Origin of the sequence: Corynebacterium rouxii (genome assembly GCF_902702935.1) — a bacterium.
In the GTDB taxonomy this organism is placed as follows: domain Bacteria; phylum Actinomycetota; class Actinomycetes; order Mycobacteriales; family Mycobacteriaceae; genus Corynebacterium; species Corynebacterium rouxii.
The window spans coordinates 1,491,700-1,549,370 of sequence record NZ_LR738855.1 but is presented as its reverse complement, the minus strand read 5'-3'; the positions used below and the strand labels follow the sequence as shown (position 1 = coordinate 1,549,370).

Sequence of the window (57,671 nt, the reverse complement as noted above, 5' to 3'; positions counted from 1 at the left end):
TACTTTGGATAAACATGGTCTTGGGCCGGTAGCAGGTGTCGACGAAGCTGGACGCGGTTCATGTTGCGGACCCATCACGATTGCGGCTTGTATTATGCCGCAGCGTCCCATCGCACAGCTTCAGGCACTTACAGACTCGAAAAAATTGAGTGCAGCAAAACGTGCGGAACTATATCCGCTGATAAAGAATGATGCACTGGCGTGGTCCATCGTCCACATCAGTGCTGCTGAAATTGATCGATATGGCATACAGCATGCCAACATTTCCGGCATGCGACGTGCCGTCGAAAAGCTTGATGTAGCACCTGGGTACGTGCTTACTGATGCCATGCGAGTACCTGGGCTGAGGTGTCCTTCGCTTCCCATTATTGGAGGTGACGCAGCAGCGCGGTGTATTGCTGCGGCAAGTGTTCTGGCAAAGCATTCGCGAGATCTCATTATGAATGATCTTGGCGCCCAATATCCCGAATATGGTTTGGAAGATCATAAAGGTTATGGGACGAAGAGTCACATGGATGCGGTGCGCCATCACGGCGCAACTCCTGAGCATCGATATAGTTATTCCAATGTGAAGGCAGCACACAACCAATGGCTGCAAAAAAAGACACAATAAGGGAGGTAAGCGATGAGCGCTGAAGAGCTCGATAATTATGAGGCAGAAGTTGAACTGTCCTTGTACCGCGAATACCGAGATGTGGTTAGCCAATTTTCGTACGTGGTAGAAACCGAGCGGCGCTTTTACCTTGCCAATGCAGTAGAACTGATCCCGCATACCCAAGGTGGGGATGTGTACTACGAAGTTCGGATGTCAGATGCGTGGGTTTGGGACATGTACCGGTCAGCGCGATTTGTTCGCTATGTCCGAGTGATCACCTATAAAGACGTCAACATCGAAGAACTCGATAAGCCTGATCTCGTTATCCCAGAATAAGACAAAACTTTCGTATTAACTTAGAAGCGCGCTTCACGGTAGCCCCTTACCATGAAGCGCGCTTTTGTGTATCGATCCAACATACGCAGCTGTGGATAACTCATACGATTGCTGCTTTGACAGACAGTTATCCACAGAAAACCAAGCGTTCGTTTCACCGCAATTGCCAAAGCATCATGCTTGGCGCAAACCTGAAGAAGAAAAACTCGCATTACACAAAGGGGGCAACGATGGCAGCTAGGCATAATCACTACTTAGCAGTTCTCGGTGAAGATTTCGTGGCACAGCAATATGCAAACGAAGGTTATGACATAACAGCACGCAATGTGGCATTTTCGGTGGGGGAGATCGACATTATCGCCACGAGTCCTCAAGGAGAAGTAGTGTTCATCGAGGTAAAAACTCGTTCATCTTCACTCATGGATGCTGCTGAGGCCGTCACACCAACCAAAATGCGGAAGATTCACAGGGCTGCTTCGATATGGCTTCAAGGGAAACCATTTGCAGATATTCGCTTCGACGTCGTTGCTGTTCACGTCGATGAATATGGTGAGTTAGATATGACGCGTTACCAAGGGGTGGAATATGGGGCTTGCTAAAACTCGATCAGCGGCAATCTCGGGGGTTACAGGCGTTATCGTTGACGTTGAGACCAATATCGGAGCTGGTTTACCTGGCACCTATATCGTTGGGCTTGCCGACGCTGCGGTTGCAGAAGCGCGTCAACGAATCAAAACTGCTGTGAATAACTCGGGGCTACCGTGGCCGAAAACCAAAGTGATAGTCAACCTTTCCCCAGCATCGTTACGAAAAAATGGTGCGCAATTCGACCTAGGAATATGTATGGCCATCATGGCCGCTTCGGGGATACATAACTCTGATTGCCGCGATATCGAAAACACACTGTTTCTAGGGGAAATCGGCCTAGATGGTGCGATTAAACCGATTTCTGGATTAGTGCCAGCATTGTTGGCTGCACGTAGCGCCGAAATAAAGAATGTGGTCATTCCGTGGGGAAACGCTGCTGAAGCTATGGCGGTAATTGATGGTTCGGCAATGAACGTTCTTGTTGCGCGCTCGATTAGCGAGACAACCGAATGGCTCAAGGGCAAAGATGACTTGATTGCGGCTCATGATGTGGTACTTGATGGGTGCGTAACTAAAACGCAGCCGCACAAAGTGGGCGATATGCAAGATGTTGTGGGACAAAGTGATGCAAAGAAGGCCGCCGAAATTGCCGCTGCCGGTGGCCACAACCTTGTTATGATTGGGCCACCAGGTTCCGGAAAATCCATGATTGCTCAACGCATGGCTGGCCTTCTACCTGCTCTTACACATGCAGAAATGATAGAAGCGACAGCGATTCACTCGGTTATGGGGCAAGCCTTCAACGGGCCCATGACACACCCACCGTTTGTAGCGCCACATCATTCCATTACTAAGGCAGCACTATTAGGCGGAGGATCAGGAAACCTTCAACCCGGAGCTGCCAGCTTGGCACATACTGGTGTTTTGTTTCTTGATGAAGTTAGCGAGATACCAGCAAACATTCTTGATTGCTTACGAATGCCATTGGAATGCGGTGAAATCAAAATCATGCGGCATCGTCGCGAAGTTACCTTTCCTGCACGTTTTCAACTGGTAATGGCCACAAACCCGTGCCGTTGCGCAGCGGAGCTTCCAACCGAGTGCCGATGTAACGCAACAACACGAGCACGGTATTTGAACAATATTTCGGGGCCACTGCGCGATCGCCTTGATCTTTTTGTACGTACTCATGCTCAAGGTGCAGTGATTTCAGATGCAAACCAAGAGTCCAGTAAGTCGATTGCAGAACGAGTTCAAAGTGCTCGTGAGCGTAGCGAACATCGCTGGCGCAGTGCAGGTTTTACTGTAACAACCAATGCTGCGATGGATCCGTACCACCTTCGGCGACATTTCCCCGCAGATGAGGCATCGATGGCACTTCTTAGCTCCTATCTTGGCGACGGTGAACTGAGCCAACGCGGAGTTGATCGTGCACTGAAAGTTGCTTGGACACTGTGTGATTTGGAAGGAAAAACACGTCCTGACTTAGGACACACAGCGTATGCACTGGAGCTACGCGATGATTGTATTAGGGAGAATGCCGCATGAACAGGTTAGAAGCGTGGGCATATTTGTCTCGAGTTTTTGAAGGACCTAGCAGATCACTCCAGCAGCTTTTAGAGACAGAATCCGATGTAGAAAAAATCGCATGGGGGATCAAAAAGAGAGAAGCGTGGCTTGGGCCCATCTTGCCTGAGACAGCTTCGCGCTATTCAGTCTCATCAGAAAAACAGGATCTAACTACAATCAAGAATCTCGGTGGCAGGCTTGTCACTCCTGATGATGATGAATGGCCACGGGAAAAAATCGAGACTGCATTTGGTTTTGCTGCCTCTGGCACCAGCTCCCTAGTGCGCTCATATCAATCCGATGCAGTTGCCCCCCATGCCCTCTGGGTTCGGGGTGCACCGTTATCGACGATAGTTGACCGTAGCGTGGCCGTCGTTGGTACCCGTGCTATGAGTCACTATGGCAAGAATGCAACCTCAATGTTGGCAGCGGGGATTGCCGATCATCATTGGACGATAATTTCAGGAGGAGCTCTAGGTGTAGACACCGTAGCCCACACCGAAGCTCTGCAACGGCAAAAGCCCACAGTAGCAGTATGTGCACGTGGACTTGATGCACCTTATCCGCGTAAAAACGCAGAACTATTACGTTCAATTGCTGAAAACGGATGCGTAGTCAGTGAATACGCGCCGGGATTAACGCCTCATCGCCACCGTTTCTTGACCCGCAATAGGCTAGTAGCTGCATTATCTCAAGGAACCGTGGCCGTTGAAGCTGCATGGCGTTCTGGTGCACTTAACACTCTTAGCTGGGCAAGCGCTTTAGGAAGAGTTGCAATGGCTGTGCCTGGGCCAGTGACAAATACTGGTTCATTAGGTTGCCATGAGCGCATTAGAAATAAAGAGGCCGAATTGGTGTGTAGCGCTGAGGAAATTCTTGCTTTGGTAGGAACGTTGGGCGAGTTTGACCCCAATGGGCAATATGAGCTGCAGTTCGCAGCTGATCCAATTCAAAGCTTGAGTAGGAATGAAATGAGAGTCTTTGATTCGCTGGATACAAATCTTCAGCCCACTGACATGGTTGCAACAGCTGCTGGTATTCCGATTGGACTTAGCGTTCATATTCTGCGTGATCTAGAAAAGAAGCAGCTCGTCATGCGCGAGGGGGCCCACTGGCGTAGATGCTAAAACTTTTTATGGATAGCCTCTTGCGTGATGATCAATCATGCCTTAATGTAACAAAGGCAAGCCTAAGTAAAGCTTTTTGAGGTTCGGGCTGGTTCCTCAATAAGATCTATCGTAGCGAGTGGCTGGTTCCGTAGGTGGGCTATCGCGTCCACTTTGGTTCTTATCGCTTCGGAACTAGGGTTATGCACTATGGGTGAGTCAGTAGTAGAGGTGAAAAGTTGTCACAGGCTTTTCACCTCTACTGTGTATTTAACTGAGAGGGAAAAATGCCAGCCCAACTAACCGAACTTATTGACGATTTCTGTGAGTATCTGGAATTGGGCTTAGGGCGATCACCGGCTACTGTCCGTTCTTACAAAAGTGACCTCATTGGTTTTGCGAATCGATTTGCTACCTTGGATCGATTTACGTTGGACAATGTGCGAGAGTGGTTGGCACAAGCGGTAGTAGATGGTAAATCTCGTGCAACTATCGCGCGTCGTACTGCGTCGATAAAAGCTTTTAGTGGATGGCTGCTGCGTAATGGCTACAGCGATATAGATGTGGCTGCACGGTTGGTAGCGCCAAAGGTACAACGCACATTGCCTACGGTGGTAAGTGAACGCACCATGACGAATATCGTCGAAGAGCCGGCTTCTACGACTGAAGATACTTTTGTTCGTGATCGTGCTATCTGTGAGCTGCTGTATGCATCGGGAATTCGCGTATCTGAGCTTTGCGGATTGAATACTGGTGATGTTGATCTCAAACGTCAGACTGCTCGAGTAACAGGTAAGGGAAATAAGCAACGCATTGTTCCATTTGGAGACAAAGCTGCAGCGGCGCTTTCTCATTGGCTGAATGGAGTGCGTAGTGAAATGTTGATTTCTGCCGGATACTCGAGTGGAGTGGATGCGTTATTTGTGGGTGTGCGTGGTAAAAGGATCGATCCACGCCAAGTGCGACGAATCGTGGAAACCTCTGGCCAAGAACATGGAATAGGCGGCCTAGCTCCTCACGCATTGCGGCATACAGCGGCAACGCATCTGCTCGATAATGGAGCCGATCTCAGAGTTGTGCAAGAGATGCTGGGCCATTCATCGCTGAATACCACTCAGATATATACACATGTAAGTACTCAACGGCTCAAAGAAGCATATAAAAATGCACATCCCCGTGCGTATAAAAACTTGTAGTGCTTAGTGAGGGGTTATTGAGACGGAGCCTTCATCTGTGGTGGTTTTAGTCGAATGAGTAATGGTTCGAGAAGGGTAAGAGGATTGAGGTAGTCGTCTTTTCCTTGAAGTACACCCCAGTGAAGTCCCGGAAATCCGTCGACGCTTGGGGCTAGAATGCCGATTGCTTCTCCACGTGCTACTGAATCTCCGGTGTTGAGGACTGTAGTTACCGGTTGGTAAGTGGTTCTTAAACCATCGGGGTGATCGATCGAAATCACGGGCTTGCCAGCTACCTTGCCAGCAAAAGTAATGATTCCAGAATTAGCGGCTCGTACCGTACCGTTGACGGGAATATCGAGATCGACTCCTCGATGGCCTTTGAGCCAATTGTGTTGAGGCTTATCAAAAGGACGAATCACGCGGGCTATTGATGGATCTCCAGTGGCGGGATTGATATAAGTCGAGGGCGGCAGGCTAATAGAGATTGCGCTAGCGGATCGGGCGATCAAAAGGGCTAATAGGAAACTTGATATGGATGCAAGTATTTTCTTCATATCTGTGGTCATACCCGATGCGGATAACTTGCGCTCAGTACTTATTCACAGGAAAGGGGATAACTCAGATATTGGTGGGGTAAATGAAACGCGTGTGAACTAAATGAAGCCATGGATACTGATAGATGTGGATAGATAGAAAATTCAGTTTGGAAAACTGTACTGAAAAGTCTATGCTTTTGCGTTAGCAGTGCGCCTAATGTGGTGTGCTGACTACGCGCGGTCCCGAAGTGTTTTAAGTGCACAACGTTGAAAGCAGTGGTCTCTGGGCTTTTGCCTTAAAAAGTTTCAGAGTGCTGGATATGTGCGAGGACAGCTAGGAAGCAGGGAAAACCTGCATGTATATAACCGAAACTTAACTTGAGAAAGAGGGCAACTCATGGCAGTCGTAACCATGCGCGAGCTTCTCGACGCTGGTGTTCACTTCGGACACCAAACCCGTCGCTGGAACCCAAAGATGCGTCGTTTCATCTTCACAGACCGTAACGGCATCTACATCATCGACCTTCAGCAGACCCTGACCTACATTGACGAGGCATACGAGTTCGTCAAGGAGACGGTTGCGCACGGTGGCACCATCTTGTACGTCGGTACCAAGAAGCAGGCTCAGGAGTCCGTTAAGAACGAGGCTGAGCGCGTTGGTATGCCTTACGTCAACCACCGTTGGCTTGGTGGCATGCTCACCAACTTCCAGACCGTTTCTAAGCGACTTCACCGTATGAAGGAGCTTCAGGCTATGGACTCTGCAGAAAACGGTTACGAGGGTCGCACCAAGAAGGAAGTTCTCATGCTGACCCGTGAGCGCACCAAGTTGGAGCGCGTTCTCGGCGGTATCGCAGACATGACCAAGACGCCTTCTGCTATGTGGGTTGTAGACACGAACAAGGAGCACATCGCTGTCTCCGAGGCTCACAAGCTGAACATCCCAGTTGTGGCAATTCTTGACACCAACTGTGATCCAGATGTTGTTAACTTCCCAGTTCCAGGCAACGATGATGCAATTCGTTCCATCGACGTTCTGACCAAGGTTATCTCTCACGCAGTTATCGAGGGCAAGAAGGCTCGCGAAGAGCGTGCACTTGCCGCTGCTAAGGAAGCAGCCGGCGATGCCAACAAGACCGAGGTAGCAGCTAAGGTTGAGGCAACCGAAGAGGTTGCAGCTGAAGCTGAGGCTAAGTAATAGCTTTTTACAAGCCCTCAAATCCATAGAACACTTGCAGGCTATACAACTTCATGTGGCTTACAGGGCGTACGGGTTTGAGGGCTTTTGCCTCGTGTAAAAGCTTTTAGTCGCTTTATGCTCGAATATGGTGACTGAATTTTTCGAGTACAAGTACACGGTGTGTCGTTATGTACGCTCACATACCTAATAAAGAGCTGCATTATTGGCACGTGTTAGCTACGCTCGTCTACGAGAAAACTTTTTACATTTTTCCAATACAAGGAGGGTCGCCCACAACATGGCGAACTACACTGCTGCTGACGTTAAGAAGCTGCGTGAAATCACCGGCTCTGGCATGCTCGACTGCAAGAAGGCTCTGGAAGAAACCAACGGTGATTTCGACAAAGCCGTTGAGGTTCTTCGCATCAAGGGTGCAAAGGACGTCGGAAAGCGCGCTGAGCGCAACGCAACCGAGGGTCTGATTGCTGTTTCTGGCAACACCATGGTTGAGATCAACTCCGAGACAGACTTCGTTGCAAAGAACGCAGAGTTCAAGGAGTTTGCTCAAAAGGTTGCTGACGCCGCTGCAGCTGTTAAGGCAAACACCCCTGAGAAACTTGCTGCTGCTGATCTCGATGGCAAGACCGCTGCTGATGCAATTCAGGAATTGTCTGCAAAGATTGGTGAGAAGCTCGAGCTGCGTCGCGCTATCACCCTGGAAGGCGAGAAGCTATCCGTTTACCTCCACCAGCGTTCTGCTGATCTGCCTCCAGCAGTGGGCGTTTTGGTTGCCTACACCGGCGAAGGCGAGGCAGCTCAGGCTGCTGCTCACGCCGCTGCAATGCAGGTTGCTGCTCTCAAGGCGCAGTACCTGACCCGCGAGGATGTTCCTGCTGAGGTTATCGAGAAGGAGCGCTCCATCGCCGAGCAGATCACTCGTGAAGAGGGCAAGCCAGAAAAGGCAATCCCGAAGATTGTTGAGGGGCGTCTCAATGGCTTCTACAAGGATGTGTGCTTGGTTGAGCAGGCTTCCGTTGCAGACAGCAAGAAGACTGTTAAGCAGGTCATGGATGAGGCCGGTGTTACCTTGACCGGTTTCGCTCGCTATGAGGTTGGCCAGCACTAATTACAGTGTCTGTAGCTTTTGGCTAGTAATAATGCCCGTGCATTTGCGCACGGGCATTATTGTGTTATTTGGCGTTTCTTGTTGGTTGCTCGGGGTGTGAATAAGACAAGGTGGCAGATTAACGGTAAACTGTTATCCGATTTATGCGGTTTTCTAGTTGGACTAAAAATACCGTTACTGTGAGCAACACTATGGCCGAAAGGTCGGAGAGGCGACACACCATGACTGAAGGTGTCCAAAACGAACGTACTGGCTACAAGCGAGTAATGCTCAAACTCGGCGGTGAAATGTTCGGCGGTGGGGCAGTAGGAATTGATCCAGACGTAGTTCAAAATGTGGCACGACAGATCGCCAGTGTTGCTCGTACCGGAGCGGAGATCGCCGTGGTTATTGGAGGCGGTAATTTCTTCAGGGGCGCGCAGCTTCAACAGCGTGGTTTGGATCGTAACCGCTCTGATTACATGGGTATGTTGGGCACTGTTATGAACTGCTTGGCTCTGCAGGACTTCCTCGAACAAGAAGGCATTGACTGTCGTGTACAAACCGCCATCAATATGGCCCAGGTTGCTGAGCCGTATTTGCCTCTTCGTGCAAAGCGGCACTTGGAAAAAGGGCGCGTGGTTATCTTTGGTGCAGGTATGGGTATGCCTTATTTCTCCACCGATACGACTGCAGCACAGCGTGCTTTAGAAATTGATTGTGAAGTGCTTCTCATGGCTAAAGCAGTTGATGGAGTCTATGATGATGATCCTCGCACGAACCCAGATGCACAGTTGTTCCACCAGATCACTCCTCGTGAAGTGATTGAAAAGGGTCTAAAAGTTGCGGATGCTACAGCATTTAGCCTGTGCATGGATAACAAGATGCCAATTTTGGTGTTTAACCTTCTTACAGAAGGTAATATCGCTCGTGCTGTCGCGGGCGAACAAATCGGTACTTTGGTTCAATCCTGATAGATTAAGTGTGATCGAACACCGCTGTTGAGTGTTCCTTGACTTACCTAGAACAACTGCAAAGGACAATATAATGATCGATGAGATCCTGTTTGAAGCTGAAGAGCACATGAACACTTCGGTGGAACGTACTCGTGACGAGCTTGTCAATATCCGTACTGGTCGTGCAAACCCAGCAATGTTTAATGGTGTAATTGCCGATTACTACGGGGTTCCAACTCCTATTACGCAGATGGCAACTATTTCTGTCCCAGAGGCCCGTATGCTGCTGATTAAGCCTTACGAGATGTCGATGATGAACGAAATTGAGAATGCGATCCGTAATTCAGATTTGGGTGTTAATCCAACTAATGATGGCCAAGTTCTTCGTGTTACTATCCCGCAGCTGACAGAAGAGCGTCGTCGTGACATGGCCAAACTCGCAAAGTCTAAGGGCGAAGACGGTAAGATCGCTATCCGCAACGTTCGTCGTAAAGGCATGGATCAGTTAAAGAAGATCCAAAAAGACGGCGATGCTGGCGAGGATGAAGTTCAGGCTGCTGAAAAGGAGCTAGATAAAGTCACCGCTAAGTACGTAGCTCAGGTTGATGAGGTTGTTGCTAAGAAGGAAGCGGAGCTGATGGAGGTTTAAGTCCTCCTTGTTTCAGCTGAGCAACAACGAAACACACTTCATCCGTTGGGTTTTGGGGCAGACGCTGCGTAGGCAGGATCTGCCCCTTTTCCCGCTTTTAAACACCAAGGAGAGCGCCGACCGATGCCTCATTCATCAACGGCTTTTGAGCACTTGCCTAAACCGAAGAATTCGGCTGGTCGAAACCTGAAAGCAGCGATCAGCGTTGGAATCAGTTTGGGTGCCCTCGTGTTGCTCGCTATCTTTGTTATCCCTTTTGGATGGTATCCATTGGTAGCTATCGCAATCGCGGTGGCGACTTGGGAAGTAGAGCGCCGTTTAATAGAAGCTGGCTACCTTTTGCAACGATGGGTCATGCTTATTGGTGGACAAGTCATGTTGTGGCTTAGTTGGCCATTCGGTCCGAAGGGATTAGTCGCTGGTTTTGTCGGCGTTGTACTCGCTACGATGTTTGGTCGGCTTTTCCATCATGGTCGCTCTATGCCACCGAAAAACTATCTGAGAGATACCGCTGTTGCGATTTTTGTTTTAACGTGGATCCCGCTTTTTGGTAGTTTTGCTGCAATGCTTTCGCTGTTTGAAACAGAAACAGCGCCAGGAAAGTACTTTATCGTCACGTTCATGTTGTGCGTTATCGCCTCTGACGTGGGTGGTTACATTGCAGGCGTGATGTTTGGCTCGCACCCCATGGCACCTGCCGTAAGCCCAAAGAAATCGTGGGAGGGCTTTATCGGTTCTGTAGTCTTTGGGATGACTGTTGGAGCACTCACCGTGTCCTATTTATTAGGGCATCAGTGGTGGTGGGGATTGATTCTCGGATTCGGACTCGTAATCTGCGCGACACTGGGAGATCTTGTCGAGTCCCAGTTTAAGAGGGAGCTTGGGGTCAAGGACATGTCTGCTATTTTGCCTGGGCATGGTGGTCTGATGGATCGGCTTGATGGTATGTTGCCATCGGCAATGGTGACATGGTTAGTCCTTAGTGTGATTTCTTCGGTATAGACGATAAAAGGGGGACCGGCCTCCTATAGGAGGCCGGTCCCCCTTTTATCTGAGTTGGTTAAACCGAACGCTGTAGGTTTTTAATTTGTCGACGTAGCTGGAACATTCGTACCATACCTACCATTGCCATGATGAGCGCTCCAAAGATTGCAGCGAGAAGAAAGCCTACACCGGCCGGCACAGTGAATTGAAGGGTAAAGAAGTTCAGTTCTACGGCTTGTTGGTTTTGTAGAATGAAAATCAACAATATGATAAGTAACAATGCGCCTACGATAAGTGCGAACCACGTACCGCCTGCGAATGAACTTTTTACTTCGGGCTTTGCTGTCTGAGGGATTTCAGCCGGTACTGAGTACTCAGATTGAGTCACATCAGGCAGATGATCGTGAGGGGTGTCGAAAGCCTCTGAGCCGCTTTCATAATTGTTCGTGGTATCAGGCATACTCACCATTGAACGCGAAGATCGAGCTTATTCCAAGCTCAAACTGATAACGATCTGAGCACATAGACATCAAAGCATGGCATTTTATGAATGGGAAAACTCCAAAAATAAGTGGTCAGTTCACAATTATCGTGCGTAACGTGTCATGATGGTAGCAATATGACGAATCCAACGAAGCCCATTCCGCTAAATTTTGATAAGCCTCGGCGGTCTATGCCCCCGAAGCACTTTGCTGATCTTTCTGCTGACGAGCGTATCGATGCTCTCAAAGAGCTGGGTCTGCCAAAATTCCGTGCTAATCAGATTGCTCGGCATTATTATGGTCGCCTTGAAGCTGATCCTAGTACTATGACAGATTTGCCTGCGGCAGCTAGAGAAAAAGTAAAAGACGCGCTGTTTCCGCAGTTGATGCAACCAGTACGTGCTGTTCAAGCAGATGATGGAGAAACACAAAAAACTTTGTGGAAACTCCATGATGGAACTCTCTTAGAGTCAGTGCTGATGCGTTATCCTAACCGTGCAACGTTGTGTATTTCTTCCCAAGCCGGTTGCGGCATGGCTTGTCCGTTTTGTGCTACGGGCCAAGGGGGACTTGATCGTAATTTGTCTACGGGTGAAATCGTTGATCAGGTTCGTGCTGCGTCAGCGACAATGCAGACTGAAGGTGGGCGATTGTCCAACATTGTCTTCATGGGAATGGGGGAGCCTCTTGCTAACTACAAGCGCGTCGTTTCAGCTGTTCGACAAATTACAGCACCGGTGCCGGAGGGATTTGGCATTTCCCAACGAAATGTCACGGTATCTACAGTGGGTTTGGCTCCTGCTATTCGAAAGCTTGCGGATGAGGATCTTTCGGTCACTTTGGCAGTATCGCTGCATACGCCAGACGACGAGCTGCGTAATACCTTGGTTCCCACGAACAACCGCTGGGATGTTGCTGAGGTTCTAGATGCGGCGAGTTATTATGCTGATCGGTCTGGACGACGCGTCTCGATTGAATATGCATTGATTCGCGACGTCAACGATCAAGGCTGGCGTGCTGATATGTTGGGTAAGAAATTACATAAAGCCCTTGGGCCATTGGTGCATGTGAATCTTATTCCGCTTAATCCTACGCCTGGGTCGAAGTGGGATGCTTCGCCCATTGATCGTCAAAAGGAATTTGTCCGACGCGTTATTGCTCAAGGAGTAACGTGTACTGTGCGCGATACTCGTGGACAAGAAATTGCAGCGGCGTGTGGTCAGCTTGCCGCAGAAGAGCGTTAGCTCTTAGAAACACTTAGGGGTATAAAAAAGCTTCCGCATCTGGTTAGTAGATGTGGAAGCTTTTTGAGTAATTCGCTTTAAGCCTCTGGGAGAGTGCGGAGGTGACGAACACGCTCTGGCTCGATGTTCAATGCGCGAAGCTCTGAGTCGCTCAGCTCTGCATATGGACCAGTGCAGGTTGCCTGGAGGTAGTTCCAGTCCTTTTCTTTGAAACCCACTGGCTGGTTGTGTGCAGTCAAAGTACGTACCTGCTTGCCCTGTGGCTTTACGATCTGAAGGATCAAACCCAAGGCGATCACTGCGGCGAAAACGAAGAGGAAGATTGTCTCCACGTGGCCCTTGTGGTTACCAAAGTTGTAGGCGAGAAGGAATATCACTGATCCCCATCCGGAAAGCTGGATGGCACGGGTACCAATGCTGTGCCAGCCCCATGCTGCTGAAGGCTCGTCCAAAGTGGATACGCCGTTGTGGATCTCGGGGGCGATTTCGTGGGAACCAGCCACGTTGTTCTCCTTATCTATAACTTTGCCGACCGCACACTCTGGTTGCACTGAGTTATTTCGCAAGCAATGGTGTGTGATGCAAAGTAAATGCACGTCAGATTCGGTTCTTATTGTGACACATTCCGTGTTTCAAAGCGATTTGAACTGTGTAATTATGCATATTTGTTTGACAAATAAGTAGATACTGCGTTGTAAATCAAGGTGAATTCAACATTTTCCTCCTTTCATTCATCCTAAAGATGGTGCCCATAAGGGGGGAATCTATAGTCCGAGTCGCGAACAAACGCGCTGAGAATCCCGCAGGTTGTTTCATAGGACATAATGGGTTAGGTGAGAAAGAAAATCTTGATTCTGGGCAGCACTGGTTCCATCGGCACTCAGGCGCTTGAGGTTATAGCTTCACGCCAAGACCAATTTGAGGTGGTAGGTATTGCCGCGGGTGGTAGAGATCCGCGCTTAATTATCCAGCAAGCCCAGATGCTTGGTTTGGCAGCAGACCATGTTGCTGTGGCCGATGAGGAGTCGGCAGCTCAAGTTAGTCAGGCGCTCGGGGGAGCAGTTTTAAGCGGAAGTGATGCAGCCACTGATCTCGTTGAGTCGGTGCCTGCGGATACCGTGCTCAACGGACTTGTGGGTTCCATGGGGCTGCGGGCCACCTTGGCTACGATTCAGCTAGGTGAAGTGCTGGCCTTAGCTAATAAAGAATCATTGGTTGCCGGTGGTACGTTTGTCACTTCTCAGGCAGCTCCAGGACAGATTGTGCCTGTGGATTCTGAACATTCTGCGATGGCGCAGTGTTTAAGATCAGGGGCATCAGTGGAAGTATCGAAATTGGTTCTGACTGCTTCTGGTGGACCATTTCGCGGTTGGACGCGAGAAAAGATGTGGGATGTTACTCCTAGGCAAGCTGCGGCACATCCCACGTGGTCGATGGGGCAGATGAATACATTGAATTCGGCTACTTTGATAAATAAAGGGTTGGAGCTAATTGAGGCAACTTTGCTCTTTGACATCCCAGCTGATCGTATTGAGGTTTCTGTTCATCCGCAGTCGATTGTTCACTCGATGGTGACGTTTTGTGATGGTGCAACGCTTGCTCAAGCGTCTCCGCCGTCCATGTTGCTGCCAATTTCTCATGCCTTGGCATGGCCTCACAGAGTTCCAGAAGCGCAACCAGCCTTGGATTTTTCTCAAGCAAGTACGTGGGATTTCATGCCTGTAGATAATGAGGCATTCCCTGCGGTAGAGCTAGCGCGCGAGGTGGCCTTGAAACAGGGAACGTATCCAGCAGTGTATAACGCGGCAAACGAGCAGGCAGCCGCTGCGTTTCTTAGCGGGCGAATTAAGTTCCCACAGATTGTCGATATTGTCGGTGAAGTCGTGGCAGGATCTTCACAGTTTGCTGGTGTAGCCTCATCGGTCGAAGAAATTATTGCGCACGAAAGTGAGGCGCGTAGGCGAGCAGATGCGCTCGTCGATAAGCTTTCTCGCTGATTAGTTGCGTTGTTGTAGGTACCCTGCAAGGAGTTTGTGCACCCGTGGCCTCATATTTACTTGGCGTTGTTTTATTTGCGACCGGCATCGCCATCACCATTGCTCTGCATGAATGGGGCCATTTTATGGCTGCTCGTGCATTTGGGATGCGAGTTCGTCGATTTTTTATTGGGTTTGGCCCTACAGTCGCTTCGTGTCGGCGTGGGAATACTGAATACGGTTTCAAAGCGTTTCCACTTGGTGGTTTTTGCGATATTGCCGGAATGACAAACCAGGATCAGGTAACAGCCGAAGAAGCTCCCCACGCGATGATGCATAAGCCTTGGTGGCAGCGCATCATTGTGCTTCTCGGCGGCATCTTGATGAACATTTTGGTTGGCTTTGTCACGCTGTATTGTGTGGCTTGTGTTGTGGGATTACCTAATTTGAAGGTGGATACAACACCAGTAGTGGGTGAAGTTTCCTGTGTGCCGAGTAAACAGCTCGATGCGACCACGCTTTCCTCTTGTGAAGGGCAAGGACCTGCAGCACGCGCGGGAATTCAACCAGGCGACGTCATCGTGGCGATCGATCACAAGAATGTTGATAGTTTCACAGCTGTTCGATCCTATGTGTTTGATAAACCGAACCAAGATCTAACTTTCACCATCGATCGCGATGGGGTGCGTCGTGATGTTGTTGTTCGTGTCCAAGAAGTTCACCGCTTGTCGACGAATGGTGATGATTTGGTAGCGGGTGCCGTTGGCGTGAGCAGCGCACCGTTGAAAAACACCGTGATTCAGTACAATCCGTTGACTGCTGTACCAGGTGCTGCGCTATTTTCAGTGCATATGGTGGGTGCGACTGTTGAGGGACTTGCACAATTTCCTGCAAAGCTACCTGGTGTTGCTGCAGCGATTGTGGGTGGCGAGCGCGATCACAACAGCCCAATGAGTGTTGTTGGCGCATCGCGAGTTGGGGGAGAACTGGTTCAGCATTCTTATTGGTCCTCATTTTTTATGATGCTCGCTAGCCTGAACTTCTTCCTAGCGTTGTTTAACCTGATTCCGCTCCCACCTCTTGATGGTGGACATATTGCCGTTGTTATTTATGAAAAGCTTCGCGACGCCCTGCGTAAGCGTCGTGGTTTGAAACCAGCAGGTCCAGCGGACTACACAAAACTCATGCCACTGACCTTCGCGGTTGCGGGACTTCTTCTTGCCGTTGGCGCGTTAGTGATCGTGGCGGACGTTGTTAATCCCATCCGGCTTTTGGGATAGCTAAGAGGTGGTGGCGAAAGCTGCGCCACTGCGGTGGTAGAATTTTCATCATCTGTCTTACACCTAGGTAACGATTGTTCATTTCTGTATCAAGGAGCATGTTTAGTGTCCACCCCTACCGGTCAGCCCATCGGACTCGGATTGCCTGATGCACCGTTGCCCGTCCTCGCCCCACGTCGTAAGACCCGCCAGCTCATGGTGGGAAATGTTGGTGTTGGCTCGGACTACCCAGTATCTGTTCAGTCGATGACAACCACCAAAACGCACGATGTTAACGCTACTTTGCAGCAAATTGCTCAGTTGACGGCCTCGGGGTGTGACATTGTCCGTGTTGCTTGCCCTAAGACTGTTGATGCTGAGGCATTGCCTGCTATTGCTAAAAAATCGCCTATTCCGGTAATTGCAGACATTCACTTCCAACCTAAATATATCTTTGCTGCTATTGATGCAGGTTGCGCTGCGGTTCGTGTGAACCCCGGTAATATCAAAGAGTTCGACGGTCGCGTTAAGGAAGTAGCAAAGGCCGCAGGAGACGCGGGAATCCCGATCCGCATTGGTGTCAACGCTGGATCTTTGGATAAACGCATCATGGAAAAGTACGGCAAGGCCACTCCGGAAGCATTGGTGGAATCTGCACTATGGGAAGCCGGTTTGTTTGAGGACTGCAGTTTCGGCGATATTGCGATTTCCGTGAAGCACAATGATCCAGTGGTCATGGTCGAGGCGTATCGTCAGCTAGCAGCCCAAAGCGATTATCCACTGCACCTAGGTGTTACTGAGGCTGGACCTGCATTCCAAGGAACGATTAAATCGTCAGTGGCTTTTGGCTCATTACTCTCGCAAGGTATTGGCGATACTATCCGTGTTTCTCTTTCTGCTGATCCAGTAGAAGAGATCAAAGTAGGCGACCAGATCCTTCAGTCTCTTAACCTTCGTAAACGAGGCCTTGAAATCGTTTCGTGCCCGTCGTGTGGTCGAGCACAGGTCGATGTTTATTCGTTAGCAGAAGAGGTGACAGCCGCTTTAGACGGTATGAGTATTCCGTTGCGCGTAGCAGTGATGGGATGCGTAGTTAACGGCCCTGGCGAAGCGCGCGATGCTGATTTGGGCGTTGCTTCCGGCAACGGCAAGGGACAAATCTTTGTCCGTGGCGAAGTCATTAAGACGGTTCCGGAATCTCAAATTGTAGAGACTCTGATCGAAGAAGCCGTTCGATTGGCAGAAGCAGAAGGCCTTGAAATTGAGGAAGGTACAGGACCTCAGGTAAAAATTACTCGATAGTAATAGGCCTCTCCGAGGCTAAAAGGGTGCATTGGAATAATTTCGTGCACCCTTTCTTATTTGAGCTCGGGCGTTGCGTAATCGAGTGACGCCACGTCAGTGTTAGCCTTGTCACCATGGACATCGTCTCTGCTCGATTGGCTCGCCGTGCAACTGGAATCACCTTGGCTGTGTGCCTTGTAGGAAGCAGTATGACGGCATGTACACCGAAGCCAAAATCGGCACAACCTGTGGCGGAAGAATTCTTTCATAGCGTAGCAGCGCAAGATTTTGATGCTGCAGCGCAGCTTACAGACCAAGACGTATCAGCCCGTGAATTGCTCTCACGATCGTGGGAAGGATTGCAAGCAGAAGGACTTGACGTGTCCCTTAATAGGGTCGACACAAAAGACACCGTAGCGACAGCGAAATACACGCTGACATGGAAACTGCCTAAAGACCGTACATTGTCCTATGACACCTCTATGACACTAAACCGAATTAACGATCAGTGGACAATTCGGTGGCAGCCTGCAGCAGTGCACCCCAAATTGGCGGCGAATCAGCACCTCGAACTACGTGCCATTAATGCTGAACGTGCAAGTGTTGTCTCTTCCGATGGGGCAGAGGTTCTCGTACCAGGCGTCCAATATCGTTTGATCGCCGATACTCAACACATCGTCGACAAAGCTGCTACGGCACAAACTGTTGCAACGCACCTCCACGCTGCTCGTGCAGCCGACGAGACGGTTCCAGAGCTATCAGCCAGCGACATCCAACAGGCATTAGAAACCAATCGTGGTTCATATTCGCTTGCCGTGATCAGCGAGCGTGCAGGCGACAGTATGAAACAGGCGCTAGCAGGAGTTTCGGGAATCCGACTTAATAAAGAAGCTGCGATGGTCAACAAAGACCCCAACTTCGCGCCTGATGTCATTCGGAGGGTGTCGTCGTTAGTGAACGATCAATTGTCAGGAGCAAATGGTTGGAGCGTCGACGCAGTCACACAAGACGGCGCCTCCATGCAAACCATTGAAAGGCATGCTCCTCAGGTCGCACCAGCAATTCGCATCAGCTTGAACCACAACGTGCAAGTTGCTGCGGAGCGTGCTGTTAACCTTCACAAAGACAAACAATCCATGTTGGTAGCAATTCGGCCCTCAACGGGAGAGATTCTAGCAATCGCACAGTCAGATCTTGCAGACAAACAAGGCGACCTAGCACTCAACGGACAGTATCCGCCAGGATCTACTTTTAAGATTGTGACAGCATCTGCTGGGATCCAAGATCAGGGGCTAAATGCGGATTCCATCGTGCCATGCCCTGGGACAATGAACATTTATGGCCGAACAGTAACCAATTACAACGGCTTCTCCCTAGGAAACGTTCCGCTAGAAAAAGCATTCGCACGCTCTTGCAACACCACTTTTGCCAATATTTCAGAGCAACTTAACAAAGGGCAGCTCGAAGAAATTGGTCGCGCTTTTGGGGTGGGAATAGATTACGACATTCCAGGTCTCAACACCCTCACCGGTTCGATCCCCCAAGGAGATACTGAACTTGCAAGAACGGAAGCTGGTTACGGCCAGGGCGAAGTGCTCGTTAGCCCATTCGGAATGGCTTTAGTATCGGCAACCGCAGCGGCAGGAAAGACCCCAACACCAACGCTTGTTTCTGGAACCACAACAAAGGTTTCTGGAACGGCAGATGGCCTCAAACCAGAAACCGTTGAGCAACTACGACGTCTTATGGGGGCTGTGACCGCGCCGGGTGGCACTGCAGCAGGTATGCGTGCCGGTGGCAAGATTTTTGGTAAGACTGGTGAGGCTGAAATCAATGGGGGTTCCCACGCATGGTTTACCGGCTATAGGGATGACATCGCGTTTGCCAGCTTGGTGGTCTTAGGTGGTGGTTCGGAAGCCTCAGTTGCAGTAGTGGATAACTTTTTCACTACGCTTGATGATCTCAACGCGGGTAGAGCAGCATCGGAGTAGTACCCCGTTGGTACCGGCGGAGCCTTATTAGGGTTAGCATAGCTTTATGGCTATAACTCGAGAACCTTTAAAACCTGGACATCCCACCCCGATCCGTGAGGTTCCGGCATACATTGATCGACCTGAATACGTTTGGAAAGATGAAGTTCAGGAGGCTATTGGAGAGCCTTTCATCCAGACTCCGGAAACAATCGAGGCTATGCGCGAGGCCTCAAAGATCGCGGCAAATGCTTTGCACGTTGCTGGTGCTGCGGTAGCTCCTGGAGTGACTACTGATGAGATCGACCGGATTGCCCACGAATACATGTGTGATCACGGTGCATATCCTTCATGCTTGGGATATCGAGGATTCACAAAATCGTCGTGCGTTAGTTTGAACGAGATTGTTTGTCATGGAATTCCAGATACTACGGTGATCCAAGATGGCGACATTGTGAACATCGACATCACTGCATACAAAAATGGTGTGCATGGAGATACTAACGCGACGTTTTTGGCGGGTAATGTCTCCGAAGAACACCGATTGCTCGTGGAGCGTACCTACGAAGCGACGATGCGTGGAATTCGAGCGGCAAAACCTGGTCGTGAGATTAACGTCATTGGTCGTGTCATCGAGTCGTATGCAAAGCGCTTTGGATACTCGGTGGTTACAGACTTCACGGGCCATGGCATTGGCACCACGTTCCACAATGGGCTAGTGGTTTTGCACTACGACTCCGACGCATATCGTGACGTCTTAGAACCAGGCATGACGCTGACGATCGAGCCGATGATCAATCTTGGTGGGTTGGACTACCGTATTTGGGAAGACGGTTGGACGGTGCAAAATACAGACTTTAAGTTCACTGCCCAGTTCGAGCACACGTTGGTTATTACTGACGATGGAAACGAAATTCTTAGCATCCCAGATGACGACGTTAAAATATTCTAATTTCAGTTGTGCGTAATCATGCCGATTGTTTTTCTGCCTAAATAAGGGGGAGTAGTCACACTATGAAATCGTTCCTCGTCGCCGGATGTACATCTGATGCTGGTAAATCTGTCGTTGTTGCAGGGCTATGTCGTGCGTTGACGAGGAGAGGTTTGCGTGTCGCCCCCTTTAAAGCCCAAAACATGTCGAATAATTCGGCTGTTACTCCTGACGGAGGGGAGATCGGCAGGGCTCAAGCGCTGCAAGCATATGCGTGTGGCCTTGTTCCTAGTGTGGATTTCAACCCGATTTTGCTCAAACCAGGATCCGATCGAACATCGCAACTCGTCGTTCGGGGTATTGCCACGGGCAATGTATCCGCTCGAAGCTATATCGAACACCGCACTGAGCTTCGAAAAATTGCTGCAGATTCGCTTAACTCGCTTCGCGAGTGTTTCGACGTCGTCGTGTGCGAAGGTGCAGGTTCTCCTGCTGAAACTAACCTGAGGGCGACAGATGTAGCTAATTTTGGGCTGGCAGAGGAATGCGATCTGCCTGTATATATCGTGGGTGATATTGATCGTGGCGGGGTATTGGCGCACTTTTATGGGACACATCAAATCGTTGATGATGCAGACCGTGCTCGCATTCAGGGGTTTGTAGTTAATAAATTCCGCGGCGATGAGTCGATCCTTGAACCTGGCCTTAAAAGCCTAGAAGATCGTCTTGGTGTTCCTACGGTGGCCATACTTCCGTTTATCCATGGTTTGTGGATTGATGCTGAGGATTCTTTACAGTCCACGATCGGTGTGACTGTTGGCCCTGCAGCTGCACCACTGGGTACACAGCGATTGCGCGTTGCTGCAATTCGGCTACCTCGAGTGTCTAACGCTACAGATGTTGAGGCTCTAGCTTGTGAGCCTGGAGTTACCGTAACGTGGACAGTTGATCCGGATTCGGTCGCAGAAGCCGATCTAGTAGTCATCCCTGGATCTAAGTCAACCCTTAGTGATTTAGCATGGTTACGTTCTACAGGCATCGCTGACGCAGTATTGGAACGCGCACGGTCACAGCGACCAACTTTGGGTATTTGTGGTGGCTTTCAAATGATGTGTTCACGCATTGACGATCCAGTGGAATCTGGAAGTACCACGCCCGTGGAAGGTCTGGGGATTTTTGACGCTGATATTAAGTTCCACCCTGAAAAGACACTGATCCGTCACGAAAATGGTGGATATGAAGTCCACCATGGGCGTGTTGAACGAAGCACCGAACAGCCATGGATCGGTAGCGAAGGTGCGCGAACTCATAGCAGCTTTGGCACTCATCGCCATGGCTATTTGGAAGATGACGATGCACGGCGTGATTTCCTTGTCACTGTGTCAAAACTCGCACAACGCCCAGGCTTTGTAGTTGCTCCATCAACTTCTTTTGAAAAGGAACGTAATAAGCAGCTTGACGTGATAGCCGATGCTATCGAACAACATTGGGATCTTGATCAGCTCATTGCATCGCTTACCTAATCTCATAAAATGAGGGGCTGTAGGACAAAAGTTGTCCTACAGCCCCTCATTTTATGAGATTAGGAGAAATCGAGTCCGAGCAGTGCGTTCTCAGTTAGCTCGGGCAGTGCCGGATGGATCCAGTACTGTTTTGTTGCTACCTCTCGCACATCTAAATCGAAGGCCATGACAGTAATAAGCTGCTGAATAAGAGTGGAGGCTTGAGGGCCGATAAAGTGCGCGCCGAGCAACCGTCCTGTCTTCTTATCTGCAATGAGTTTGGCAAAATGCTGGGTATCCTCCATAGCCCAGCCATAGGCTACGTCACCATAGTTTTGAATCTTCACCGTGATGGAATATCCAGCGTCACGAGCTTCTTGCTCAGTAAGGCCTACGGTTGCAATCTGAGGATGCGTGAATACACCTGCAGGAACATGGTTATGCGGCATAGATTTGAGATCTTCAGGATGCAGCAAATTATGCTTTACTGCACGCATCTCAGCATTAGCAACATGCTTGAGCTGGTAAGGAGAAGACACATCACCTAGTGCCCACACACCGTCGGCGGTTGTGCGACCAAAATCATCAACCTTGATGCGCTTGCCAGCCATTTCGATTCCCGCTGAATCCAGGTTCATCTGATCACCATTAGGAATACGACCGGTTGCGACCAAAAGCACTTCGCCGGTTGCAGTGGAGCCGTCGTCAAGTGTCAAAGTGACACCATTGGAGTCTTCATCCACACTGGACACTGTGCGCCCCAGACGACAATCCATCTTGGTCTTAGTGATTTCAGTAAAACGAGTAGAAATATCCGCATCGAGTACACGAAGAAGCTGAGGTGAACGATTAACCACCGTTACGTTTACTCCTAGTGCGGAGAACACATGGGCAAATTCCATAGCGATGTAGCCACCACCCAAGACAACCATGGAACGCGGCAAATCAGGCATCCGCATGATCGTCTCATTGGTGTAATAGGTGACATTTGATTCTTCAATATAAGAAGGAATAAAAGGACGCGAACCAGTGGCAACCACGATGGTGTCACCAGAAATAGTCGGGGCGTTGTCGCCATCGCCAATCTGCAAGGTTTTAGGCGCAATAAAACGCGCATGTTGGTCATACACGTCGATATTGGGGGTTTTGTCCCCGCGTCGATAATCTTCGCCGCTTGCTGCAATAGGATCAATACGATGTGCAAATACGCGCTCTACGATGTCAGACCACTGCACGGAGTTAATGGAAGCTGAAATGCCGAAGCGCTCAGAATCGGCGATGACCTCGGCGATTTCAGAAGCGTACACAAACATCTTGGTCGGAATGCACCCTACGTTGAGGCAAGTGCCACCAAATTTTCCTTTTTCCACGATGGCAATGGATTTATCGTCAAATTCGGGACCGGGGATGGAATTACCTGAACCGGAGCCGACAATGATCAGGTCGTAATGGCGTGGTTGTTGATTATTCATGAGGAAAAAGGAGTCCTTTCAGGGGGGCGGAAGCAGAGCCACGATGACATACAAACTATCAGTATCAAAATATATTTCGAAGCTGAAGCAAAGATCAGATTGTGTGATCAGAAAGAATTCTGTTCATCCAGCTTACCGACGTCTCCAACGCTTGCAATCGTGCAGGTTTCTGAGAGAGATATACGTCATGAACAGCACCACGAATAGTGCGAACAGAAACGTATTCAGATAAATGGGGCGCCCATCGTTTCATTTGCTCAACGTCTAATACAGTGTCAGTAACTTGTGCACGCGGAGAAAACTTACCGCGCAATGACGAATGATCGGAACACAACATGAGAAGTGGTATGCCGCAATCAACTGCATCATTGTGCACTAATGACTGCGCGGTATCTATGGCATGTAACCATCCGAGCTTGCGAAGATGACCGGTCAAAGGCTTAAAACTTATGTCATAGTCCCACTCCCCATTGCGGCTGGTGTGCAAGGAACGTCCATAGGTACCTTCTTTTGAACGCCCAAAGGAAGCATGAGGAAAGCGTTGTGCGGCACGAGCCAAGATCGGTCGCAATGCTCTAGTGACAGTTGCGGGAGTCATCATATCCAGCCACGGGCTGTTGAGTATCGCGCCGGGAGTCGTAGGGCATAAAGACTCGCGTTGGCGAAGGTCATCTAGCCAGTGGGCAATAATTAATCCACCAGTTGAGTGACCAATAGGAAACAACGTTGGGTGGAGTTCTTCGATAATAGATTTAGCGCGGTTTAACTCTTCAAAATATCGGGAAATATCAGATATGTAGTGCCACGACTGATCCCTACGATGGGAACGACCACACTTGCGAAGGTCCAGCGCGTACACACCGAATCCGTGCTTATGAAACCACTGTGCTACATGGCGCTGGAAAAAATAATCGGTCATTCCGTGGATAAAGAGGACTGCAGGCTGGCCTGTGGGCGTTGGCAGGTCAGTGGGAGCGTATCGCACAAGAGTGGCATATATGTTGCCTTCGTTGCCTTCGCTAACGGGGTCAGCACCTAAAGGAATGACAAGCTGTTGAAAGCCTTTTCCCAAAATGTCGGGTTGCCATTGGTAATCAGAAGCAGTCATACCCACTAAATTTAGTCTGTTTGGTGTACATAGGTAAGTGAGCCTGAGATGAATCAATCGGAATTGTTTAGCCTCAATGAGTTTGTTTTACCCTATCTTTAGGGGGGAGGTCTCCTGTATAGATATGCAGGTCCAGCCGCAAATGGGTGAGTTATTGCCCAAACGAACGCTTTGCAGGCGTACACTAAACCGATGATGAACTGAATTTTTAAGGATGTGTCAACTATTTTGTATTGGTTGATGCTTCAAACCGTAGTTGGTGAGCACGTGAAACAAAATGTGTGAATTCCTACAGCGGTTGCCGAGTGATCGGCTGGCTTCGGTTCATGGGACACTGGGAAATACGTCGAAGGCAATACTCAAGGAAGTTTAAAATGGCAGACTCCACCCCTGCGCAACAAGTCACCGACGAGGTTGATGTTGCGCTCATCGGTGCCGGCATTATGAGCGCTACGTTGGGTGCAATGCTTCGCACCTTGGAACCTGGCTGGACCCAGGTTATGTTCGAGCGCTTGGATGCCCCCGCGCAAGAATCTTCTTCACCTTGGAATAACGCTGGCACGGGCCACTCGGCACTATGCGAGCTGAACTACACGCCTGAGGTGAAGGGGCGGGTACAAATTGACAAGGCTTTGGGCGTCAACGAAAAATTCCAAATTTCTCGTCAGTTCTGGTCTTACCAAGTAAGCGAAGGCGTTTTGCCTTCGCCCCGTGAGTGGATCAACCCAGTTCCACACGTATCCTTCGGACGTGGCGAGGACCAAGTTGCTTATTTGAAGAAGCGTTACGAGGCACTTGCTGCGCACCCTCTGTTCCCGAACATGCAATACACGGATGATCGTGCCAAGTTCGCTGAAATGCTGCCGCTTATGGCTGATGGTCGTAGCGAGTTTGAAAAAGTTGCTATTTCATGGACCGACGCTGGTACGGACATCAACTATGGTTCCCAGACGCGTCAATTCCTTAAAGCCGCAGAGAAAAATGGCACCGAGATCCGTTACGGGCACGAAGTTAAAGACATTAAGCGTGATGGCGCTAAGTGGCGTGTGACGGTCAAGAATATCCATACCGGAGACACCCAAGTTATTCGCGCTAACTTTGTGTTTGTTGGCGCTGGCGGCATGGCATTGCCATTGCTGCAGAAAACGGGCATTGTGGAAATCCGTGGTTGGGGTGGCTTCCCAGTTTCGGGTCAGTGGCTACGATGCACTAATCCTGACATTATTGAACAGCATGCTGCCAAGGTTTATGGCAAGGCATCAATTGGTGCGCCTCCTATGTCGGTTCCGCACCTTGACACTCGTGTAATTGACGGTGAAAAGGGTTTGCTGTTTGGCCCTTATGCTGGTTGGACTCCGAAGTTCTTGAAAAAGGGCTCCTATTTGGATCTCTTTAAGTCGATTCGTCCAACCAACTTGATGTCCTACTTGGGTGTTGGTGCGCAAGAGTTCGGCCTTACCAAGTATCTCATCACGGAAGTCATGAAGGATCAGGCTGCGCGCATGGAATCGCTGCGTGAATACATGCCTAATGCAAAGGATGAGGATTGGGAACTGGTCACTGCTGGTCAGCGTGTGCAGGCAATTCAGCCGGTTGTGGGTCCTCGATTCTCCACTCTTGCGTTTGGTACTTCATTGATCAACTCTGCTGATGGCTCCGTAGCAGGAATCCTGGGCGCCTCTCCTGGTGCATCTATCGCTCCAGCTGCCATGCTTGAGCTGCTCGAACGCTGCTTCGGCCAGAAGATGGTGGAATGGGGTCCAACGATTAAAGACATGATTCCTTCATACGGTATCCGTTTGGCAACGGATCAGAAGCTCTTCAACGAGATCTGGGATCATACCCAAGTGACTTTGCAGCTTGATAAGAAGTAAAGCTGCTTTGTACACCTTTGAATGGTGTATATGGGATTAAAATAGATCTCAATGCCTCGTCGTTCGGTACATAGAAAGTGCCCGTTTCGGCGAGGCATTTTCATTAAGATAGACTGAATGGAAGTTCGACCATGTGGAGCTACGGCGTTTATTTCATGCTGCGTGGTAGCTCACGTCTCCTCAAAGGATTAGATAATGTCAACGAAGCAGTCTCCGCTATTTCCTTTTTCTGCTGTTGTAGGCCAAGATCAACTGCGGCTCGCGTTAATTCTTACGGCGATTTCACCTCGAATTGGTGGAGTAGTAATCCGCGGTGAGAAGGGAACCGCAAAAACGACGACGGTTCGTGCATTTGCAGCGTTGCTAGGTGATGCTCCACTGGTTAATCTTCCTATCGGGGCAACGGAAGATCGAGTTGTTGGCTCGTTAGACATGGAGACTGTTCTAACGACTGGAAAAGCCAAATTTCGGCCGGGCTTATTGTCCCAAGCGCATGAGGGTGTTTTGTACGTCGATGAGGTCAACTTGTTGGCTGATCATCTCGTCGATGCTCTGCTTGATGCGGCCGCGACTGGGCGTGTGACTGTTGAACGTGATGGTATTTCGCATACGGCTCCTGCTCGATTTGTGCTCGTAGGAACCATGAATCCAGAAGAAGGTGAGTTGCGGCCTCAGCTGCTCGATCGTTTTGGACTCTCCGTTGATGTGGCAGCATCGAAGGATATTCAGATTCGGGCAGAAATTATGCGCAGACGACTCGATTTTGAATCTGATCCTGTTGACTTCGCACAACGCTGGCTTGCTCTAGACAAGAATACATCGCAAGCAATCAAAAGCGCGCAAGATCGTGTCGATAACGTCATGCTTAGTGATACTAATTTGGCACGTATCGCCCATATTTGTGCTTCTTTTGACGTTGATGGCATGCGTGCTGATCTAGTTATTGCTCGTACCGCTATTGCTCATGCTGCATGGCGCGGAGACTCGTTGGTAACAGACGAGGACATCAAGGTAGCAGCAGAACTGGCTCTGCCACATCGACGTCGTAGGGATCCGTTTGATGAACCCGGCCTTGATCAAGACCAACTTGATGAGGTTATGGACGAAGCGCGAGATCAGCACCCAGAGATGAATGATCCTGCTGAACAATCAGCAAATGAGGATCAAATAGAAAACGAAACATCTGATCACGAAGATCGTCTAGAGGATCAAGAAACTCAGACTCCTGATTCCGATGGGCAGGAGGGCAGCGCTACTCAAGGCGCCCCCTTTCGTTCCTAAGGTTCTTCGGCGTAGTGGAATAGGTAACGAAGGCGCCGCGGGGCGTCGCTCGCAAGCATATTCAGCCAACGGTTCTACAGTGCGTGCAGTGCGTGGCGGGCATGGAATAAACATCGTGGGATCAATATTTGCGGCTGCTGAACGTGGTGCTCGTATCCGCAGTTCGATGATTGATTTTCGCCCCGAAGATCTTCGAGGATCGTTACGCAGAGGTATGGAATCTAACCTCATAGTATTTGTGGTCGATGCCTCTGGCTCCATGGCTGGACAAGATCGCTTGGCATCGGTCACAGGTGCTGTTCTGTCGATGTTGCGTGATGCGTATCAAAGGCGTGACAAGGTAGCTGTTATTAGCGTGCGGGGTGCAGTGCCGGAACTGGTACTTCCACCTACGGGTTCGATCGATGTAGCGTATCGGAGGCTTTCGAATGTGACCACGGGGGGTCGTACTCCTCTGGGAGAAGGTCTCAACATGGCACATTCGGTTATCAAGAGAGAATTTATTAAGGAGCCGAATCGGCGTGCTCTACTTGTTGTGTTATCTGATGGACGCGCAACCGGCGGATCGGGGCTGGCAGGGGTACGTACGGCAGCTCAAGGGATCGCACGTCGAGGGCTTACCGGCAGCGTAGTAGTTGATTGTGAGTCTGGTGGTCGTGTGACATTGGGGTTGGCTCGTGAATTGGCGCAGCAGCTGCAAGGCGTATGTGTCAAACTTGACGAACTTAACGCTGATTCGGTGTCAGGTTTGATCAAAGCGTTGTAGATATTCGCGGTAAAATACCACACGACGGTTATCGCTTTTTCGTTCGCTTATGCGGACAAAAATGGGAAAGCATGACTTACTCGCATGATCAACGGCATCACTACTGGATGTATAAGGAGACACGCATGCCTCAAGGGAAACTCGATCCAGCTTCGGTTCCAGATGATGGTTTAACTACTCGTCAACGCAGGTTGTTGCCGATTACAGCTGTTCATACTGGTCCTGGCAAAGGTAAATCAACAGCTGCTTTTGGCATGGCGCTACGCGCATGGAATCAAGGTATGAACATCGGAGTTTTCCAATTCGTCAAATCTGCAAAATGGCGTGTTGGCGAAGAGAGTGTGTTCAAACAACTAGGTCAATTACATAGTGATAGTGGGGTGGGGGGACCTGTCGAATGGCACAAGATGGGGGAGGGCTGGTCGTGGTCTAAGAAACAAGGATCCGATGCGGATCATGCTCGTGATGCCCGCGAGGGGTGGGAAGAGATTAAGCGGCGGTTAGCGTCTCAAGCCCATGATTTTTATGTACTCGATGAATTTACGTATCCTATTGCGTGGGGTTGGATTGATGTCGACGATGTCGTTGAGACGTTGAAGAACCGCCCAGGAACTCAACATGTGGTGATCACAGGTCGAAATGCTGCACCGGAGCTTATCGACGTAGCGGATTTGGTTACAGAGATGACAAAGATTAAGCATCCGATGGATGTTGGTCGCAAGGGGCAAAAGGGCATTGAATGGTAACAACACCGGGGTTTGTCATCGCTGCAACCTCATCAGGATCAGGCAAAACTACAATCGCAACAGGTATGATGGCCGCGTTGTCTAAAAGGATGCGTGTTGCGCCTTTTAAGGTGGGGCCGGATTATATTGACCCTGGTTACCACGGTATGGCTGCAGGGCGTCAAGGGCGAAATCTTGACTCTGTGATGTGCGGTATCGATTTAATTGGTCCGTTATATGCGCATGGAAGCGCCAATGCTGATATCGCTGTCGTCGAAGGTGTGATGGGCCTTTTTGATGGTCGAATTGCACAGGGGCAAAATACTGCGGATGCCCAAGCACAAGGCTCAAGTGCGGAAATCGTAGCAGCTCTTGGTCTGCCCGTGGTTCTTGTGGTCGACGTACGCGGAATGAGCCAGTCTGTGGGAGCTGTCGTTCGTGGCTTTGCCACTGCTGATCCGCATGTTCGTATTGCTGGAGTGATCCTCAACAAGGTTGGAACTGATCGGCATGCAGAGGTTTGTCGTGAAGCAGTTGAAGCTGTTGGTGTTCGCGTTTTGGGGGCAATTCCGAGAGTGGATCACGCTGAGGTCCCGTCGCGGCATTTGGGGCTTATCACTAGCGTTGAACTTGATGCGGCTGAAGATGCTGTTGCAGCAATGGCAACTCTGGTGGAAGAACACGTTGATCTTGATGCCCTCATTGAGCTCGCCGATTGTGCCTATAACGGTCCTGCGTGGGATCCGGCGTTGGCAATTGGGATGAGCGATGCTAAAGCGCTTGATCGTAAACCAGTGATCGCTTTGGCTGGAGGTCCGGCATTTTCTTTCACTTATGCGGAACATGTTGAGATGCTTTCTGCTGCTGGCGCAACGGTTGTTGCTTTTGATCCTTTGTCTGAACAATTGCCGCAGTGTGACGGTTTGATCATTCCAGGTGGTTTCCCAGAAGAACATTGTGACGTGCTGGAGCAGCGGGCAGACCTAAAACAACAAGTGCGTGATGCGATAGCTCAGGGAATCCCCGTACATGCAGAATGTGCCGGCTTATTGTGGTTGCTATCTACTCTTGATGGGCGTCCGATGCTTGATGTTATCCCTACTCATGGTGCTATGAGGCGTCGCCTCACACTGGGATACCGTGATGCAGTGGTGGTACATGATTCGGTGATTTATCGCGCTGGTGAACGAGTAACAGGCCACGAGTTCCATCACACGACTATTGCAGATTCAGTGGTGCCTGGTTGGGACAGTGCATGGGGTTGGCGCGCATGGGATGGAAGTCCCAAAGTTGAAGGATTCGTATCTGGCAATGTTCATGCTAGTTATCTTCATGTCCATCCTGCTGCTGTTCCCGCCGCGGTGAGAAGGTTTGTTGAGGCCTGTGCACGCTGAGTACGGTTTTGTTTCCACTCCTGATGGCCAGTTTTGTGTTGTTACCGATTCGATGACACATAAAATTTTGGCATCAGGGTGGACGGAAAATGTGAGCGAACTTGTTGGATTGATCCATAGAGACCTTCGACCGCTGAGTATGCGTAAGGCAACGGTTTCGCTATCTATACAAAATGTCATCAGTGCGTACTATGGTGGCCAGTTCGCGGGGATTCTCACGGTGCCACTTTTGCAACAGGCTACCGATTTTCGGATGTCAGTATGGTCTGCGCTTCGAAGAATTCCGAGTGGTTCGCCAGTATCGTATACAACGTTGGCGCAGATGAGCGGACATGAAGGTGCGGTAAGAGCTGTGGCGTCGGCGTGTGCGAACAATCCAGTGGCATTATTTGTGCCTTGTCATCGTGTAATTCGTTCTGATGGTTCTTACGGTGGATTTCGCTATGGTCTTGCCGTTAAGCGTTCGTTGTTAACGCGGGAAGTTGCACATAATAACTGAAAACGGTATCCATTAAGGAATGTCGTATCCAACTCCCGTCACCGTCCTGTCTGGATTCCTAGGATCAGGAAAAACCACACTTCTCAACCAAATGCTGGCCAACCGCGAATCCAAAAAGATAGCGGTCATTGTCAATGATTTTTCAGAAATCAATATTGATGCAGCTCTCATCGCAGGTGAAGGATATCTCGAACGCGGCGAAGACAAATTTGTTGAACTAACCAACGGCTGCATTTGCTGCACGCTTCGCGACGACCTCGTCCAGTCCGTAGGCGCACTAGCATCTAGCAGCGACTATGATCACATCGTGATTGAGTCAACCGGCATATCTGAACCTATGCCGGTTGCTGCCACCTTTGAATGGGTATGGGACGATGGAACTCGCTTAGCAGACATTGCACCTATCGACACGATGGCAACGCTTGTCGACGCTTCTCAGTTCCTGACCTACATGGGCAAGAAAACCTATCTCACTGACCGTGATCTAGGTGCAACCGAGGACGATGAGCGAACAATTGCTGATTTGCTCGTTGATCAAGTGGAATTCGCTGACAAGATTTACATTACCAAATCAGACCTTGTAGATGACGAGCGCTACCATGCCACCGAAGCACTCGTGCGTCGCATGAATCCCCGCGCAAGTATCGACAAACTTGTCGACGGTCGAGTCATCACTGCCAGTGGTGAAAGCCGAAATGCCATCAGTGACCTCCTCGGAGCCATGTGCTACGACGAAGAAACTGCGCGTACCTATCAGGGGTATGTTGCAGAACTAGACAATCCGCACACCCCAGAAACAGAGGAATATGGAATTAGCTCTTTCGTATTCAAAGGGGACCGCCCCTTTGACCGACAGCGCCTCATAGCCGCTTTGCGCTCAACGCGGGGCATCGTACGTTCCAAAGGACACTGCTGGATTTCCGACCGAATCGATATGGTACAGGTATGGCACCAAGCCGGACCTGACCTACGGATTGTGCCCGCAGGTTACTGGCAATCAGCAGGAATTACGCCCTCAAACGAAATCGTCGTCATTGGCGTAAATTTTGATCACGCTCAAGCCCAACAACTACTCAATGACGCCATGCTCAGCGATCCCGAAGTTCAACAACTACTGAGCACAGCTGACGCAGCTAAAAGCTAGCGCCTAAGTGCCACAATAAGTCACATAATCCTGCCACGTGTCAGGGGCAGGATTTTCCATTTTTTTACATTGTTTCTTTCGAAGATAAGGGTTTTTGCCAGCCTCCAAAAGTAAAGAAAACGCAGACATATCCGAATTCATAGCGAGCTCAAGAGCATTTTCTACGAGATAATTACGGGGAACATAGACCGGATTATGAGGAGTTGCGACACGTAGTGAAGAAACTCGTGCATCCCATTGCTGCGCCCAAGGGAAAAGAGAAACAGTAGTGCCATCAGTCAGACTCCGCATGAATTGCGCATAATCCGGACGATGGACATCTAATAACGTCATCAAATCATCAAGCAAGCCTGCTGCGTGATCATCATCTGAATTAATACCTACTGCACGCCCCATCTCATCGAGCCAAGAACGCCGATAAATATCTGGAAACTCTTGGACAATAGCGCGAGCCTCGTCAATAGGCATGAGCGGTAACAGCGCTTCCGCCAACCGAGCGATATTCCACCCCATGATGCTGGGCTGACGCCCAAATGAATACCGACCATGGGTATCAATACTCGAAAAGACCGCTTGCGGATGAAAAGAATCAATAAAAGCGCACGGCCCAAAATCAATGGTTTGTCCAGAAAGCGTCACATTATCGGTATTCATCACACCATGAACGAAGCCAAAGCGCATCCACTGCGCCACTAACTTCGCCTGAGACCTACTAACACGACGCAACAATGATCCAGCCGCCTCCGCATCACTGACAGCATCCTCATGAAACGACAAAGCATAATGCACCAACGCCGCCAATGAATCGTCGTCACGCATTGCGGCACATTGCACACTTCCAATTCGAAGATGATTTTGCGCGACTCTTGCTACAACCGCGCCGGGCAGCATACGTTCGCGTTGGACATCGATACCAGTTGTAATGACGGCGAGAGATCGCGTCGTGGGAACCCCGAGGCCATGAAGTGCTTCGGAAATAAGATATTCCCTCAACATGGGGCCAAGGGTTGCGCGTCCGTCGCCCCGGCGCGCAAAAGGAGTCGGGCCGGAGCCCTTCAAAGAAATTTCGAACTGACCGTTTGGAGCATTCGTTTGTGCGCAATCACCCAGGACTAGCGCTCGACCGTCTCCGAGTAATGGATTGAACTGGCCGAATTGATGTCCTGAGTAGGCCTGGGCATGTCCTTGTTGCGTGATGGTCGAGAGGAGGGAAGTCTCATCGATACCTAATTCTTTGCCGAGTTCATGATTAAACACGATGATATGTGGATCAGGCCACTGTTCAGCGCGCCACGGGACTGCGAGGGAGGGGACAGCATCGGCGAAGGAGTGAGCAAAGGTTAGTGGCATGGTTTACAGGATAATGAAAAAATTCACGGAGATTTCAAGCCGGAATAGGAAGCTGTTTAAACTGGCAGGTATGTTTTCGTCTTCAGACTCGTGGACCGCGCCGGTTAGCCTCATTGGTGGTGGACCTGGCGCATGGGACCTCATAACAGTTCGAGGTATGCACCGTTTGCAGCATGCAGACGTTATTTTGGCAGATCATCTGGGTCCAGCTAGTGAGCTTGCACAATTATGCGATGTATCCACGAAGTACATTATTGATGTATCGAAGTTGCCCTATGGCAAGCAGGTAGCTCAATCTAAGATTAATGAACTGTTGATTGAGCATGCTCAAGCCGGTAAGAAGGTTGCGCGGCTGAAAGGTGGCGATCCTTATATTTTCGGCCGCGGTTTTGAAGAACTCCAAGCGTGCGCCAAGCATGGTATTGCGTGCGAGGTGATTCCTGGAGTTACTAGTGCGGTGGCGGTTCCGGCGCTGGCTGGAATTCCGATTACTCAACGCGGTGTAGTTCATTCCTTTACCGTTATTTCTGGGCATGTTCCTCCGCAGCATCCGCAGTCGCTAAATGACTGGGAGGCCTTAGCACGCACAGGAGGTACGTTGTCTGTGATCATGGGGGTGAAAAACGCTGGTACCATCGCTCAAGCGCTTATCGACGCCGGTCGGGGTGCTGATACTCCGGTAGCCGTCGTTCAAGAAGGATCGACAGAAAACCAAAAGTCGTTTAAAACGACTTTGGCTCAGTTGGGGCAGGCGATGAAAGATAATGACATCAAGCCCCCAGCTGTCTATGTGATTGGTGAGGTGGCAGGCCTTGAGACCTAGTCATTGGATTGTCTAGTAATTTGTGATCACTACTGTGAGCTCATGTGGCTTTGAATGTTCTACGACAAAGCCACATTCTTGAGCCATTACGATGAGGTCTTGGACGGCATGAGCAGGGTCAGGGGTGGCGTCGTGAAGGAGTAAAGCGCGTGCGAGTTGTCCCTTGTAGTGTTTATTAAAGTGGCTGATCACTGAACGCTTTCCGTCGGAATCTTCTGATTCGACGCGGACAGTGATTGCATGTTTGACCTGCCCAAGTTGTTGATAGGTTCCAGATCGAAGATCTAGGATGACCTCATTTGTTTCAGACAATGCTGTGCTAATGGCATTGCCCCAACGACGTTTCAAGGTAGGCGCACTTGCGTCGGAGCGCGGCAGTTTGGTGGTGCCAGAAAGTCGATAATGGGGGATGTTGTCGCTGGCCATGACAACGCCGAATAGTGCGGAACCGATGGCGAGATGTTCCCATGCACTGTTAGGTAAAGAGACAGCATCGAGAGCGTTGTAAAGCACTCCCGTATAACGTAATACTGCAGGCATCGTAGGGGAATGGAAAAGTTCGATATTATGCTGCGCCTCTGGAAGTAATTTTCGGTTTAACTTCAGAATTTCTTGAGCCTGGGATATGTCTAATCTTGCTAAATCGTGGGCAATTTCCTTGCGAATCGGATTCAAGGTAGGGAAGTGAAGTGAATCGAAATCGATAGCTGGATTCTTTCCCCCGACTGCTTTCGTCTCAGAAGGTGGCAACACAATGAGCATGCCTACATCCTAACGGGTATATTAAACCTTTATGATTACACGTCTTTCTACGCTTTTCCTTCGCACTCTGCGCGAAGACCCTGCCGATGCAGAAGTGCCAAGCCACAAGTTGCTTGTTCGTGCGGGATACATTCGTCGAACAGCTCCTGGTGTATATACTTGGTTGCCGCTGGGACTTCGTACGTTGCGCAAAGTAGAAACTGTCGTGCGAGAAGAAATGGACGCTATTGGCGCACAAGAGATTTTGTTCCCTGCGCTTTTACCTCGTGAGCCTTATGAGCAGACACATCGTTGGACCGAGTACGGTGATTCTCTGTTCCGTCTTAAAGACCGTAAAGGTGGTGACTATCTTCTAGGGCCAACGCATGAGGAGATGTTCGCCTCGACTGTCAAGGACATGTATTCGTCCTACAAGGATTTCCCAGTCACCTTGTATCAGATCCAGACGAAGTATCGCGATGAAGAGCGCCCACGTGCCGGTATTCTTCGTGGCCGAGAGTTTGTCATGAAGGACTCTTATTCCTTTGATATGTCTGACGCTGGGCTAGAAGAGTCGTATCAACGCCACCGCCAGGCATATCAGAGAATCCTCGACCGCCTCGGCGTGGAATACGTTATTTGCGCTGCAACTTCGGGCGCTATGGGAGGCTCGGCCTCAGAAGAGTTCCTTGCTGTAAGCGACAATGGCGAAGATACCTTCGTACGTGCAACTGAAGGAACATATGCTGCGAACGTTGAGGCAGTAGTTACTCAGCCGGGAGTAGAGCGTTCGCTCGAACAAGCACCAGAGGCAGTTGAGTACGAAACGCCTCATGCCGAAACCATTGAAGCATTAGTTCAGTGGGCGCAGTCTGCTGGTGTCACCGTTGAAGGACGCTCAGTTGCAGCTGCAGACACTTTGAAGTGTTTGCTGGTGAAGATCACTCAGCCAGGGGCTGAAGAGGCAGAGCTTACGGGTATTTTGTTGCCAGGTGATCGAGAAGTAGACATGAAGCGTCTTGAAGCCTCCGTTGAGCCTGCTGAAGTTGAGTTAGCCTCAGAAGAGGACTTCAAGAATAATCCTTTCTTGGTCAAAGGCTACGTTGGTCCACGCGCTTTGAATGCCCACGGAGTGAAGGTATTAGCTGATCCACGCGTCGTGAGTGGAACTTCATGGATTGCCGGCGCAGATGCCGTTGAACACCATGTTGTTGGCTTGACTATGGGCCGTGACTTTACGGTTGATGGTTACATTGAGGCTGCTGAAATTCGCGAAGGTGATCCAGCGCCAGAGGGGCAAGGTACTTTGACTCTTGCACGCGGCATTGAGGTAGGACATATCTTCCAGCTGGGACGCAAGTACACAGAGGCATTCGATGTTCAGATCTTGGACGAGTCCGGTAAGCGTGCCATCCCTACGATGGGTTCGTACGGCATTGGTGTTTCTCGATTGATGGCTGTTCTCGCCGAGCAGCGCCATGATGAAACTGGCCTGAACTGGCCGCTCGAGGTTGCGCCTTACCAGGTGCATGTTGTCGTTGCTAACAAAGACAAGGAAGCTATTGAAGCAGGCGATGCCCTTGTCGCAGCTCTTGACGCACATGGCATTGAGGTCTTGTTCGATGATCGTCCTAAGGTGAGCCCCGGTGTGAAGTTCAAAGACTCTGAACTACTCGGCATGCCATTTGTTGTGGTCTTGGGTCGTGCTTTCAAAGATGGCAACATTGAACTACGTGAACGTGGACATGAAACAATCTTAGTGTCGGAAGATGAGATCGTCGATACGGTCGTGGCTAAACTGAATCGCTAGTAGCGCAATGGCGCTGCAGGTGCAATTCTAGAGCCTCTCTCGGGGCTAAGGTCTTGAGAGAGGCTCTAAGCATTATTTTCTTAACGTTGAACTGCGCTTTGCGCAGCGAGCGAAGCGCATAAGGACCGCCACGTAGGCGAATGTGATTCCGATAGGGCGTGCAACCACCATGCTGCAGAATCTGCTTCTAGGGAATCAATGAATGCTCGGGCGGATTGAGCATCATGTGGTTCTGGATAGCCAGAAAATTCGTATGCTGCTTCAGGTCGTGGAATTGGTTCATTAGGGAATGACTCGGCGAAGCTGGATTCTAAAAGTTCTACGCGATCACGGTGTGCGGTGATCGCATCGGATACTGCGTTTTTAGAACCTGCTGGAGAATGGGCTAGCGCGACGCCTAGACCGTAAATAGCTGAATATTCCCAATCTAGAGCCTTTTTGAGAGTGTCTCCATCCTGAATGAGGTCATCTTTGCTCGTACCCTTATTGATCTCATCTCGAGGATCTAGTTGTGCAATTCCAGATTGCGGTGCAGCTGCGCCGGCACGGACGAGATCTACTAGCTGTTGCCCAAGTAACCCTAATGATTCGCTAGGAGCAGAATCAATAGCGGAGACAATAGCCTGTGCGGACCGAGTAGCAGCATCAGACTCTGTAGCAGTTTCTTTAAGTGATGCAGCGTGCTTATCGACGGCCGCTTGGACGACTTCATTCGAGCAAGAGTCGGGTACCTTGCCCTCGGAATTGGTACCGCAAAGCCGTTGAATTTCGCTTATCAATTCCTCGAAGTCAGTGTGGCGTTGCTGCACTAAATCAGTGTTTTTGCTTTGAAGTACTGCAGCGTCATTGTGTGCGATTGCGGCTAGATCTAACAATGTAGCGTTTGGCTCGGGGGAGGGGCTTATATTGCATGCCACTAGACATCCGAGCACACAGACTGCTGAGATCGCACTTGTTGTTGATCGCTGAAGAAGAATCACCTCACGCATTCTACCGGTCTTCAGTGGAATGAGCTTTGTTGAGCAGCTACCATAACCACCATGGCGTTTCCTACGGTAGAAGTATTAACTGAGCTCGTTAATCCAGTTGTTACTCAACACAATATGGACTTAGAAGGTATCCGAATCAACAAGGCGGGTAAAAAGTCGCTCGTTGCAGTTTCCGTTGACTCTGATTTTCGACCTGACCTTGACCAATTAGAACTTGTATCAAATCAAATATCTGAAGTATTTGATGCTGGTGAAGCAGCAGGTGAGTTGAGTTTTGGTGCAGGATACACCTTGGAGGTGGGAACTCCAGGTTTAGATCAACCACTAGCTAGTGCACGCAGGTGGCGCCGTAATCGACATAGGTTAGTCGCACTCGAGGTCGAAGGTAAGAAGTCTGTTGAGCGAATTGGTGCCCTTAACGACGACGAGACCGCGGTGATTGTAGTGAAGCGTCGGGGTAAAAAGCTCGTCGTGCGTAGTGTTCAATTGGCAGAAAACACACAAGCGGTGGTAGAAATTGAATTCGCCAAACCTGCGGAAGATGAGTTAGCCTTAACCGCACTCGAATTTGATCAAGCCCTTGATAGGGGAGAGGAAAACAAGTGAATATTGACGTCCAAGCGCTGAAAGCAATTGAAGCGGATAGAAACATCGCTGTTGATGAATTGCTTGAAACAATTGCACGGGCTCTTCTGTTTGCGTACCAAGAGTACAAAGACACAAATACGGTTGAAAATTCCCGTGCGCGCGTGGACATCAATTCGATGACCGGCCATGTTTCGGTCATCGTTTCCGAGCTTGATGAAGACGGTGTAGTCACCACTGAATACGATGACACTCCTGAAAATTTTGGACGCGTGGGGGCGCAAGCCGTTCGCGATGCCATTGTTCGTCGTTTGCGTGAAGCGGAAACACTGAAAGCATATGATGCTTACAGTGAATACGAAGGTCGCGTCGTCTCAGGTATTGTGCAAGCTGATATTTTCGCCAACGAAAAAGGTATCGTAGTTATCCATCTTGGAACTGAGGTCGATGGCCAAGATGGTATTTTGATCCCCGCAGAACAAATCCCTGGTGAAAGCTTCAAGCACGGTGATCGCGTTAAAGCCTACGTTGTAGGAATTAACCGCACCCCGCGTGATCTTCAGATCAATCTCTCACGTACTCACCCAGAATTAGTCCGGCGATTGTTTGAGCTAGAAGTTCCAGAAGTTGCTGATGGGTCTGTGGAAATCATTGGTATTGCGCGTGAGGCAGGACACCGTTCTAAAGTAGCGGTGAAGGCAACGGTCAAAGGACTAAACGCTAAGGGCGCTTGCATTGGACCACGTGGGCAGCGAGTCAACAACATCATGAATGAGCTTGGCGGTGAAAAGATTGACATCATTGACTTTGACGACGATCCAGCGAAGTTTGTTGGTAATGCGCTTGCGCCATCAAAAGTCGTTCATGTGGAAGTCACTGATGCTGAAGCTCAGACCGCTCAAGTAACTGTGCCGGATTACCAATTGTCATTGGCGATTGGCAAAGAAGGACAAAATGCGCGCCTAGCAGCTCGTCTGACCGGTTGGAAAATTGACATCCGTTCAGATGCCAGCTAATTGCCTGTAGAACTTAAGCCGTATCGATACTTCCATGGGGAAGATATTGGTACGGCTAAATTTTTTTCTACAGGTTATTGTTCTGGGCCAACATGGCGTACACTATCTAACGGCCCAACGTACGGTCGATTTGTTTGCATGCGTGCAATAGTCAATTCTTGGCCAAAACATAGCGCAAAGTTCGTACCGTATACGTTGTGGGAAAATCCAAAATGGATGCTTGTTCTAGTAGACGAAAATAGACCGATCGATAAGGAGACGGATGCCCAGCGATTCGAATCAACGCTCTCAGCAGCGCATTCGCACTTGTATCGCTATTCGTCGTCCGCTACCCGAAGCATCTCTGCTGCGCGTTGTCGCCCTCAAAGATCCCAATGAATCAACAGTGGTGCGTGTTATTCCTGATCCGCGGCGCAAGTTGGGCGGGCGAGGTGCATGGATTTCTCCAACGTTAGAAGCGCTGGAGCTAGCTGAAAAAAGGCGTGCGTTTAATCGCGCGCTGAGGGTATCTACTGTAGTAGATACCGGTCATGTACGAGAGTACCTAGCGGGACTGGCCGCTAGACCCAACATTGTAAGGAAGACCGAACACTGATGAGCACACAATGAAGCATCAGCGATGAACGTCAGAGCAATCAGGTAGGAAGTCCTACAACGAGCCCTTCCGGGCCTTGTGACTTCCTTACCGCAACTCAAGGAGAAAAGTGCCCGGAAAGCTACGTGTACATGAGCTAGCAAAACAGCTCGGTGTAACCAGCAAAGAACTACTCGCAACTTTGAAAGATCAAGGCGAGTTTGTTAAAACAGCATCCTCTACCATTGAACCTCCAGTGGTAAAGAAAATGAAGAAGCACTATGAGTCTCTCGGTGTTACCACTGAGGCACCTGCTGCTTCTCAGGAGCCAAAGGCTAAGAAGCCTGCGGCTCCAAAACCTGCAGCGTCTAAGCCAGCAGCAACTCCGCAACAAGCGGCGAAGCCTGCGGCTCCAAAACCTGCGGCTCCAAAACCTGCAGCGCCTAAGCCTGCAGCGCCTAAGCCAGCAGCGGAGAAGAAGCCGGCGGCAAAACCAGTGCCAAAGCCAGGTTTTAGTGCAGCAAAGACCGAAGCTTCTGCGCCTAAGCCAGCTAAGCCTGCGGCTCCAAAGCCAGCAGCGCCTAAGCCAGCAGCACAATCATCTACGACTGCAACTCCAGGCAGCATGCCTCGCCCACAGGCTAAGCCGGCTCCAAAACCTGGCGGACGTTCACCACGTGTAGCAAATAACCCATTCTCAAGCGGTCCTCGTCCTGCTCCTCGTCCTGGTGGCGGCAACCGCTCAGGTAATGCTCCTCGTCCTGGTGGCGGACCACGCCCAGGCGGAAATCGTCCACAGGGCGGTCAAGGTGGACCTGCAGAGCGTGCACCTCGTCCAGGTGCTCGCGGAGGACAGCCGCGTCCGCAGGGAAGCTCCCGTTCGCAGCAGTCTGGTGGACAAGAACGTCAAGGCGGAGGACGTCGTCCAAGTCCAGCGATGATGCCAACGCATCCAAACCCCGGCCAGATGCCATCACGTTCTAATGGCTCGCGCAACGGCCGTGGCGGTGCAGGCGGCCAAGGTGGACGCCCAGGATCCGGTGGTGGATTCGGCGGCGGTCGCCCAGGTGGCGGCAGCAGCGCTGGTGGCCGTGGCGGACGTCGTGGCGGTACCGCAGGTGCATTCGGACGTCCAGGCGGTGCGCCTCGTAAGGGACGTAAGTCGAAGCGTCAGAAGCGTAACGAGTACGAGGCAATGCAGGCGCCAAACGTGATTGGTGGCGTACGCCTTCCTGATGGCAGCGGTGCAACGATCCGTTTGGCACGCGGTGCTTCGCTTTCTGACTTTGCCGAGAAGATCAATGCTGATGCTGCTGCTTTGGTACAAGCATTGTTCAACTTGGGTGAGATGGTGACCGCGACTGCCTCTGTCAATGAAGAAACCTTGCAGCTGTTGGGCGAGGAGATGAACTACAAGGTAGAGGTCGTTTCTCCTGAGGATGAGGACCGTGAGCTCCTCGAGTCCTTCGACCTGCAGTTCGGTGAAGATGAAGGTACTGAAGAGGATCTTGCTAAGCGTCCTCCAGTGGTTACCGTCATGGGTCACGTTGACCACGGTAAGACTCGTCTTTTGGACACCATCCGTAAGACAAATGTTGGTTCGGATGAGGCCGGCGGAATTACGCAGGGTATTGGTGCATACCAGGTAACAGTGAATATCGATGACCTTTCCCGCAAGATCACTTTCTTGGATACGCCAGGTCACGAAGCATTCACGGCTATGCGTGCACGTGGCGCAAAGTCCACAGATATTGCTGTGCTCGTTGTTGCCGCTGATGATGGTGTTATGCCTCAGACGGTGGAGGCAATCAATCACGCCAAGGCTGCTGATGTTCCAATCGTTGTTGCTGTGAACAAGATCGATAAGCCAGGTGCTTCGCCAGATAAAATCCGTGGCCAGCTGACCGAATACGGTCTGGTTCCAGAAGAGTACGGTGGCGACACCATGTTCGTGGATATTTCTGCAAAGCAAAACATCAATATCGATGGCCTGCTTGAGGCAGTTTTGCTTACTGCCGACGCTTCCTTGGATCTACGCGCTAACCCAGACATGGATGCACAGGGTGTTGCTATCGAGGCTCACCTCGACCGCGGTCGAGGACCGGTGGCTACGGTGATCGTTCAGCGTGGTACCTTGCGTGTTGGTGACTCTGTTGTTGCAGGTGACGCATACGGTCGCGTTCGTCGCATGGTTGATGAGTACGGAAACGACGTGGAAGAAGCAGGTCCATCTCGTCCGGTTCAGATGCAGGGTCTCAATGGCGTTCCTGGCGCTGGCGACAACCTCTTGGTTGTTGAAGACGACCGCGTGGCACGACAGATCGCCAACCAGCGTAATGCTCGTAAGCGCAACGCATTGGCTGCGAAGACTCGTAAGCGTGTATCTCTCGAGGATCTGGATTCCGTCTTGAAGGAAACTTCGACCCTGAACCTGATTCTCAAGGGCGACAATGCCGGTTCTGTGGAAGCTCTGGAAGATGCGCTTCTTAAGATCGAGGTTGACGACGAAGTTCAGCTCAACATCATTGACCGTGGTGTTGGTGCTGTCACCCAGACCAACGTGAGCTTGGCAGCAGCTTCCGACGCTGTGATCATCGCTTTCAACGTTCGCGCAGAAGGTAAAGCTACAGAAGAAGCTAATGCCGAGGGCGTAGATATTCGCTACTACACGGTTATTTACCGTGCGCTGGAGGAAGTTGAGCAAGCACTCAAGGGTATGCTCAAGCCAATCTACGAAGAACGTGAAATCGGTCGCGCTGAAATCCGTGCTATCTTCAAGGCATCTGCCGTTGGCCTTATCGCTGGTTGCATGGTCGAGTCCGGCAAGGTACGTCGTAACGCATCGATCCGTCTGCTTCGCGACGGAACCGTTGTGGCTGACAATGCCAAGATCGAGTCCTTGCGCCGCGAAAAGGATGACGCGACTGAAGTTGCGGCCGGATATGAATGCGGTATGGTCCTGTCCTACCCAGATATCCAGGTAGGCGACATTATTGAGGTCTTCGAGCAGGTCGAGGTTCCGCGCACCTAATCGATAACTCCTTATTCAAAGGGCACTGTTTCTCATAGGAATGTTGAGTCATCCCATTGGGAACAGTGCCCTTTCGATATAAGTGGTAGTCTCGGCTAGGCTTTTAAGGAAATACAGTAATAAATAAGGAGCACGCATCATGGTCGATCATGCACGCGCAGCACGTTTAGCAAAGCGAATCCAGACAATCGTGGCAACCGCGATTGAACGCGAGGTCAAAGACCGTCGCCTAGAATATGTCACTGTTACTGATACGCGTGTCACGGGTGACCTACACGATGCGACAGTCTATTACACGGTTCGTGGCCGGACTATTGATGATCAGCCTGATCTCAAAGCCGCAGCCGAGGCTCTACAGCGTGCTCGCGGCCAGCTACGCAAAATCGTAGGTGATCAACTATCAGTTCGTTTTACTCCGACGTTGTCTTTCGAACTTGATACAGTTCCTGAAGCAAGCGCTCATATGGAGGATCTGCTAGCTCGTGCGCGAGCGCGCGATCTCGAACTAGCTGAGCTGAAAAAGAATGCTCAGCCTGCAGGAGATGCTCACCCTTACAAAGATGACGATGCGATGAATGACTAATATCGAGCTCATAGCACGGTATATACATCAGGCGCATCATATTTGTGTAGTCGGTCATGAGCGCCCAGATGCAGATGCAGTCGGCAGTGTGTGCGCCTTGGTACTTGCTCTGCAGCAACTAGGATGACGTGCGGAGGGTTTCATTGGGGCCACGCACTTCAATTGGGGCGTCGTTCATGTGGTTACCGGGTGTTCATACGATTAATTTAACAACCGAACTTCCACCGTGTGATCTCATCATTACTGCCGATTGCGCGGCTTTGTCGCGGTTGGGTGCGCTAGAAAAACTATTGTGGGAGCCAAACAACCAGTTATAGTGTTGGACCACCATGCAACGAATGAGGGGTTCGGCGACATAAACCTAGTTGATGCGCAGGCGGAGTCAACAACCTCAATTGTCTATGACCTGTGCCAAGCATTGGGGGTAGAGATAACACCGGATATTGCTAAATGCCTATACGCGGGATTGGTATCCGATACTGGTGGATTCCGGTGGGGACGACCACGTATTCATGAGCTTGCCCAATCGTTAGTTGAGCATGGGGCAGATATTCAGCAGATTAGCCATAATTTGGTTGATACGTATTCGTTGGACGATGTGCGTCTGATCGGTCAAGTGTTGGTTTCGTTACGCACTGGGCAATCCACTCGCAATTCCACCGGAACTAACGTCAATATTGTGATTGCCTGCGGCATCATTGCATGGTTGAAAGGTCATTCGCGAGATGCTGTTGAAAGCATCGCTGATTACGTGAGGGGACTACAAGGTGTCGATCTCGCTGTAGTTTTGAAGGAATACGCTCAGCAAACGTGGACGATATCGTTAAGATCTGATTCTTGGGATGTTGCTGCGATCGCAGGGGTATGTGGTGGTGGCGGACACGTTCACGCCGCCGGTATGACCCTTTATGGGACTGAACAAGAAATAATTGGAGACATTGTGGCAGCAGTCGCAGCTGCTCCCGAAACAGCTAAGTTATGAATAAATATCTCAACAACACCGCTGATCGTTCAGCGCATATTACCGCCGCTACAGTTCTTGCGTTAGCCCTTCCTTCTCTAGGAGTTCTTGCTGCGACACCGCTGTACCTGTTACTCGACACTGCAGTTGTTGGTGGACTAGGCACTGTCGCGCTTGCAGCTTTGGGGGCAGGAACAGTAATTTACTCCCAAGTAACCACGCAGCTCACTTTTTTGTCCTACGGAACAACCGCACGATCAGCACGCTTGTATGGGGCAGGAAAACAGGACCAAGCCGTGTACGAGGGGGTTCAAGCAACGTGGATCGCATTGCTTGTAGGGGTAGTGCTCGCAACGATTTTGTTTTTTGGTGCTCCCACATTCGCATGGTGGCTCACAGGGAATAGAGAAGTAGCTAATAATGTGGGACATTGGCTTCGTATCACGGCTTTTGGGGTACCGATGATTTTGGTCATCATGGCCGGTAACGGCTGGTTACGTGGGATCCAGAACACCCGAGGCCCCCTGGTGTTTACGTTGGCTGGTGTGATTCCCGGCGCATGCGCGGTTCCATTTTTCGTGCATTGGTGGGGCTTGGTGGGCTCCGCTTGGGCGAACCTTATGGGAACTTCGATCACAGCAGTGTTATTCGTGGGATGTTTAGTCCGCTATCATCGCGGAAGCTGGAGTCCGCAGTGGCAGATAATGAAGGCACAGCTGGTATTGGGGCGGGATTTAATCCTTCGCTCGTTTTCGTTTCAAGTGTCGTTTTTGTCTGCTGCTGCGGTCGCAGGACGTTTTGGTGCAGAATCGTTGGCGGCGCATCAGGTGCTCATGCAGCTGTGGGGTTTTCTCACCCTTGTTCTTGACTCACTCGCGATTGCGGGCCAAACGCTTATCGGTGCTGCTTTAGGTGCTGGAAGTGCAGCAGTTGCCCGAGCTGTTGGCGAAAAATCAATTCGGTACTCAACTCTTTTTGGAGTTCTTTTAGCCGCAGTATTCGCGCTTGGGTGGTCGACGATCCCACAGGTATTTACACGTGATACAGATGTTCTTGATGTTATGGCTGGTCCGTGGTGGCAACTTGTGGCATTGATTGCACTCGGCGGTGTGGTTTTTTCCTTGGATGGGATTTTGTTGGGTGCTTCTGATGCTGCTTTTTTGCGTACTGTTTCTATCGCTTCGGTTGTCTGTGGATTTCTTCCAGGTGTATGGCTGGCGCTCATACTTGATGCTGGGCTGGTCGGTGTGTGGTGGGGTCTAATCGCCTTTCTGTGTATTCGTTTGGGTACGTGTTGGTGGCGTTTCCGTTCTATGAAATGGGCGAGGGTATCCTAAAAGCATTTCTATAAGTTGTGGCGGGGTTGAAGGAGGTTGATCGACGATGGTTCAGACTTTGTGGGCTGTTGCAGATCTACATGCTGCTGTACGCGCTAATGGTGATCGCATTGATGCGATTCAACCTCATGATCCTTCCGACTGGCTCATTGTTGCTGGAGACGTGGCGGAGCGTACGTCGGTTGTGATTGATGTACTTCATGAGCTTCGGCAACGCTTTGCCACAGTCATTTGGGTGCCAGGAAATCACGAACTTTTTTGCCGTAGTAGTGACCGCTTTCAGGGCAGAGCGAAGTATGACGAATTGGTGCGAAGATGTCGCCAAATTGATGTACTAACGCCGGAGGATCCGTATCCAGTTTTTCATGGCGTAACAGTGGTACCGCTTTTTACTCTCTACGATTATTCGTTTCGGCCAGAAGGCCAGACAATTGAGGCTGCGCTACAGTCTGCGCATGACAAGCAACTCGTGTTAACTGATCAGTTTGCTATTGCGCCTTTTGTGGATATTCGCGCTTGGTGCTGGGACCGCTTGGCATATTCGGTGCATCGCTTAAGTAGGGAACGTGGACCGAAGATCCTCATTAATCACTGGCCATTGGTCCAAGAACCAGTATCTGAACTTCCGATTCCTGAGATTGGGTTGTGGTGTGGCACTCGACACACACGCTCGTGGCCGGTTCGATACAACGCTACCACCGTTGTATACGGCCACCTTCATGTGCCGAATGAGCGCATTATCGACGGGGTCCGGCACGTAGAAGTTTCGCTTGGTTACCCACATCAATGGTCACAAAATATTGCAGATCGTTCGTGGCCGTTTCCCGTCATGACCTCGGAGGTGGCGGCATGATAGCGGACAGCAATCGCGAGTATGCGCTGGATTCGAGATTGTTCCCACAATCAGCTCGTAGCACTGCATTATTGGTTCCGAGGCATGCACCGGATTTAACAAATTTTAATAGACTGCATGTTTTAGAAAAAGCACAGGTGAAAAATGCAGTGGCCGTTCGGCGCGCTGAGTTTGGCGATGCACGTTGGTGCGCACACCAGAGTTTGCGCAAGTTGGGGTTGTATGATCATCCGGCAATTTTGCGCGGTGAACGCGGCATGCCTTTGTGGCCGGTTGGTATTGCCGGATCGTTAACGCACACAGAGGGCTTGAGGGCGGCGGTTGTTGCGCCGACTACTGAAGTCGCTTCTATGGGCATTGATGCAGAGATTGCTGAGGAATTGCCTGGTGGTATTTTGGGGTCAATTGCGCGGCCCAATGAAATTGCCATGTTGGACGATCTACGTGCTAGGGGCCTATTATTTGCTGATCGATTGTTGTTTTGTGCCAAAGAAGCAACCTATAAGGCTTGGTTTCCCATTACTCAGCGATGGCTCGATTTTGATCAGGCGGAAATTGATATTAGAGCCGATGGCACGTTTATTTCTTATTTGCTTATTCGGCCCACCCCGTTTCCTTTTATTGAAGGAAAGTGGGCAATACATGATGGCTATGTCGTAGCAACTACTGCCGTTCCGGCGAAGGCTTAAAGAGTCGATGGACGAGCCACAAATATGGTGGCTAGACGTTTGCCTTGTTCTTTTACCAAGGCGATAGCCCGTCCATGAGGATCGACCGCCGCGTGGGTTCCTTTGAGACCGAGTGGTGCAAGCCATTTGCCCATGGCGAGATCGCTTGCCTCTTTTTCTGAAACAGCAAGAACTGGGTAGTTCACTGCTAATGCTTGATCAAGGGTCAGAGAAACACGTGGGGTTTCTTCCAATTTTTCGAGTGTTACAGCATTATCGAGCGTAAACGGTCCTACCTGTGTTCGTCGTAACGCGGTTAAGTGCCCACCTACCCCGAGTTCTTCGCCGAGATCACGGGCTAGAGAACGAATGTAGGTTCCTGAAGAACAATCGACTTCTACGTCGATGTCGATGAAACTTGCGTCACGACGAATCTCTAAAATGTCATACCGAGAAATGGTCACAGGCCGTGCCGGAATCTCTATTTTTTCACCTTCGCGCACGCGTTGATGAGCTCTTTTCCCATCTATCTTGATGGCACTAACCGCGGCAGGACGTTGCATGATCGATCCTCGAAACTGCTCAACGGCATCGGAAATCATGGCGTCGGTGATTGCTGCGAGTTGATCAGGTGAAGCTGAAGTGATTTTTTCGCCTTCACGGTCATCGGTAGTAGTAGCAGCACCGAGACGAATAGTGGCCGCATAGGATTTTGTGGACGCAACCATATGCGCTAAGAATTTGGTCCCGCGCTCTAGCCCCAATACGAGCACTCCTGTAGCCATAGGGTCGAGGGTTCCAGCATGACCCACCTTTTTGGTGGAAAAGATTCGACGGATTTTAGAAACAACGTCGTGGGAGGTCATTCCTTGGGGTTTGTCGACAATCACAAGGCCTGAGTTTGCGAGAGCATCATTCATAGATGACAGTCTATGGCTTAAAGTGGATCAGGTGGACATTTGGCACAGATTAGAAGATATTCCAGCAGATTTGAAAGCCTCAGTTATCACCATTGGTGTATTTGATGGTGTTCACCGTGGCCACCGGACCCTTGTAGCAGCAGCGACTGATCGAGCACATGCATTGGGAGTTCCTAGTGTGCTCGTGACGTTTAACCCGCATCCGTTGTCGGTCTTGCGACCTGACAAGATGCCTCCCTTGCTGGGAACGGTTAATCAGCGGGCAGATTTAGCAGAATCTTTAGGCGTTGATCACATGTTCGCTATGAACTTCACTGCGGAGCTCTCGCACTTGTCGTCTGAAGAGTTTTTCTGTTCTGTGATTAAAGACAAACTCAATGCTCAAGCAGTGGTAGTAGGAAAGAATTTTACTTTCGGGTACAAGGCTGCGGGAACGACAGAAACGCTAAAACAATTAGGGGAGAAGTACGGAGTTGAAATCTACGTACTGGATCTTCTGACGGAAAATGGTGATGTAGTGTCCTCTACCGCTATTCGGTCAGCTTTGCTACAGGGTGATATTCGACGTGCAAACTGGGGGCTAGGCCGTGAATTTTCTGTTCATGGCGATGTTGTGCGCGGGGCAGGTCGCGGCGGCAAAGAACTCGGTTTTCCGACTGCCAACCTTTATTTCCCTGATAGTATCGCGTTGCCAGAAGACGGCGTCTATGCAGGTTGGCTCACGGTTACTTCTTCGGCGCCTATTGATGGCGATATGGTGCGTGGGGTGCGGTATCCGGCGGCAATTTCAGTCGGACATAATCCTACGTTCGGGGATAAGCGTCGCAGCGTAGAGTCATTTGTCCTCGACCGACATGCTGATCTTTATGGTCATTCCATAGTCGTAGAGTTCGTCGATCGGATTCGTCCGATGGTCAAATTTGATGGCATTGACGAGTTGCTTGTTGCCATTGAAAACGATGTAACTCAAACGCGTGCCATATTGCACATCTAATTTTTGATTGTCATTCCTTTCCCTACCACTGCAGCTTAAGGACCATCGAGATGAAAAAAATTATCCTTGATTTGGATACTGGAATTGATGACGCCCTAGCCTTGGCGTACACACTTGGCTCGCCTGAGCTCGATCTTATTGGCGTTACCGCAACTTACGGAAACGTTCTCGTAGAAGCAGGCGTGCGAAATGATTTAGCGCTTCTAGAATTATTCGGGCGTAGCGACGTACCTGTGTATGCCGGTGAACCGCATGCATTGGCTAAAGAAAGCTTCGAGGTACTCGAGATCTCTGCTTTCATCCATGGGAAAAATGGTATTGGCGAGGCAGAAGTCCCTGAGCCTACTAGGAAAGTACAAGAACTTAGCGCTGTCGATTTCTTGATCGAATCGGTAGAACGTTATGGGGAGGAACTCATGATTGTTCCTACCGGCGCTATGACTAATATCGCGGCTGCAATGCAAAAGAGTGAAGCATTTGCTCGAAATGCGCAGATCGTTTTTATGGGTGGCGCGCTTACCGTACCTGGCAATGTCAGTCAGTGGGCAGAGGCTAATATCAATCAGGACCCAGAAGCCGCGGATATCATGGTGCGCAATGCTGGGGATATTACAATGGTGGGGCTTGATGTGACTCTGCAAACGCTTCTCACGTATGCGGAAACGGCTACATGGCGAGCGCTTGGTACACCCGCTGGTAATTTCCTTGCCGATGCGACGGATTATTACATCAAGGCGTATGACACTACGGCTCCTCACCTTGGCGGCTGCGGCTTGCATGATCCGTTAGCTGTCGGTGTTGCGATCGATCCATCGCTGGTGACCTTGCTGCCTATTAACCTCAAAGTAGACACTGAGGGTCCGACACGTGGACGTACCATCGGTGATGAAGTCCGACTTAACGATCCGCAAAAGAACTGCAAAGTTGCTGTTGGGGTAGACGTTGATCGATTCCTCAAGGAATTTATGGAACGAATTACCCGGGTAGCTCAAGGTAGCAATGCATGATGATGGAATAGATATTTAGAAAAATGATACGACAGAGGCACACTATGTGCTAAGCTGCTCAAGGTTCTTTTACTGCGGTTCACAGCAGTAAGGATCCGTGTTCTTTTTATGATTACTTTGTAGCTAGAGCACTGATATTTTATGTGGACTGAAATATTTACTAGGAGTTTTACTCATGGCTTTGAGCACTGAGCAGAAGAAATCCATCTTGGCTGAGTACGGCCTTCACGAGACTGACACCGGTTCTCCAGAGGCTCAGGTTGCGCTGCTTTCCGCACGCATCAACCAGCTGACCGAGCACCTGAAGTTCCACAAGCACGATCACCACTCTCGTCGTGGTCTGCTGTTGTTGGTTGGTCGCCGCAAGGGTCTGCTGAAGTACTTGGCCGACAACAACGTTGATCGTTACCGTGACCTGATCGCACGTTTGGGTCTGCGTCGATAATCAGCTTTGGTGTTATCTGGTTGTATTAACAACCTTTGCCGCCTGAGGTCTTAGCAATTGTGCTGAGATTTCAGGCGGCTTTCTTAGTTTGTTCATGCTAGAGTTTGATCGTTGCCATAAGAAGAATGAATTTTCGGCAAGCAAGCGACACCGATGATCGCATGCACGAAAAATTAAGAGGAGAAGCCCACTTTGAGCACAAAGCCTTCCAACGTCGTCTTTAACATTGACGAGGAATTTGGAATCACCGAGGCAATCGCAACCATCGATAACGGTGATTTTGGAAAGCGCACCATTCGTTTTGAGACCGGCCAATTGGCACGTCAAGCAGATGGATCAGTTACAACCTACCTTGACGACGACACGATGTTGTTGGCAACGACCACGGCATCCAATCAGCCACGTGAAGGATTTGATTTCTTCCCGCTGACCGTTGACGTTGAAGAGCGTATGTACGCAGCTGGTAAGATTCCAGGATCGTTCTTCCGTCGTGAAGGCCGTCCTTCCACTGAGGCCATCTTGGCTTGCCGTTTGATTGACCGCCCTTTGCGCCCAACCTTTGTTAAGGGGCTACGCAACGAGGTACAGGTAGTCATCACTGTTCTTTCCGTCAACCCACAGGACATGTACGATGTTGTAGCAATTAACGGTGCCTCTGCAGCAACACAGTTGTCTGGTCTGCCAGTATCTGGTCCTGTTGGCGGTGTGCGAATGGCGCTGATCGCAGACGATGCGCACCCTAAGGGACAGTGGATTGCTTTCCCAACTCATGAACAGCATGAACAAGCGCTCTTTGACCTTGTGGTAGCAGGACGTATTGTTTCGAAGAAACAAGGCAAAAAGATCGTTGATGATGTTGCCATCATGATGGTTGAGGCTGGAGCTACTGAGCAGGTTGTAGATCGGGTGAAAGCTGGTGCTCCAGCTCCTACGGAATCTGTAGTTGCCGAAGGTCTCGAGGCTGCTAAACCATTCATTGAGGTTCTTTGCCGTGCACAGGCTGGACTGGCCGAGCGGGCAGCTAAAGAAACCCAAGAATTCCCGCTCTTCCCGCCATACACTGACGTTGTTTACGATGCAGTGGAGAAGAAGGTTTCTAAGAAACTGCGTTCGTTGCTTACGATCAAATCCAAGCAAGATCGTGATGAGGCAACCAATGCTTACATGGAAGAAATCGAAGCAGATCTGATTGCTCAGCTCGGATCTGATGACGAGGCGGCTGCATCCAAGGCGATTCGTGCAGCATACAATGCTGTAATGAAGAAGATCGTCCGTCATATGATCTTGACGGAACACTTCCGTATCGACGGTCGCGGTGTAACCGATATTCGTGATTTGGGTGTGGAAGTTGACCTCATCCCGCGTGCTCATGGTTCGTCCCTGTTCGAACGTGGCGAGACTCAGATTCTGGGTGTAACAACTCTCGATATGCTCAAGATGGAGCAGCAGATCGATTCGTTGACTCCAGCAACTTCGAAGCGTTATATCCACCACTACAACTTCCCACCGTATTCCACCGGTGAAACTGGTCGTGTTGGCTCACCTAAGCGTCGTGAGATTGGCCACGGTGCTTTGGCCGAGCGTGCATTGGTTCCTGTGATCCCTAGTCGTGAAGAGTTCCCATATGCAATCCGTCAGGTGTCGGAGGCATTGGGTTCGAACGGCTCCACCTCGATGGGCTCTGTATGTGCGTCTACCTTGTCTTTGTACAACGCAGGTGTACCATTGAAGGCTCCGGTTGCTGGTATTGCGATGGGTTTGGTCTCTGATGAAGTAGACGGCGAAACTCGTTATGTGGCTTTGACTGACATCCTAGGTGCCGAAGATGCCTTTGGCGATATGGACTTCAAGGTCGCTGGTACCCGCCAGTTCATCACCGCTTTGCAGCTAGATACAAAGCTTGATGGCATTCCTTCTGAGGTGCTTGCGCAGGCACTATCGCAGGCGAATGATGCACGTAACACCATTTTGGACACGATGGCAGAAGTAATCGAAACTCCAGACGAGATGAGCGATTACGCACCACGTATTACTGCGATTACCGTTCCAGTGAACAAGATCGGTGAGGTTATCGGTCCAAAGGGCAAGACCATTAACTCTATTACCGAAGAAACTGGCGCCAACATTTCCATTGAAGAAGATGGCACGGTTTATGTTTCGGCAACCAGCGGTGCTGCTGCAGAGACTGCAATCGAAAAGATTAATGCTATCGCTAATCCACAGCTACCTAAGGTCGGAGAGCGTTTCCTCGGTACTGTTGTAAAGACCACTGCATTTGGTGCTTTCGTATCCTTGCTGCCAGGACGGGACGGACTGGTTCACATCTCCAAGCTTGGTGGTGGCAAGCGGATCGAGAAGGTTGAAGATGTAGTCAACGTAGGAGATAAGCTCGAGGTTGAAATCCTAGATATTGACAACCGTGGCAAGATTTCCTTGGCTCCAGTGAAAAACGCGGACTAAATTTCACGGTGATCTAAAACATGCTCAAGCCCCTTGCCATAGCTCCTAGAGGGATTCCCTAGGAAAGCTCGACAAGGGGCTTGAACGTTTCAGTGTCGTTGTAGACTTGAATGCATTCGTGAGTGATGCTGCACTTACATCAAAGACGACGGACAATTAAGGATAGAAAGAGGAGAATATGGCGATCAAGGTAGGCGTATTAGGAGCCCAAGGCCGAGTCGGACAAGCAATTGTCGCCGGTGTAACAGCAGCTGAGGATTTGGAGCTTGTTGCTGAGGTTGATCGTGGCGATAGCCTTGATGTGCTTGTGCAATCTGGAGCGGAAGTTATCGTCGATTTCACAACTCCTGACTCCGTCATGGACAACCTAGAGTTCTGTATCGCACACGGAATTCATTGCGTCGTGGGAACCACAGGTTTTACTCCTGAACGTTTAGAAATCGTCAAAAAATGGGCGGCAGAAAAGGGCGACACTGGTGTTCTTATTGCGCCGAATTTTGCTATTTCAGCTGTTCTCACTATGGTTTTTGCTCGTCAGGCAGCTCAATTCTTTGATTCCGCAGAAGTAGTGGAATACCATCACCCCAATAAACTGGATGCGCCTTCAGGTACCGCTATTCACACAGCTGAAGGCATTGCGCAGGCACGTCGTGATGCCGGAATGCCAGCACAGCCTGATGCCACCGAACAATCTCTTGATGGCGCACGCGGTGCAGATGTTGATGGCGTGAAAGTCCACGCGATAAGGTTGACCGGCATGGTGGCGCATGAAGAAGTAATCTTTGGTGGTCGTGGTCAATCGTTAACGATTCGCCAAGATTCCTACGATCGAACCTCTTTTGTGCCAGGCGTATTGGTCGGAGTGCGAAATGTTACTCAGCATCTCGGTCTTACAGTCGGACTTGAGCACTACTTGGGTATCTAATGGCACAGCAGTCTTTGCTTGATGTCCAGCTGGTGGCATGTAGTACTTTTACTGCGCCATCTGGAGTCGACTGGGAAGCAGATTCCGTAGCAACAGATTCTGAAGCACTAGTCGAATTTGCTGGTCGGGCCTGTTACGAAACTTTTGACAAGCCTAATCCTCGAACTGCAGCTAATGATGCCTATATCCGGCACATTATGGAGGTAGGGCATATGGCGTTGCTAGAACACCCGACAGCGACTGTGTACATTCGAGGGCTGTCACGCTCTGCCACGCACGAGCTTGTTCGTCATCGGCACTTCTCGTTTTCCCAACTTTCACAACGTTTTGTTCACAGTGATGAAACCCATGTGGTCATTCCGCCATTGATTGACAACGATCCGCAGCTCAGAAAACTTTTTCTTAGTACCGTTGATGAGGCGCGATTCGCTTATTCCGAAATGATGACGGCGTTAGACAATAAATTGGCTGATGAACCAAATGCAATTTTGCGACGCAAACAGGCTCGCCAAGCTGCACGGTCGATACTGCCGAATGCGACAGAATCGCGCATCGTGGTGACAGGAAATTTCCGGGCATGGCGTCACTTCATCGGTATGCGTGCAACCGAACACGCCGATGTTGAAATCCGCAGCCTTGCTGTTCGATGCCTCCAGATCTTAAAGGAGAAGGCCCCCACGGTATTTTCCGATTTTGAAACTTCAGTGCTTTCAGACGGCTCAATTATGGCGACGAGTCCATATGTCACTGATTACTAAATCGTAAGAAATAATGCTGGGTTTCGGGCCAACTGAAACCGAGAAAATGGCGATATTTCGATGAAATGTCGACATAATGATTACTTATTGGCTATAAGCGGGTAACCTAGACCACCATGAGCACAGGTTTGACAGCGAACAACGGAATCGAAGAGTTTGGAACTATCGCAGTGGCGATGGTAACTCCTTTTGATGCTAATGGAGCTCTTGACATAAAAGCTGGTCAAAAGCTGGCAGCTCACCTTGTGAGCAATGGCATTGATTCCTTGGTGCTTGCCGGTACGACGGGCGAGTCACCCACTACATCGTTGAAAGAAAAGATCGACCTGCTCAAGGCCGTCAAAGCGGAGGTAGGAGATAGCGCCAAGCTTATAGCTGGTGCTGGAACCAATAACACCGCAGCTTCGGTCGAGATGGCTCGGGCCTCAGCAGAGGCCGGAGCTGATGCTTTGCTGGTTGTTACCCCTTACTACTCTAAACCGAGTCAAGAAGGTATCTATCAGCATTTCCGCACAGTTTCGGAGGCAACAGACCTGCCGATTTGTGCGTATGACATCCCTCCACGTTCTGTGGTACCCATCGCACCGGACACCTTGCGTCGATTGGCTGAGTTGCCAACGATTACAGCTGTAAAGGATGCTAAAGGAGATATCGCAGCTGCCACGACACTTATTGCTGAAACTGGACTGGCATGGTACTCGGGTGATGACCCGCTTAATCTGCCATGGTTGTCGGTAGGCGCAACAGGTTTCATTTCGGTGATTGGTCACTTGGCACCACAGTTGCTGCGAGAGATGTACACAAACTTTAATCAGAGCAATCTTGAGAAAGCTCGAGAAATTAATGCCCAACTAGCACCATTAGTTGCTGCTCAAGCTCGTTTGGGTGGCGTTTCTTTGGCAAAAGCAGGTTTGCGTTTGCAAGGAATTGAGGTTGGAGATCCCCGTCTTCCTATTGTGGCTCCTAGTGAGTCCGAGATTGAGGATCTTCGCCGTGACATGAATAAAACTGGAGTATTGTAAATATGACTGAACCTCGTAGCCGTGCGCGCAAGGTTACCCGTAAAGCTGGTCCTCCGGAAGCTGCAGAGACGCCAGTTTTCCAAGCACCTGATTCTGCTGCAACGGCTGAGCCGGCAGAATCTGCCGTAAAGAACTCCGAAAAGAATGAAAAAGATTCTTCTGTGGAGTCCTCACGAAACAACCGCGGACGCAACACTCAACGCGGTGGTCGTAATCGTCGTGGTAATGGTTCTTCTAACCGTTCTTCACAATCGAAGAACAACCAGTCCAACAACAGAGGACGACGCACCCCTGTGAAGTCAATGCAGGGTGCTGATCTTACGCAGAGGCTGCCTGAGCCACCTAAGGCTCCGAAGAACGGCCTACGTATTTATGCCCTAGGTGGCATTTCTGAGATTGGTCGTAATATGACCGTCTTCGAATACAACAATCGTTTGCTGATCGTTGACTGTGGTGTTCTGTTCCCATCTTCGGGTGAGCCGGGAGTGGACCTTATCCTTCCGGATTTTGGACCGATCGAGAATAAGCTCGACAAAGTTGATGCTTTGGTAATCACTCACGGTCACGAAGATCACATTGGCGCAATCCCATGGCTGCTAAAGCTGCGTCCGGATATGCCTATTCTGGCTTCCAAGTTCACTATGGCATTGATTGCTGCAAAGTGTCGTGAGCACCATCAGCGTCCAAAGCTAATTGAAGTAAACGAGAAGTCGGATATCAACCGCGGTCCGTTCAACATCCGATTCTGGGCGGTAAACCACTCGATTCCTGATTGCCTCGGCGTTGCTATTAAGACAGGCGCTGGTTTAGTTATCCATACTGGCGACGTAAAGCTTGATCAGACCCCGCCAGATGGTCGTCCAACCGACTTGCCGGCACTTTCTCGTTTCGGTGATGAGGGCGTGGATTTGCTTCTTTGTGAGTCAACCAATGCAACAGTTCCGGGATTCTCTGGTTCTGAAGCAGGCGTTGCTCCAACTTTGAAGCGCCTGATCAGTGATGCAAAGCAGCGTGTTATCTTGGCATCGTTTGCATCGAACGTCTACCGTGTTCAGGCAGCCGTTGATGCTGCTGTTGCTGCAGGTCGTAAGGTAGCGTTCAATGGTCGCTCCATGATTCGAAATATGGAAATCGCCGAGAAGATGGGCTATTTGAAAGCACCTCGCGGCACCATTGTCAGCATGGATGATGCAGCCAAGATGGCTCCACACAAGGTTGTACTAATCACGACTGGTACACAAGGTGAACCTATGGCTGCTTTGTCGCGTATGGCACGTCGTGAGCATCGGCAGATCACCGTTCGCGATGGTGATTTGATCATCCTGTCGTCTTCTTTGGTTCCTGGTAACGAGGAAGCTGTTTTCGGCGTAATGAATATGCTGTCCCAGATTGGTGCGACCGTAGTAACTGGCCGTGATGCCAAGGTGCACACGTCGGGACACGGATTCGCTGGCGAGTTGCTGTTCCTCTACAACGCTGCTCGTCCAAAGAACGTCATGCCGGTTCACGGCGAATGGCGACACCTGCGGGCTAACAAGGAACTAGCCATTTCTACCGGTGTCGAGGAAGACCGAGTCGTACTAGCTCAAAACGGTGTTGTGGTTGACCTCGTTGATGGTCGCGCTCGTGTTGTCGGTCAGATGCAGGTTGGACATCTTTATGTTGATGGTGTGACCATGGGTGATATTGATGCTGAGGTTTTGGAGGAGCGTACTTCCTTGGGTGAAGGCGGCTTGATCGCTATTACCGCAGTGATTGATTCGCGAACTGCCCGATTGCTTGAGCGTCCGACAGTTCAAGCCAAGGGATTCTCTGAGGATGCCGTCGCGATGATGCCAGAGGTGACTGAGCTGGTTGAAAAGACGATGAATGATCTGGCCGCAGAAGGTGAAAATGATCCATATCGTATGGTTCAGCAGCTGCGCCGTCGTGTTTCGCGATTCGTCGAGCAGAAGTGGCGCCGTAAGCCAATGATTATGCCAACGGTCATCCCAACTACGTCAGCGACCATCGATATCGATGATGCTGATGTTCGTGCAAGCCGCGAAAGCCAGTAGTTCCTAGTAATTGATTAATCCCTCAGAAGTTGTCGTTATATAAAGGCAACCTTTGGGGGATTTTTTATC

The 57,671-nt window shown here is 50.3% G+C and carries 53 protein-coding genes and 1 pseudogene (1 of these 54 running past the window's edge); 45 read left to right on the top strand and 9 right to left on the bottom strand.

Annotated elements, in window-relative coordinates; all coding sequences use genetic code 11:
- The 6 genes from CIP100161_RS07705 to CIP100161_RS07680 all read left to right on the top strand — a co-directional run.
- Nucleotides 1-613, top strand: the 3' portion of a protein-coding gene (locus CIP100161_RS07705) for a ribonuclease HII (RefSeq protein ID WP_155873331.1). The gene continues 77 nt to the left of window position 1, outside the view; the window shows 613 of its 690 coding nt (coding positions 78-690); its start codon lies beyond the left edge, outside the window; it ends in the stop codon at nucleotides 611-613.
- Between the two features lie 12 nt (nucleotides 614-625).
- On the top strand, nucleotides 626-931 hold the full coding sequence (locus tag CIP100161_RS07700; RefSeq protein WP_003851985.1) for a DUF2469 domain-containing protein: 306 nt from the start codon (nucleotides 626-628) through the stop codon (nucleotides 929-931).
- 230 nt (nucleotides 932-1,161) lie between these two features.
- Nucleotides 1,162-1,530, top strand: coding sequence for a YraN family protein (locus tag CIP100161_RS07695; protein WP_232053129.1), 369 nt, complete (start codon nucleotides 1,162-1,164; stop codon nucleotides 1,528-1,530).
- Nucleotides 1,517-3,067: a YifB family Mg chelatase-like AAA ATPase gene (locus tag CIP100161_RS07690; protein WP_155873327.1), complete on the top strand. Its 1,551-nt coding sequence runs from the start codon at nucleotides 1,517-1,519 to the stop codon at nucleotides 3,065-3,067. The genes CIP100161_RS07695 and CIP100161_RS07690 overlap by 14 nt, the downstream gene beginning before the upstream one ends.
- The gene (gene dprA / locus CIP100161_RS07685) at nucleotides 3,064-4,215 is read left to right on the top strand and encodes a DNA-processing protein DprA (RefSeq protein WP_155873325.1); all 1,152 of its coding nucleotides are present in this window, start codon (nucleotides 3,064-3,066) and stop codon (nucleotides 4,213-4,215) included. The genes CIP100161_RS07690 and dprA overlap by 4 nt, the downstream gene beginning before the upstream one ends.
- 266 nt (nucleotides 4,216-4,481) lie before the next feature.
- Nucleotides 4,482-5,390 carry a tyrosine recombinase XerC gene (locus tag CIP100161_RS07680; protein ID WP_155873323.1) on the top strand — a complete coding sequence of 303 codons (909 nt, stop codon included), beginning with the start codon at nucleotides 4,482-4,484 and terminating at the stop codon, nucleotides 5,388-5,390.
- A 14-nt stretch (nucleotides 5,391-5,404) separates the two neighbouring features.
- Here the strand turns inward: CIP100161_RS07680 and CIP100161_RS07675 are convergent, their stop codons facing one another.
- The gene (locus tag CIP100161_RS07675; RefSeq protein WP_155873321.1) at nucleotides 5,405-5,926 is read right to left on the bottom strand and encodes a M23 family metallopeptidase; all 522 of its coding nucleotides are present in this window, start codon (nucleotides 5,924-5,926) and stop codon (nucleotides 5,405-5,407) included.
- 379 nt (nucleotides 5,927-6,305) lie between these two features.
- Here CIP100161_RS07675 and rpsB point away from each other — a divergent pair, with 379 nt between their 5' ends.
- The 5 genes from rpsB to CIP100161_RS07650 all read left to right on the top strand — a co-directional run bounded on the left by rpsB (nucleotide 6,306) and on the right by CIP100161_RS07650 (nucleotide 10,800).
- Nucleotides 6,306-7,106, top strand: a complete 801-nt coding sequence (rpsB, locus tag CIP100161_RS07670; RefSeq protein WP_155873318.1) for a 30S ribosomal protein S2 — start codon at nucleotides 6,306-6,308, stop codon at nucleotides 7,104-7,106.
- A gap of 280 nt (nucleotides 7,107-7,386) precedes the next feature.
- Nucleotides 7,387-8,214 (top strand): translation elongation factor Ts, encoded by an 828-nt coding sequence (gene tsf, locus CIP100161_RS07665; protein ID WP_155873316.1) that lies wholly within the window; start codon nucleotides 7,387-7,389, stop codon nucleotides 8,212-8,214.
- Nucleotides 8,215-8,435: 221 nt separating this feature from the next.
- Nucleotides 8,436-9,167 carry a UMP kinase gene (gene pyrH, locus CIP100161_RS07660; protein WP_014302074.1) on the top strand — a complete coding sequence of 244 codons (732 nt, stop codon included), beginning with the start codon at nucleotides 8,436-8,438 and terminating at the stop codon, nucleotides 9,165-9,167.
- A 73-nt stretch (nucleotides 9,168-9,240) separates the two neighbouring features.
- Nucleotides 9,241-9,798 (top strand): ribosome recycling factor, encoded by a 558-nt coding sequence (gene frr / locus CIP100161_RS07655; RefSeq protein WP_010935112.1) that lies wholly within the window; start codon nucleotides 9,241-9,243, stop codon nucleotides 9,796-9,798.
- Between the two features lie 123 nt (nucleotides 9,799-9,921).
- A complete protein-coding gene (locus tag CIP100161_RS07650) occupies nucleotides 9,922-10,800 on the top strand; it encodes a phosphatidate cytidylyltransferase (RefSeq protein ID WP_155873314.1) in 879 nt (292 codons plus the stop codon).
- Between the two features lie 58 nt (nucleotides 10,801-10,858).
- On the opposite strand, the gene CIP100161_RS07645 is transcribed toward CIP100161_RS07650, so the two are convergent.
- Nucleotides 10,859-11,251, bottom strand: a complete 393-nt coding sequence (locus CIP100161_RS07645; RefSeq protein WP_155873312.1) for a LapA family protein — start codon at nucleotides 11,249-11,251, stop codon at nucleotides 10,859-10,861.
- Nucleotides 11,252-11,401: 150 nt separating this feature from the next.
- Here CIP100161_RS07645 and rlmN point away from each other — a divergent pair, with 150 nt between their 5' ends.
- Nucleotides 11,402-12,508 carry a 23S rRNA (adenine(2503)-C(2))-methyltransferase RlmN gene (rlmN, locus tag CIP100161_RS07640; RefSeq protein ID WP_155873310.1) on the top strand — a complete coding sequence of 369 codons (1,107 nt, stop codon included), beginning with the start codon at nucleotides 11,402-11,404 and terminating at the stop codon, nucleotides 12,506-12,508.
- Between the two features lie 77 nt (nucleotides 12,509-12,585).
- Here rlmN and CIP100161_RS07635 read toward each other — a convergent pair whose 3' ends face one another.
- Nucleotides 12,586-13,011 (bottom strand): DUF2631 domain-containing protein, encoded by a 426-nt coding sequence (locus tag CIP100161_RS07635; protein WP_166443159.1) that lies wholly within the window; start codon nucleotides 13,009-13,011, stop codon nucleotides 12,586-12,588.
- Nucleotides 13,012-13,341: 330 nt separating this feature from the next.
- On the opposite strand from CIP100161_RS07635, the gene dxr reads away from it, so the two are divergent.
- The 6 genes from dxr (at nucleotide 13,342) to CIP100161_RS07605 (ending at nucleotide 21,451) form a co-directional block, all read left to right on the top strand.
- The gene (dxr, locus tag CIP100161_RS07630; RefSeq protein ID WP_155873306.1) at nucleotides 13,342-14,505 is read left to right on the top strand and encodes a 1-deoxy-D-xylulose-5-phosphate reductoisomerase; all 1,164 of its coding nucleotides are present in this window, start codon (nucleotides 13,342-13,344) and stop codon (nucleotides 14,503-14,505) included.
- A 44-nt stretch (nucleotides 14,506-14,549) separates the two neighbouring features.
- Nucleotides 14,550-15,764 (top strand): M50 family metallopeptidase, encoded by a 1,215-nt coding sequence (locus tag CIP100161_RS07625; protein WP_155873304.1) that lies wholly within the window; start codon nucleotides 14,550-14,552, stop codon nucleotides 15,762-15,764.
- 105 nt (nucleotides 15,765-15,869) lie between these two features.
- Entirely contained in the window at nucleotides 15,870-17,045 is a 1,176-nt protein-coding gene (ispG, locus tag CIP100161_RS07620) for a flavodoxin-dependent (E)-4-hydroxy-3-methylbut-2-enyl-diphosphate synthase (protein ID WP_155873302.1), read from the top strand.
- Between the two features lie 116 nt (nucleotides 17,046-17,161).
- The gene (locus CIP100161_RS07615) at nucleotides 17,162-19,018 is read left to right on the top strand and encodes a penicillin-binding transpeptidase domain-containing protein (RefSeq protein WP_155873300.1); all 1,857 of its coding nucleotides are present in this window, start codon (nucleotides 17,162-17,164) and stop codon (nucleotides 19,016-19,018) included.
- A 46-nt stretch (nucleotides 19,019-19,064) separates the two neighbouring features.
- On the top strand, nucleotides 19,065-19,949 hold the full coding sequence (gene map, locus CIP100161_RS07610) for a type I methionyl aminopeptidase (protein ID WP_155873298.1): 885 nt from the start codon (nucleotides 19,065-19,067) through the stop codon (nucleotides 19,947-19,949).
- Nucleotides 19,950-20,011: 62 nt separating this feature from the next.
- Nucleotides 20,012-21,451, top strand: a complete 1,440-nt coding sequence (locus CIP100161_RS07605) for a cobyric acid synthase (RefSeq protein WP_155873296.1) — start codon at nucleotides 20,012-20,014, stop codon at nucleotides 21,449-21,451.
- Between the two features lie 59 nt (nucleotides 21,452-21,510).
- On the opposite strand, the gene mtr is transcribed toward CIP100161_RS07605, so the two are convergent.
- Together mtr and CIP100161_RS07595 are read right to left on the bottom strand one after the other, a co-directional pair.
- Nucleotides 21,511-22,902 (bottom strand): mycothione reductase, encoded by a 1,392-nt coding sequence (gene mtr, locus CIP100161_RS07600; protein WP_155873294.1) that lies wholly within the window; start codon nucleotides 22,900-22,902, stop codon nucleotides 21,511-21,513.
- 94 nt (nucleotides 22,903-22,996) lie between these two features.
- Complete coding sequence (locus CIP100161_RS07595) at nucleotides 22,997-24,010, bottom strand: alpha/beta hydrolase (RefSeq protein ID WP_155873292.1); 1,014 nt, start codon at nucleotides 24,008-24,010, stop codon at nucleotides 22,997-22,999.
- A 374-nt stretch (nucleotides 24,011-24,384) separates the two neighbouring features.
- On the opposite strand from CIP100161_RS07595, the gene mqo reads away from it, so the two are divergent.
- From mqo to CIP100161_RS07560, 7 genes are all read left to right on the top strand, one after another.
- Nucleotides 24,385-25,884, top strand: a complete 1,500-nt coding sequence (gene mqo / locus CIP100161_RS07590) for a malate dehydrogenase (quinone) (RefSeq protein ID WP_155873290.1) — start codon at nucleotides 24,385-24,387, stop codon at nucleotides 25,882-25,884.
- Between the two features lie 195 nt (nucleotides 25,885-26,079).
- Nucleotides 26,080-27,165, top strand: a complete 1,086-nt coding sequence (locus tag CIP100161_RS07585) for an ATP-binding protein (RefSeq protein WP_155873289.1) — start codon at nucleotides 26,080-26,082, stop codon at nucleotides 27,163-27,165.
- Nucleotides 27,119-27,931 carry a vWA domain-containing protein gene (locus CIP100161_RS07580; protein WP_155873287.1) on the top strand — a complete coding sequence of 271 codons (813 nt, stop codon included), beginning with the start codon at nucleotides 27,119-27,121 and terminating at the stop codon, nucleotides 27,929-27,931. The genes CIP100161_RS07585 and CIP100161_RS07580 overlap by 47 nt, the downstream gene beginning before the upstream one ends.
- A 125-nt stretch (nucleotides 27,932-28,056) precedes the next feature.
- Nucleotides 28,057-28,677, top strand: coding sequence for a cob(I)yrinic acid a,c-diamide adenosyltransferase (gene cobO, locus CIP100161_RS07575; RefSeq protein ID WP_155874561.1), 621 nt, complete (start codon nucleotides 28,057-28,059; stop codon nucleotides 28,675-28,677).
- Nucleotides 28,671-30,050: a cobyrinate a,c-diamide synthase gene (locus CIP100161_RS07570; protein ID WP_155873284.1), complete on the top strand. Its 1,380-nt coding sequence runs from the start codon at nucleotides 28,671-28,673 to the stop codon at nucleotides 30,048-30,050. Before cobO ends, CIP100161_RS07570 begins: the two co-directional genes overlap by 7 nt.
- Before the next feature lie 91 nt (nucleotides 30,051-30,141).
- Nucleotides 30,142-30,549 carry a methylated-DNA--[protein]-cysteine S-methyltransferase gene (locus tag CIP100161_RS07565; RefSeq protein WP_232053127.1) on the top strand — a complete coding sequence of 136 codons (408 nt, stop codon included), beginning with the start codon at nucleotides 30,142-30,144 and terminating at the stop codon, nucleotides 30,547-30,549.
- Nucleotides 30,550-30,568: 19 nt separating this feature from the next.
- Nucleotides 30,569-31,693: a GTP-binding protein gene (locus CIP100161_RS07560; protein ID WP_155873282.1), complete on the top strand. Its 1,125-nt coding sequence runs from the start codon at nucleotides 30,569-30,571 to the stop codon at nucleotides 31,691-31,693.
- Nucleotides 31,694-31,696: 3 nt separating this feature from the next.
- Here the strand turns inward: CIP100161_RS07560 and CIP100161_RS07555 are convergent, their stop codons facing one another.
- A complete protein-coding gene (locus CIP100161_RS07555) occupies nucleotides 31,697-33,043 on the bottom strand; it encodes a protein adenylyltransferase SelO family protein (protein ID WP_155873280.1) in 1,347 nt (448 codons plus the stop codon).
- Between CIP100161_RS07555 and cobA the strand changes: the two genes are divergently transcribed.
- A complete protein-coding gene (cobA, locus tag CIP100161_RS07550) occupies nucleotides 33,042-33,866 on the top strand; it encodes a uroporphyrinogen-III C-methyltransferase (RefSeq protein ID WP_155873278.1) in 825 nt (274 codons plus the stop codon). The genes CIP100161_RS07555 and cobA overlap by 2 nt on opposite strands.
- 12 nt (nucleotides 33,867-33,878) lie before the next feature.
- Here the strand turns inward: cobA and yaaA are convergent, their stop codons facing one another.
- Nucleotides 33,879-34,628, bottom strand: coding sequence for a peroxide stress protein YaaA (yaaA, locus tag CIP100161_RS07545; RefSeq protein WP_155873276.1), 750 nt, complete (start codon nucleotides 34,626-34,628; stop codon nucleotides 33,879-33,881).
- A gap of 31 nt (nucleotides 34,629-34,659) precedes the next feature.
- On the opposite strand from yaaA, the gene CIP100161_RS07540 reads away from it, so the two are divergent.
- Entirely contained in the window at nucleotides 34,660-36,417 is a 1,758-nt protein-coding gene (locus CIP100161_RS07540) for a proline--tRNA ligase (RefSeq protein ID WP_155873274.1), read from the top strand.
- Nucleotides 36,418-36,497: 80 nt separating this feature from the next.
- Here CIP100161_RS07540 and CIP100161_RS07535 read toward each other — a convergent pair whose 3' ends face one another.
- A complete protein-coding gene (locus tag CIP100161_RS07535) occupies nucleotides 36,498-37,406 on the bottom strand; it encodes a DUF4439 domain-containing protein (RefSeq protein ID WP_155873272.1) in 909 nt (302 codons plus the stop codon).
- 51 nt (nucleotides 37,407-37,457) lie between these two features.
- Here CIP100161_RS07535 and rimP point away from each other — a divergent pair, with 51 nt between their 5' ends.
- From rimP to CIP100161_RS07490, 10 genes are all read left to right on the top strand, one after another.
- A complete protein-coding gene (gene rimP, locus CIP100161_RS07530; protein ID WP_155873270.1) occupies nucleotides 37,458-38,012 on the top strand; it encodes a ribosome maturation factor RimP in 555 nt (184 codons plus the stop codon).
- Nucleotides 38,009-39,007 carry a transcription termination factor NusA gene (gene nusA / locus CIP100161_RS07525; protein ID WP_155873268.1) on the top strand — a complete coding sequence of 333 codons (999 nt, stop codon included), beginning with the start codon at nucleotides 38,009-38,011 and terminating at the stop codon, nucleotides 39,005-39,007. Before rimP ends, nusA begins: the two co-directional genes overlap by 4 nt.
- 262 nt (nucleotides 39,008-39,269) lie before the next feature.
- Nucleotides 39,270-39,602, top strand: coding sequence for a YlxR family protein (locus tag CIP100161_RS07520; RefSeq protein WP_155873265.1), 333 nt, complete (start codon nucleotides 39,270-39,272; stop codon nucleotides 39,600-39,602).
- Between the two features lie 109 nt (nucleotides 39,603-39,711).
- Complete coding sequence (infB, locus tag CIP100161_RS07515; RefSeq protein ID WP_155873263.1) at nucleotides 39,712-42,612, top strand: translation initiation factor IF-2; 2,901 nt, start codon at nucleotides 39,712-39,714, stop codon at nucleotides 42,610-42,612.
- 139 nt (nucleotides 42,613-42,751) lie between these two features.
- Nucleotides 42,752-43,195 (top strand): 30S ribosome-binding factor RbfA, encoded by a 444-nt coding sequence (gene rbfA / locus CIP100161_RS07510; protein ID WP_014302055.1) that lies wholly within the window; start codon nucleotides 42,752-42,754, stop codon nucleotides 43,193-43,195.
- Complete coding sequence (locus CIP100161_RS12370; protein ID WP_269472947.1) at nucleotides 43,188-43,322, top strand: hypothetical protein; 135 nt, start codon at nucleotides 43,188-43,190, stop codon at nucleotides 43,320-43,322. The genes rbfA and CIP100161_RS12370 overlap by 8 nt, the downstream gene beginning before the upstream one ends.
- Before the next feature lie 165 nt (nucleotides 43,323-43,487).
- Nucleotides 43,488-44,177 (top strand): DHH family phosphoesterase, encoded by a 690-nt coding sequence (locus CIP100161_RS07505; protein ID WP_232053126.1) that lies wholly within the window; start codon nucleotides 43,488-43,490, stop codon nucleotides 44,175-44,177.
- Nucleotides 44,174-45,493 carry an MATE family efflux transporter gene (locus CIP100161_RS07500; RefSeq protein WP_155873261.1) on the top strand — a complete coding sequence of 440 codons (1,320 nt, stop codon included), beginning with the start codon at nucleotides 44,174-44,176 and terminating at the stop codon, nucleotides 45,491-45,493. The genes CIP100161_RS07505 and CIP100161_RS07500 overlap by 4 nt, the downstream gene beginning before the upstream one ends.
- A 46-nt stretch (nucleotides 45,494-45,539) precedes the next feature.
- A complete protein-coding gene (locus CIP100161_RS07495) occupies nucleotides 45,540-46,346 on the top strand; it encodes a metallophosphoesterase family protein (protein ID WP_155873259.1) in 807 nt (268 codons plus the stop codon).
- Nucleotides 46,343-47,035 carry a 4'-phosphopantetheinyl transferase family protein gene (locus CIP100161_RS07490; protein ID WP_155873257.1) on the top strand — a complete coding sequence of 231 codons (693 nt, stop codon included), beginning with the start codon at nucleotides 46,343-46,345 and terminating at the stop codon, nucleotides 47,033-47,035. The genes CIP100161_RS07495 and CIP100161_RS07490 overlap by 4 nt, the downstream gene beginning before the upstream one ends.
- Here CIP100161_RS07490 and truB read toward each other — a convergent pair.
- Nucleotides 47,032-47,934 (bottom strand): tRNA pseudouridine(55) synthase TruB, encoded by a 903-nt coding sequence (gene truB, locus CIP100161_RS07485; RefSeq protein WP_155873255.1) that lies wholly within the window; start codon nucleotides 47,932-47,934, stop codon nucleotides 47,032-47,034. The genes CIP100161_RS07490 and truB overlap by 4 nt on opposite strands.
- A 22-nt stretch (nucleotides 47,935-47,956) precedes the next feature.
- Between truB and CIP100161_RS07480 the strand changes: the two genes are divergently transcribed.
- From CIP100161_RS07480 to CIP100161_RS07445, 8 genes and pseudogenes are all read left to right on the top strand, one after another.
- The gene (locus CIP100161_RS07480; RefSeq protein ID WP_155873253.1) at nucleotides 47,957-48,928 is read left to right on the top strand and encodes a bifunctional riboflavin kinase/FAD synthetase; all 972 of its coding nucleotides are present in this window, start codon (nucleotides 47,957-47,959) and stop codon (nucleotides 48,926-48,928) included.
- A 50-nt stretch (nucleotides 48,929-48,978) separates the two neighbouring features.
- Nucleotides 48,979-49,935, top strand: a complete 957-nt coding sequence (locus tag CIP100161_RS07475; RefSeq protein ID WP_155873251.1) for a nucleoside hydrolase — start codon at nucleotides 48,979-48,981, stop codon at nucleotides 49,933-49,935.
- A gap of 175 nt (nucleotides 49,936-50,110) precedes the next feature.
- Nucleotides 50,111-50,380 carry a 30S ribosomal protein S15 gene (rpsO, locus tag CIP100161_RS07470; RefSeq protein ID WP_003851911.1) on the top strand — a complete coding sequence of 90 codons (270 nt, stop codon included), beginning with the start codon at nucleotides 50,111-50,113 and terminating at the stop codon, nucleotides 50,378-50,380.
- Nucleotides 50,381-50,572: 192 nt separating this feature from the next.
- A complete protein-coding gene (locus CIP100161_RS07465) occupies nucleotides 50,573-52,840 on the top strand; it encodes a polyribonucleotide nucleotidyltransferase (RefSeq protein WP_155873249.1) in 2,268 nt (755 codons plus the stop codon).
- A gap of 178 nt (nucleotides 52,841-53,018) precedes the next feature.
- A complete protein-coding gene (gene dapB, locus CIP100161_RS07460) occupies nucleotides 53,019-53,765 on the top strand; it encodes a 4-hydroxy-tetrahydrodipicolinate reductase (protein WP_155873247.1) in 747 nt (248 codons plus the stop codon).
- Nucleotides 53,765-54,523 carry an FAD-dependent thymidylate synthase gene (thyX, locus tag CIP100161_RS07455; RefSeq protein WP_155873246.1) on the top strand — a complete coding sequence of 253 codons (759 nt, stop codon included), beginning with the start codon at nucleotides 53,765-53,767 and terminating at the stop codon, nucleotides 54,521-54,523. The genes dapB and thyX overlap by 1 nt, the downstream gene beginning before the upstream one ends.
- A gap of 116 nt (nucleotides 54,524-54,639) precedes the next feature.
- Nucleotides 54,640-55,545 carry a 4-hydroxy-tetrahydrodipicolinate synthase gene (gene dapA / locus CIP100161_RS07450; protein ID WP_155873244.1) on the top strand — a complete coding sequence of 302 codons (906 nt, stop codon included), beginning with the start codon at nucleotides 54,640-54,642 and terminating at the stop codon, nucleotides 55,543-55,545.
- A 170-nt stretch (nucleotides 55,546-55,715) separates the two neighbouring features.
- Nucleotides 55,716-57,602 (top strand): annotated as a pseudogene (locus tag CIP100161_RS07445) (ribonuclease J); the annotation flags it as partial.
- Nucleotides 57,603-57,671: the final 69 nt, after the last annotated feature.

Excerpts from the sequence above, each read along its gene's own strand:
- cobA (WP_155873278.1), top strand. The coding sequence starts at position 33,042 with ATGGTTTACAGGATAATGAAAAAATTCACGGAGATTTCAAGCCGGAAT.
- CIP100161_RS07540 (WP_155873274.1), top strand. The coding sequence starts at position 34,660 with ATGATTACACGTCTTTCTACGCTTTTCCTTCGCACTCTGCGCGAAGAC.
- CIP100161_RS07680 (WP_155873323.1), top strand. The coding sequence starts at position 4,482 with ATGCCAGCCCAACTAACCGAACTTATTGACGATTTCTGTGAGTATCTG.
- CIP100161_RS07595 (WP_155873292.1), bottom strand. The coding sequence starts at position 24,010 with ATGACTGCTTCTGATTACCAATGGCAACCCGACATTTTGGGAAAAGGC.
- CIP100161_RS07490 (WP_155873257.1), top strand. The coding sequence starts at position 46,343 with ATGATAGCGGACAGCAATCGCGAGTATGCGCTGGATTCGAGATTGTTC.
- frr (WP_010935112.1), top strand. The coding sequence starts at position 9,241 with ATGATCGATGAGATCCTGTTTGAAGCTGAAGAGCACATGAACACTTCG.
- CIP100161_RS07570 (WP_155873284.1), top strand. The coding sequence starts at position 28,671 with ATGGTAACAACACCGGGGTTTGTCATCGCTGCAACCTCATCAGGATCA.
- CIP100161_RS07605 (WP_155873296.1), top strand. The coding sequence starts at position 20,012 with ATGAAATCGTTCCTCGTCGCCGGATGTACATCTGATGCTGGTAAATCT.
- cobO (WP_155874561.1), top strand. The coding sequence starts at position 28,057 with ATGCCTCAAGGGAAACTCGATCCAGCTTCGGTTCCAGATGATGGTTTA.
- CIP100161_RS07500 (WP_155873261.1), top strand. The coding sequence starts at position 44,174 with ATGAATAAATATCTCAACAACACCGCTGATCGTTCAGCGCATATTACC.
- dapB (WP_155873247.1), top strand. The coding sequence starts at position 53,019 with ATGGCGATCAAGGTAGGCGTATTAGGAGCCCAAGGCCGAGTCGGACAA.
- CIP100161_RS07700 (WP_003851985.1), top strand. The coding sequence starts at position 626 with ATGAGCGCTGAAGAGCTCGATAATTATGAGGCAGAAGTTGAACTGTCC.
- CIP100161_RS07650 (WP_155873314.1), top strand. The coding sequence starts at position 9,922 with ATGCCTCATTCATCAACGGCTTTTGAGCACTTGCCTAAACCGAAGAAT.
- rlmN (WP_155873310.1), top strand. The coding sequence starts at position 11,402 with ATGACGAATCCAACGAAGCCCATTCCGCTAAATTTTGATAAGCCTCGG.
- tsf (WP_155873316.1), top strand. The coding sequence starts at position 7,387 with ATGGCGAACTACACTGCTGCTGACGTTAAGAAGCTGCGTGAAATCACC.
- CIP100161_RS12370 (WP_269472947.1), top strand. The coding sequence starts at position 43,188 with ATGACTAATATCGAGCTCATAGCACGGTATATACATCAGGCGCATCAT.
- CIP100161_RS07560 (WP_155873282.1), top strand. The coding sequence starts at position 30,569 with ATGTCGTATCCAACTCCCGTCACCGTCCTGTCTGGATTCCTAGGATCA.
- CIP100161_RS07690 (WP_155873327.1), top strand. The coding sequence starts at position 1,517 with ATGGGGCTTGCTAAAACTCGATCAGCGGCAATCTCGGGGGTTACAGGC.
- CIP100161_RS07675 (WP_155873321.1), bottom strand. The coding sequence starts at position 5,926 with ATGAAGAAAATACTTGCATCCATATCAAGTTTCCTATTAGCCCTTTTG.
- CIP100161_RS07555 (WP_155873280.1), bottom strand. The coding sequence starts at position 33,043 with ATGCCACTAACCTTTGCTCACTCCTTCGCCGATGCTGTCCCCTCCCTC.
- dapA (WP_155873244.1), top strand. The coding sequence starts at position 54,640 with ATGAGCACAGGTTTGACAGCGAACAACGGAATCGAAGAGTTTGGAACT.
- CIP100161_RS07580 (WP_155873287.1), top strand. The coding sequence starts at position 27,119 with ATGGGCAGGAGGGCAGCGCTACTCAAGGCGCCCCCTTTCGTTCCTAAG.
- mtr (WP_155873294.1), bottom strand. The coding sequence starts at position 22,902 with ATGAATAATCAACAACCACGCCATTACGACCTGATCATTGTCGGCTCC.
- dprA (WP_155873325.1), top strand. The coding sequence starts at position 3,064 with ATGAACAGGTTAGAAGCGTGGGCATATTTGTCTCGAGTTTTTGAAGGA.
- CIP100161_RS07520 (WP_155873265.1), top strand. The coding sequence starts at position 39,270 with ATGCCCAGCGATTCGAATCAACGCTCTCAGCAGCGCATTCGCACTTGT.
- rpsB (WP_155873318.1), top strand. The coding sequence starts at position 6,306 with ATGGCAGTCGTAACCATGCGCGAGCTTCTCGACGCTGGTGTTCACTTC.
- CIP100161_RS07585 (WP_155873289.1), top strand. The coding sequence starts at position 26,080 with ATGTCAACGAAGCAGTCTCCGCTATTTCCTTTTTCTGCTGTTGTAGGC.
- CIP100161_RS07535 (WP_155873272.1), bottom strand. The coding sequence starts at position 37,406 with ATGCGTGAGGTGATTCTTCTTCAGCGATCAACAACAAGTGCGATCTCA.
- rimP (WP_155873270.1), top strand. The coding sequence starts at position 37,458 with ATGGCGTTTCCTACGGTAGAAGTATTAACTGAGCTCGTTAATCCAGTT.
- CIP100161_RS07475 (WP_155873251.1), top strand. The coding sequence starts at position 48,979 with ATGAAAAAAATTATCCTTGATTTGGATACTGGAATTGATGACGCCCTA.
- mqo (WP_155873290.1), top strand. The coding sequence starts at position 24,385 with ATGGCAGACTCCACCCCTGCGCAACAAGTCACCGACGAGGTTGATGTT.
- truB (WP_155873255.1), bottom strand. The coding sequence starts at position 47,934 with ATGAATGATGCTCTCGCAAACTCAGGCCTTGTGATTGTCGACAAACCC.
- CIP100161_RS07495 (WP_155873259.1), top strand. The coding sequence starts at position 45,540 with ATGGTTCAGACTTTGTGGGCTGTTGCAGATCTACATGCTGCTGTACGC.
- rpsO (WP_003851911.1), top strand. The coding sequence starts at position 50,111 with ATGGCTTTGAGCACTGAGCAGAAGAAATCCATCTTGGCTGAGTACGGC.
- rbfA (WP_014302055.1), top strand. The coding sequence starts at position 42,752 with ATGGTCGATCATGCACGCGCAGCACGTTTAGCAAAGCGAATCCAGACA.
- CIP100161_RS07645 (WP_155873312.1), bottom strand. The coding sequence starts at position 11,251 with ATGGTGAGTATGCCTGATACCACGAACAATTATGAAAGCGGCTCAGAG.
- yaaA (WP_155873276.1), bottom strand. The coding sequence starts at position 34,628 with ATGCTCATTGTGTTGCCACCTTCTGAGACGAAAGCAGTCGGGGGAAAG.
- map (WP_155873298.1), top strand. The coding sequence starts at position 19,065 with ATGGCTATAACTCGAGAACCTTTAAAACCTGGACATCCCACCCCGATC.
- CIP100161_RS07615 (WP_155873300.1), top strand. The coding sequence starts at position 17,162 with ATGGACATCGTCTCTGCTCGATTGGCTCGCCGTGCAACTGGAATCACC.
- pyrH (WP_014302074.1), top strand. The coding sequence starts at position 8,436 with ATGACTGAAGGTGTCCAAAACGAACGTACTGGCTACAAGCGAGTAATG.
- thyX (WP_155873246.1), top strand. The coding sequence starts at position 53,765 with ATGGCACAGCAGTCTTTGCTTGATGTCCAGCTGGTGGCATGTAGTACT.
- CIP100161_RS07695 (WP_232053129.1), top strand. The coding sequence starts at position 1,162 with ATGGCAGCTAGGCATAATCACTACTTAGCAGTTCTCGGTGAAGATTTC.